The organism is Kitasatospora sp. NPDC022856 (assembly GCF_055561235.1).
Genome location: NZ_JBVHHE010000046.1, coordinates 1 through 44,172, shown reverse-complemented (window position 1 = coordinate 44,172; position 44,172 = coordinate 1). Strand labels below are relative to the sequence as shown.

7 protein-coding genes and 2 pseudogenes are annotated in these 44,172 nt (G+C 74.6%); all 9 read left to right on the top strand.

The features are described 5' to 3' along the window. Positions 1–209 precede the first annotated feature (209 nt). A pseudogene (locus ACZ34W_RS33445) lies at positions 210–8,618 on the top strand (SDR family NAD(P)-dependent oxidoreductase); the annotation flags it as partial. A 31-nt stretch (positions 8,619–8,649) separates the two neighbouring features. Then, complete coding sequence (locus ACZ34W_RS33440; protein WP_465609533.1) at positions 8,650–23,352, top strand: SDR family NAD(P)-dependent oxidoreductase; 14,703 nt, start codon at positions 8,650–8,652, stop codon at positions 23,350–23,352. A gap of 144 nt (positions 23,353–23,496) precedes the next feature. Further along, entirely contained in the window at positions 23,497–24,333 is an 837-nt protein-coding gene (locus ACZ34W_RS33435; RefSeq protein ID WP_329490246.1) for a hypothetical protein, read from the top strand. 5 nt (positions 24,334–24,338) lie between these two features. After that, positions 24,339–27,509 (top strand): condensation domain-containing protein, encoded by a 3,171-nt coding sequence (locus tag ACZ34W_RS33430; RefSeq protein WP_465609530.1) that lies wholly within the window; start codon positions 24,339–24,341, stop codon positions 27,507–27,509. 80 nt (positions 27,510–27,589) lie between these two features. Next, a complete protein-coding gene (locus ACZ34W_RS33425; RefSeq protein ID WP_329490248.1) occupies positions 27,590–28,456 on the top strand; it encodes a 3-hydroxyacyl-CoA dehydrogenase family protein in 867 nt (288 codons plus the stop codon). Next, positions 28,453–28,743: an acyl carrier protein gene (locus ACZ34W_RS33420; protein ID WP_329490249.1), complete on the top strand. Its 291-nt coding sequence runs from the start codon at positions 28,453–28,455 to the stop codon at positions 28,741–28,743. Before ACZ34W_RS33425 ends, ACZ34W_RS33420 begins: the two co-directional genes overlap by 4 nt. After that, positions 28,736–29,851 (top strand): acyl-CoA dehydrogenase family protein, encoded by a 1,116-nt coding sequence (locus ACZ34W_RS33415; protein WP_329490250.1) that lies wholly within the window; start codon positions 28,736–28,738, stop codon positions 29,849–29,851. The genes ACZ34W_RS33420 and ACZ34W_RS33415 overlap by 8 nt, the downstream gene beginning before the upstream one ends. A 45-nt stretch (positions 29,852–29,896) precedes the next feature. Further along, complete coding sequence (locus ACZ34W_RS33410) at positions 29,897–31,003, top strand: HAD-IIIC family phosphatase (protein ID WP_329490251.1); 1,107 nt, start codon at positions 29,897–29,899, stop codon at positions 31,001–31,003. 336 nt (positions 31,004–31,339) lie between these two features. After that, positions 31,340–44,172: pseudogene (locus tag ACZ34W_RS33405) on the top strand (SDR family NAD(P)-dependent oxidoreductase); the annotation flags it as partial.

Sequence of the window (44,172 nt, the reverse complement as noted above, 5' to 3'; positions counted from 1 at the left end):
ACAACGCGGGCGCCACCCGCCTCCTCACCTCACTCGCCCAGGCCTACGTCGGCGGCCTGTCGGTGGACTGGAAGACTGTGCTGCCCGCCGCCGAGACGGTGGAGCTGCCGACCTACGCCTTCCAGCACCAGCACTACTGGCTCCAGGCCGCTGCGACGGCGTCCCCCGTCGGTGGCGACGGTGCGAGCACGGCCGCGGAGGCGCAGTTCTGGGCCGCCGTCGAAGGCGGCGACCTGGCCCACCTCACCGAGGCGCTGGCCATCGAGGACCAGCAGCTCATCGAGGTGCTGCCCGCGCTGGCGACCTGGCGCCGCCGCGAGCGGGACCGCTCGGTCACGGAGGCCTGGCGCTACCGGGTGACCTGGTCCCCGGCGACCGTCCCCGGCGGCCTCGCCCGGCTGTCCGGCCGGTGGCTGGTGGTGCTCCCCGCCGGGGAGACCGACGGCGATGTGGCCCAGGGCTGCGTGGCCGCGCTGTCCTCCCGCGGCGCCGAGCTCGTCTTCGTCGAGGTCCCGGCCGGGACGGTCGACCGGGCGGCTCTCGCCGCCCTGCTCGGCGAGGAGCTGCGGGGCACCGGAGAGGTGTCCGGCGTGCTGTCGCTGCTCGCGACCGACGAGACCCGTCTGCCGGACCACCCGGTGGTGACCGTGGGCCTGGCCGCCACGCTGGGCCTGGTGCAGGCGCTGGGCGACGTCGAGGTCGTCGCGCCGCTCTGGGTCCTCACCCGGGGCGCCGTGGCCACCGCCCCGAACGAGGTGCTGACCAGCCCGCTGCAGTCCCAGGTCTGGGGCTTCGGCCGGGTCGTCGGACTCGAATACCCGGACCGCTGGGGCGGGTTGATCGACCTCCCACCCGTCCTGGACGAGCGGACCGGCTCGCAGCTGGTGGCCGTACTCGCCGGCTGCGACGAGAACCAGGCCGCGCTCCGCCCGGCCGGGATCGTGGGCCGCAGGCTCACCCACGCCCCCCAGCCGGCGGCGGCCGGGACGTGGGGGCCGACCCACGGCACCGCGCTGATCACCGGCGGTACCGGTGCGCTCGGCGGGCACGTGGCCCGCTGGCTGGTCGGACGCGGTGTGGAGCGCCTGGTGCTGACCAGCCGGTCCGGCGCCGGCGCCGCCGGTGTCGCCGCGCTCGCGGCCGAACTGGCCGCCCGGGGCGCCCGGGTGGACGTGCTGGCCTGCGACGCGGCCGACCGGGCCGAGCTGGCCGGCCTGCTCGACCGGATCGCCACGACCGGACCCGCGCTGGGCACCGTGGTGCACACCGCGGCGGTGCTGGACGACGGCGTGATCGACGGCCTCTCGGCGGCGCGCCTGGAGTCCGTGCTCGCGGCCAAGGCCGCCGGTGCGGCCTACCTGGACGAGCTGACGGCCGACCTCGACCTGGACGCCTTCGTGCTGTTCTCCTCCGTGGTGGCCACCACGGGCGGCCCGGGCCAGGCCAACTACGGTGCGGCGAACGCCTACCTGGACGCCGTGGCCGAGAACCGGCGCAGCCGCGGCCTGGCCGCGCTCGCCGTGGCCTGGGGCCCGTGGGCGGCCGGCGTGGCGCAGGGCTCCGAGGCGGCCCGGCAGCGGCTGGCCCGCAACCAGTGGGAGGGCGTGATGGACCCGGACCTCGCGGTCCGGGCCCTGGGCGAGGCACTGGACTGCCGCGACACCGTGCTGACCGTCACCAACATTGACTGGTCCGTCATCCTCGCGCAGCCGCAGCAGGCGGCGAGCCTGCTGACCGTCCCCCTGATGCGTGACCTGCCGGAGATCCACCGGCTGGCCGCCCTGCTGGCCGAGGTCCCGGCCGCGCCGGTCGAGCAGGACCTGGTCCGCCGACTGGCCGGGATGAGCCGGGCCGAGCAGCGCCGGGTGCTGACCGAACTCGTCCAGGCCAAGGCCGCCCACGTGCTCGGCTACGCCTCGCCCGAGGCGGTCGAGACCAACCGCGCCTTCAGCGAACTCGGCTTCGACTCGCTGACCGCGGTCGAGCTGCGCAACGACCTCAGTTCGGCCACGGAGCTGCGGCTGCCCGCGACCCTGCTGTTCGACTACCCGACCGCGGCCGCGCTGGCCGACTACCTGGAGGCGGAACTGCTGGGGGCGGTGCCGGACGGCGCCGGGACGCCGGCGGCCGTGCCGGCCACGATCGCGGCCGACGAGCCGATCGCGATCGTCGGGATGGCCTGCCGCTACCCCGGCGGCGTGGTCGACCCCGACGGGCTGTGGGCGCTGCTGGCCTCCGGCGGGGACGGGATATCCGGCTTCCCGGACGACCGCGGCTGGGACCTGGAGGCGCTCGGCGAGTCCTCGTACGTCAGGTCCGGCGGGTTCGTCCAGGACATGAGCGGGTTCGACGCCGGCTTCTTCGGCATCAGCCCCCGCGAGGCGCTGGCGATGGACCCGCAGCAGCGGCTGCTGCTGGAGCTGTCCTGGGAGGCGGTGGAGCGGGTCGGCATCGACCCGGAGTCGCTGCGCGGCAGCGCGACCGGCGTCTTCGTCGGCGGCTACACCTCCGGCTACGGCTACGGCGCGGACATCGAGGGCATGGCCCACCTGATCACCGGCAACGCCACGAGCGTGCTGTCCGGCCGGGTCTCCTACGCGCTCGGGCTGGAAGGCCCGGCGGTGACGATCGACACGGCCTGCTCGTCGTCCCTGGTGGCGATGCACATGGCCGCCCAGGCGCTGCGCTCCGGCGAGTGCTCGATGGCGCTGGCCGGCGGTGTCACCATCCTGGTGTCCCCGGAGGGCTTCGTCGGCTTCAGCGAGCAGAGCGGACTGGCGGCGGACGGCCGCTGCAAGGCCTTCTCGGCCGACGCGGACGGCATGGGCTTCGCCGAGGGCGCGGGCGTCCTGGTGGTGGAGCGCCTGTCCGACGCGCGGCGCAACGGGCACCAGGTGCTCGCCGTGGTGCGCGGCTCGGCGGTGAACCAGGACGGTGCGTCCAACGGTCTGACGGCGCCGAACGGTCCGTCCCAGCAGCGGGTGATCCGCGCGGCGCTGGCGAACGCCGGCCTCACGGCCGCCGATGTGGACGCCGTCGAGGCGCACGGGACGGGTACCAGGCTGGGTGACCCGATCGAGGCGCAGGCGCTGCTGGCGACCTACGGTCAGGATCGTGGTGCCCAGAAGCCGCTGTGGCTGGGGTCGGTGAAGTCCAACATCGGGCACACCCAGGCGGCCGCCGGTGTGGCGGGTGTGATCAAGATGGTGCTGGCGTTGCAGCACCAGGAGCTGCCGAGGACGCTGCACGCGGACGAGCCGTCGCCGCACGTGGACTGGTCCGCCGGTGAGGTGGAGCTGCTGACGGAGGCGGCGCCCTGGCCGAGCAACGGCCGGGTGCGGCGAGCGGGGGTGTCCTCGTTCGGTCTGAGCGGCACCAACGCGCACGTCATCCTGGAGGAGGCCCCGGCGGTCGCCGAGCCGGCCGATGCCGGGAACGACGCCGGGAACGACGGCCGGGGCGACGTCCCGAACAAGGTGGTCGAGCCCGGTGCGGTGGGCGCCTGGCTGGTGTCGGGCCGCTCGGCCGAGGGCCTCACCGCTCAGGCGGGCCGGCTGTACGACTGGGCCGTGGCGCGGCCGTCGGTGGAGCCGGCGGAGGTGGCGTGGTCGCTGGCGACGACGCGGTCGGTGTTCGAGCACCGGGCGGTGGTGGTCGGCGCCGATGGCGGCGAACTGCTGTCCGGCCTGCAGAACTTCGCGGCCGGTGTGCCGTCGGGTGCGGTGGTGTCGGGTGTGGCGCGGCCGGGTGCGCGGGTGGTGTTCGCGTTCGCCGGTCAGGGGTCGCAGTGGGTCGGCATGGGGCGTGAACTGGCGGCGTGCAGCCCGGTGTTCGCGGCGCGCCTCGCGGAGTGCGCGGCGGCGCTGGCGCCGTACGTCGAGTGGTCGCTGAGCGACGTCCTGGCGGGTGCCGAGGGTGCCCCCGCACTGGAGGCGGCGGATGTCGTCCAGCCGGCGTTGTGGGCGGTGATGGTGTCGCTGGCGGCGGTCTGGGAGGCGGCCGGTGTCGCGCCTGCTGCGGTGGTGGGGCATTCGCAGGGTGAGATCGCGGCGGCGACGGTGGCCGGGATGCTGTCGCTGGAGGACGGCGCCCGGGTGGTGGCGCTGCGTTCGCGGTCGTTGAAGGTGCTGGCGGGCCTGGGCGGCATGTTGTCGGTGAGCCGGTCGGCGGCCGTGGTCGAGGAGCGGATCGCCCGGTTCGGTGAGCGGCTGTCGCTGGCGGCGGTCAACGGCCCGTCGGCGGTGGTGGTTTCGGGTGAGCCCGAGGCCCTGGAGGAGTTGAAGGCGGAGTTCGAGGCCGAGGGCGTGCGCGCCCGGATGGTCGCGGTGGACTACGCCTCGCACTCGGCGCAGGTGGACCGTCTCGAAGCGGAGATCACCGAGGTCCTGGCCGGTGTCGCGCCGCGCCGGGGCCGGATCCCGATGGTGTCCGCGATGACCGGGGAGACGCTCACCGGTGAGGAGCTGGACCCCGCCTACTGGTACGGCAGCCTGCGCGCCACGGTGCACTTCGACCGCGCGGTGCGCACGCTCGCCGGTCAGGGGCACCAGGTTTTCGTCGAGGTGACTCCGCACCCGGTGCTGCTGGGCGCGATGAACGACACGCTCGAAGAGGTCGCGCTGGACTCCGCCGCGCTGCCGGCGGCCGTCTGCGGCACGCTGCGCCGCGACGACGGCGGCGCCCAGCGCCTGCTGGCCTCACTCGCCGAGGCTCATGTCAACGGCGTGGCGGTCGACTGGACGACGGTTCTGCCCTCCGCCGACCTCGTCAAGCTGCCGACGTACGCCTTCCAGCACGAGCGGTACTGGCCGCGCGCGGCCGGACCGGCCCTGGGCGGGGACGCGGTGTCGCTGGGTCTGGGTGCGGTCGGTCACCCGCTGCTGGGTGCGGCGGTCGAGCTGGCCGGCGGTGCGGGCCTGGTCTGCACCGGGCGGCTGTCCGTGCGGACGCACCCGTGGCTGGCCGATCACGCGATCGGTGGGGCGGTGCTCCTGCCGGGGACCGGCTTCGTCGAGATGGTGGTCCGGGCCGGTGACCAGGTGGGCTGCGGCCTGCTGGAGGAGCTGACGCTCCAGGCGCCGCTGGTGCTGCCTGCCGACGGCTCCGGTGTGCAGGTCCAGGTCGTGGTGGCCGCCGCCGATGCGGACGGCCGTCGGACGGTCGAGGTGTTCTCCCGCCCCGACGGGCAGGAGGAGTGGACGCAGCACGCCGGTGGCGTTGTCGCTCCCGTCGGGGAGGCGCCGGTCGCGGAGGAGGACTTCGCGGTCTGGCCTCCGCGCGGGTCCACGGCGGTCGACGTGACCGGCATCTACGAGGCCGGCGCCGGGGCGTCCTACGGCTACGGCCCGGCGTTCCGGGGGCTGCGCGCGGTGTGGCGCCGGGGCGAGGACCTCTTCGCGGAGGTGGCACTGCCCGAGGGCGTGGCCGCCGATGCGGGCGCGTTCGGCCTGCACCCGGCGCTGCTGGACGGCGTGCTGCACGCCAGCGCCCTGGTCGCCGGGGCCGAGGACGAGGGCCAGGTGCGGTTGCCGTTCGCGTGGACGGGTGTCGAGCTGCACGCGGCGGGTGCGTCCGTGTTGCGGGCCCGGCTGCGCCGTGATGCGCAGGGCAGTCTGGTGCTGTCGGCGGCGGATGCCACGGGTGCTCCGGTGGTCTCCGTCGAGTCGCTGATCACTCGTCCGGTGTCGGCCGAGCAATTCCGGTCGAACGATGCCGGGGTGGCGGATGCCCTGTTCACCGTCGAGTGGACCGCGGTGAGCGCTGCCGAGGCTCCGGCCGGGGCGTGGGCGTTGATCGGCGCCGACCGCTTCGGCCTGGCCGAGGCGCTGGAGGCCTTCGGCGTTCCGGTCCGCTCGTTCACGGACCTGGCCGGTCTGGCCGCCGCCACCGAGGCGGGGGAGGTCGAGGCCGCCCTGGTGCTGGCCTGCGCCGGTGACCAGGCGGAGGGCGACAACGCGGCCGAGGCCGCCCGCCGGGCGACCGGTGAGGTGCTCGGCCTGGCCCAGGCCTGGCTGGCCGAGGAGCGTCTGGCCGAGGCCCGGCTGGTGGTCGTCACCCGAGGGGCCGTCGCTGCCGCGGCCGGTGAGCGGATCGCCGATCTGCCCGCCGCCGCCGTCTGGGGCCTGCTGCGCTCGGCGCAGTCGGAGAACCCCGGCCGGCTCGTCCTGGTCGACCTGCCGACCGGCGCGGGCGCCGAGCAGATCGCCCTCCTCCCGACGGCACTCGCCACCGGCGAGCCGGAACTCGCCGTTCGCGGCACCCTGGCCCACGCACGGCGCCTGGCGCGCCCGGCGGGCGAGCTGGCGGTGCCCGAGGGCCCGTGGCGGCTGGAGCCCGATGCCGGCGGCTCGCTGGAGGGCCTCGTGCTCGCGGCGGCGCCGCAGACGGGCGACGCGCTGGAGCCCGGGCAGGTTCGGGTGGCGGTCCGCGTCGCCGGGCTGAACTTCCGGGACGTGCTGATCGGCCTGGGGATGTACCCGGGCGGCGGTGTGATGGGCAGTGAGCTCGCCGGAACGGTGCTCGAAGTCGCCTCCGGAGTCTCCGGACTGGCCGTGGGCGACCGGGTGATGGGTGTCGCCGAGGGCGCGTTCGGGCCGGTGGCGGTCACGGACGCCCGGCAGCTGGTGCGGATCCCGGAGGGCTGGACCTTCGCCGAGGCGGCCTCCGTCCCGAGCGCGTTCATGACGGCCTGGTACGCCCTGGTCGAACTGGCCGAGGCCGAGGCCGGCCAGCGGGTGCTCGTGCACGCGGGTACCGGTGGCGTCGGCATGGCGGCGGTGCAGCTCGCCCGGCACCTGGGCCTGGAGGTGTTCGCGACCGCGAGTCCGGCGAAGTGGCCGGTGCTGGCCGCGATGGGCCTGGACGAAGCGCACATCTCCTCGTCCCGCGACGCCGGGTTCGAGGCGGAGTTCCTCGCCGCCACCGGCGGCGCGGGTGTGGACATCGTGGTGAACTCCCTGGCGGGCGAGCTGACGGACGCCTCGCTGCGGCTGCTGCCGCACGGTGGGGCCTTCGTCGAGATGGGCCGCACCGACCTCCGGGACGCGGAGGCCCTGGCCGTCCAGTACCCGGGGGTCTTCTACCGGCCCTTCGACCTGGGCGAGGCCGGGCCCGAGCGGATGGGCGCGATGCTCGGCCGGATCGTCGACCTGATGGCCGCCGGCACGCTGACGAAGCTGCCGGTCCGGGCCTGGGACGTGCGGCGGGCGCGTGAGGCGTTCCGCTTCATGCAGCAGGCGCGCCACACCGGCAAGCTCGTCCTCACCGTCACCGCCGGCCCGGCCGAACCCCGCGAGCGCGGCAGGTCGGCGCTGGTCACGGGTGGCACGGGCACGCTCGGCGGCCTGGTGGCCAGGCATCTGGTGACCACCGGGCGGGCCGACGGGCTGGTGCTGACCGGCCGTTCCGGCCCGGCCGCGCCGGGTGCGGCCGCGCTCGCCGCGGAGCTGGCGCGGTCGGGCGCGTCGGTGGACGTGCTCGCCTGCGACGCGGCGGATCGCGACGCCCTGGCCGCCGTCCTGGCCGGAGTCCCCGCCGGGGCTCCGCTGACGACCGTGGTCCACACCGCCGGTGTCCTGGACGACGCGACCATCGCGTCGCTGACCCCCGAGCGGGTGGCCGCCGTGATGCGGCCCAAGGCCGACGGTGCCTGGAACCTGCACGAACTCACCCTGGGGCTGGACCTGGAGCACTTCGCCCTGTTCTCCTCGGCCGCGGCGACCTTCGCCAGCCCCGGTCAGGGCAACTACGTGGCGGCCAACGCGTTCCTGGACGCGCTGGCGGCCGACCGCCGGGCGGCCGGACTGCCCGCCACCTCGCTCGCCTGGGGCATGTGGGCCGAGGCCAGCGCACTGACCGGGCGGCTCAGCGACTCCGAGCGCGCCCGGATCAACCGCGGCGGCGTCGCCGCGCTCAGCGCGGACGAGGGCCTGGCGCTGCTGGACCTGGCGCTCGCCAGGGACGAGGCGGTGCTGGTCCCGGCCAAGCTGGACCTGGCCGGGCTCCGGGCCCAGGCCGGCCGCGCCGCCGACGTCCCGCCGCTGTGGCGGGCCCTGGTCGGCGGCGGGACGGGCCGGCGCCACGCCGCCTCGGGCGCCGTCGGTGCGGACTCGCTGCGCAAGCAGCTGGCCGGGGTGTCGGAGCCGGAGCGGCTGCGGCTGCTCGTCGACCTGGTCCGGGCCCACGTGGGCGCCGTGCTGGGGCACGCCTCCGTCGAGGCGGTCGAGTCCACCCGGGCCTTCACCGACCTGGGCTTCGACTCGCTCACCGCGGTCGAACTGCGCAACCGCCTGGGCACCGCGAGCGGACTGCGGCTGCCGGCCACCCTGGTGTTCGACTACCCCAACCCCACGGAACTGGCCGGGCTCCTGCTGGAGAAGCTGCTGCCGGAGCTCGCCGAGCACGGCGAGGCGGACGCGGCCGAGGAGAAGCTGCGGGAGGCCCTCGCGACCGTCCCGCTGTCCAGGTTCCGCGATGCCGGGCTGATGGAGGCGCTCATGCGGCTCGCCGACGTCCGGGACGCCGCGCTGATCGGCGACCAGGGCGAAGAGGCCGAGGCCATCGACGAGTTGGACGCGGACAGCCTGATCCGCCTGGCCCTGGACGGCGAGTCGGAGTGATGTTGATGATGCTCGATGCGTGGAGGCAGCGATGACCGGACAGGCCGACAAGCTCCTTGAAGCGCTGCGTGCCTCCGTGAAGGAAACCGAGCGGCTGCGACAGCGGAACCGCCAGCTCGTCTCGGCGGCCTCGGAACCGCTGGCGATCGTCGGCATGAGCTGCCGCTACCCCGGGGGCGTGACGACCCCCGAGGAACTGTGGGAGCTGCTCGCCGCCGGCGGGGACGCGATCTCCGGGTTCCCGGACGACCGCGGCTGGGACACCGAGGGCGTCTACGACCCCGACCCCGACCACCAGGGCACGTCCTACGTGGTCGAGGGCGGGTTCCTGCGGGACGCGGCCGGCTTCGACGCCGGGTTCTTCGGGATCTCGCCGCGTGAGGCGCTGGCGATGGACCCGCAGCAGCGGCTGCTGCTGGAGACGTCCTGGGAGGCGCTGGAGCGGGCCGGGGTCGACCCGGCCTCGCTCCGGGGCTCGCAGACCGGCGTGTTCGTCGGCGTCGCCCCCTCCGACTACGTCGCGCACCAGTCCCTGCAGACCATGGAGGGGCTCGACTGGCACCTGATGACCGGTGGTGCGGCCAGCGTGATGTCCGGCCGCATCTCCTACCTGCTCGGTCTGCAGGGGCCGGCGGTCTCCGTCGACACGGCGTGTTCGTCGTCGCTCGTGGCGCTGCACCTGGCCTGCCAGGCGGTGCGCGCCGGGGAGTGCTCGCTGGCGCTGGCCGGCGGTGTCACGGTCATGGCCACCACCATGGGCTTCGTCGGGTTCTCCCGGCAGCGCGGCCTGGCCGAGGACGGGCGTTGCAAGGCGTTCTCGGCCGACGCGGACGGCATGGGGATGGGCGAGGGCGCCGGCATGGTCGTCGTCGAGCGCCTGTCGGACGCGCTGCGCAACGGGCACAAGGTGCTCGCGGTGGTGCGCGGTTCGGCCGTGAACCAGGACGGTGCGTCCAACGGTCTGACGGCGCCGAACGGTCCGTCCCAGCAGCGGGTGATCCGCGCGGCCCTGGCGAACGCGCGGATCTCGGCCGCCGACGTGGACGTGGTCGAGGCGCACGGCACCGGCACCACGCTGGGCGACCCGATCGAGGCGCAGGCGCTGCTCACCACCTACGGCCAGGACCGTCCGGAGGGACGGCCGCTGCTGCTGGGGTCGGTGAAGTCCAACATCGGCCACTCCCAGCAGGCGGCGGGTGTCGCCGGTGTGATCAAGATGGTGCTGGCCCTCCAGCACGAGCAGCTGCCGAAGACCCTGCACGCGGACGTGCCGTCGCCGCACGTCGACTGGACGGAAGGCGAGGTCCGGCTGCTGACCGAGGCCGTGCCGTGGCCGGCCGGTGAGCGGGCCCGCCGGGCCGGGGTGTCCTCGTTCGGCCTGAGCGGTACCAACGCGCACATCATCCTGGAGGAGGCCCCGGCCGGGGGCGCCGAGGTCCAGGAGGGCGACACCCCGGCGACGGCGCCGGTGGTGTCGGGGGCGGACGCCTGGCTGGTGTCGGGCCGCACGGCCGAGGGCCTGACGGCGCAGGCGGAGCGGCTGCACGCGTGGGTGTCGGCGCGGCCGTCGGTGGAGCCGGCGGAGGTGGCGTGGTCGCTGGCGACGACGCGGTCGGTGTTCGAGCACCGGGCGGTCGTGCTGGGTGGCGGGCGCGCCGAGTTGGTGGCCGGGTTGGGGAGTCTGGCGGCCGGTGTGCCGTCGGGGTCGGTGGTGTCGGGTGTGGCGCGGCCGGGTGCGCGGGTGGTGTTCGCGTTCGCGGGGCAGGGTTCGCAGTGGGTGGGGATGGGCCGTGAACTGGCCCTGTCGAGCCCGGTGTTCGCGGCGCGGTTGGCGGAGTGCGAGGCGGCTCTGGCGCCGTATGTGGACTGGTCACTGGCCGATGTCCTGGCGGGTGTGGCGGAGTTGACGGCGGCGGATGTCGTCCAGCCGGCGCTGTGGGCGGTGATGGTGTCGCTGGCGGCGGTCTGGGAGGCCGCCGGTGTCAAGCCTGCTGCGGTGGTGGGGCATTCGCAGGGTGAGATCGCGGCGGCGACGGTGGCCGGGATGCTGTCGCTGGAGGACGGCGCCCGGGTGGTGGCGCTGCGTTCGCGGTCGTTGAAGGTCCTGGCGGGCCTGGGCGGCATGTTGTCGGTGAGCCGGAGCGCCGCGGTGGTCGAGGAGCGGATCGCCCGGTTCGGTGAGCGGCTGTCGCTGGCGGCTGTCAACGGGCCGTCGGCGGTGGTGGTTTCGGGTGAGCCCGAGGCCCTGGAGGAGTTGAAGGCGGAGTTCGAGGCGGAGGGTGTCCGGGCTCGGATGGTCGCGGTGGACTACGCCTCGCACTCGGCGCAGGTGGACCGTCTCGAAGCGGAGATCACCGAGGTTCTCGCGGCGGTGGCTCCGCGTCGGGGCCGGGTGCCGATGGTCTCGGCGATGACCGGTGGGACGCTGACCGGGGAGGAGTTGGACCCCGCCTATTGGTACGGCAGCCTGCGGGCGACGGTGCACTTCGACCGCGCGGTGCGCACGCTGGCGGGTCAGGGGCACCAGCTGTTCGTCGAGGTGACTCCGCACCCGGTGCTGCTGGGCGCGATGAACGACACGCTCGAAGAGGTCGCGCTGGACTCCGCCGCGCTGCCGGCGGCCGTCTGCGGCACGCTGCGCCGCGACGACGGCGGGGCCCAGCGCCTGCTGGCCTCACTCGCCGAGGCCTTCGTCAACGGTGCCCCCGTGGACTGGCGCACGGTGCTCCCGGCCGCCGAGTCGGTGGAGCTGCCCACCTACGCCTTCCAGCACGAGCAGTTCTGGCCGCCGGCTGCGGCGCCGTCCCTCGGTGGGGACGCGGTCTCGCTCGGCCTGGGCGCGGTCGGTCACCCGCTGCTGGGCGCGGCCGCCGAGCTGGCCGGCGGCGCGGGGCTGGTCTGCACCGGGCGGCTGTCGCTGCGGACGCACCCCTGGCTGGCCGACCACGTGGTCGGCGGGGTCGCGCTCCTGCCGGGGACCGGCTTCGTCGAGATGGTGGTCCGGGCCGGTGACGAACTCGGTTGCGGCCTGCTGGAGGAACTGACCCTCCAGGCGCCGCTGATCTTCCCGGCGGACGGTTCCGGGGTGCAGGTCCAGGTCGTGGTGGCCGCCGCCGATGCGGACGGCCGTCGGACGGTCGAGGTGTTCTCCCGCCCGGACGCCGCCGACGCGCAGCAGGCGTGGCTCCAGCACGCGAGCGGTCTGGTCGCCCCCGCCGGTGAACCCGCGCTCGCCGAGGAGGACTTCGCGGTCTGGCCTCCGCGTGGGGCCACGGCGGTGGACGTCAGCGGTATGTACGAGGCGCTGGCCGGGACGCCCTACGGCTACGGCCCGGCGTTCCGGGGGCTGCGCGCGGTGTGGCGCCGGGGCGACGAGGTCTTCGCCGAGGTGGCGCTACCCGAGGGTGTGGCCGCCGATGCGGGTGCGTTCGGTCTGCACCCGGCGCTGCTCGACGGTGTGTTGCACGCCAGCGCCCTGGTCGGCGGTTCCGAGGAGGGCGATTCCGGGCAGGTGCGGCTGCCGTTCGCGTGGACGGGCGTCGAGCTGCACGCGGCGGGTGCGTCCGTGCTGCGGGCCCGGCTGCGCCGTGATGCGCAGGGCAGTCTGGTGCTGACGGCGGCGGACGCCACGGGTGCTCCGGTGGTCTCCGTCGAGTCGCTGATCACCCGTCCGGTGGCGGCCGACCAACTGAACTCCGCTGCCTCGACGGTGGCGGATGCCCTGTTCACCGTCGAGTGGGCCCCGCTGAGCGCTGCCGAGGCTCCGGTCGGGGCGTGGGCGCTGATCGGCGCCGACCGCTTCGGCCTCGCCGAGGCGCTGGAGGCCTCCGGCGTTCCGGTCCGCTCGTTCACGGACCTGGCAGGCCTGGCCGCCGCCACCGAGGCGGGGGAGATCGAGGCCGCCCTGGTGCTGGCCTGCGCCGGTGACCAGGACAGTGGAAACCCGGCGCAGGCGGCCGCGCGTGTGACCGGTGAGGTGCTCGGCCTGGCCCAGGCCTGGCTGGCCGAGGAGCGTCTGGCCGAGGCCCGGCTGGTGGTCGTCACCCGGGGAGCCGTCGCTGCCGCGGCCGGTGAGCGGGTCGCCGATCTGCCTGCCGCCGCCGTCTGGGGCCTGCTGCGCTCGGCGCAGTCGGAGAACCCCGGCCGACTCGTCCTGGTCGACCTGCCCGCCGGTGAGTCCGGTGCGCCCGCCACGGTGCTGCCGTCGGCGGTGGGCAGCGGTGAGTCCGAGCTGGTCGTCCGCGCCGACCAGGCCCACGGGCGGCGTCTGGCGCGCCCGGCGGGCGAGCTGGCGGTGCCCGAGGGGCCGTGGCGGCTGGAGCCGGACGCCGGCGGGTCACTGGAGGGGCTGACACCGGCGCCGGCGCCGCAGACGGGCGACCCGCTGGAGACCGGACAGGTCCGGGTGGCGGTCCACGCGGCCGGGCTGAACTTCCGCGACGTGCTGATCGGCCTGGGGATGTACCCGGGCGGCGGTGTGATGGGCAGCGAGCTCGCGGGTACGGTGCTCGACCTCGGCCCCGAGGTGACCGGCCTCGCGGTCGGCGACCGGGTGATGGGCGTCGCCGCAGGCGGGTTCGGGCCGGTGACGGTCACGGACGCCCGGCAGCTGGTGCGGATCCCGGAGGGCTGGACCTTCGCCGAGGCCGCGTCGGTGCCCGTGGCGTTCATGACGGGCTGGTACGCGCTGGTGGAGCTGGCCGAGGCCGAGGCCGGCCGACGGGTGCTCGTGCACGCGGGCGCCGGTGGCGTCGGCATGGCGGCGGTGCAGCTCGCCCGGCACCTGGGCCTGGAGGTGTTCGCGACCGCGAGTCCGGCCAAGTGGCCGGTGCTGGCCGCGATGGGCCTGGACGAAGCGCACATCTCCTCGTCCCGCGACGCCGGGTTCGAGGCGGAGTTCCTCGCCGCCACCGGCGGCGCGGGTGTGGACATCGTGGTGAACTCCCTGGCGGGCGAGCTGACGGACGCCTCGCTTCGGCTGCTGCCGCACGGTGGGGCCTTCGTCGAGATGGGCCGCACCGACCTCCGGGACGCGGAGGCCCTGGCCGTCCAGTACCCGGGGGTCTTCTACCGGCCCTTCGACCTGGGCGAGGCCGGGCCCGAGCGGATGGGCGCGATGCTCGGCCGGATCGTCGACCTGATGGCCGCCGGCACGCTGACGAAGCTGCCGGTCCGGGCCTGGGACGTGCGGCGGGCGCGTGAGGCGTTCCGCTTCATGCAGCAGGCGCGCCACACCGGCAAGCTGGTCCTGACCGTCCCCGCCGAACTGCGCGCCCCCCGCCCATCCGGGCGGACGGCGCTGGTGACGGGTGGCACGGGCACGCTGGGCGGTCTGGTCGCGCGGCATCTGGTGACCGCGGCCCAGGCGGACGGTCTGGTGCTGACCAGCCGTTCCGGTCCGGCCGCCGCCGGGGTGGCCGTGCTGGCGGCGGAGTTGGCGCGGTCGGGTGCGTCGGTGGACGTGGTCGCCTGTGACACGGCGGACCGTGAGGCGCTGGCCGCGCTGCTGGCGGCGATTCCGGCGGGGCGTCCGCTGCGGAGCGTGATCCACACCGCCGGTATCCTGGACGACGGGACCATCGCGTCGCTGACGCCCGAGCGGGTGGCCGCGGTGATGCGGCCGAAGGCCGACGGCGCCTGGAACCTGCACGAGCTCACCCTGGGGCTGGACCTGGACCGGTTCGTGCTGTTCTCCTCGGCCGCGGCGACGTTCGGCGTCCCGGGTCAGGGCAACTACGTGGCGGCCAACGCGTTCCTGGACGCGCTGGCGGCCGACCGGCGGGCGGCCGGACTGCCCGGCACCTCGCTGGCCTGGGGCCTCTGGGCGGAGGTCAGCGGCCTGACCGGGCAGCTCTCGGACTCCGACCGGGCCCGCCTGACCCGCGGTGGCGCCGTGGCACTGAGCGCGGCCGAGGGCCTGGCCCTGCTGGACCAGGGGACCGCCCGCTCCGAGGCGCTGCTGGTGGCGACCCGGCTGGACCTCGCCGGGCTGCGCGCGCAGGCCACGCGGAGCGCGGAGGTCCCGCCGCTCTGGCGGGCCCTGGTCACGGCCGGGACCGGCCGGCGGACCGCCGCCTCGGGCGGCGTCGGCGCGGACTCGCTGCAACGGCAGCTGGCCGGCCTCTCCGAACAGGAGCGCACCCGGCTGCTCACCGACCTGGTCCGGACCCACGTGGCGGCCGTGCTGGGGCACAGCTCCGCCGAGGCCGTCGAGCCGGGCCGGGCCTTCACCGACCTGGGCTTCGACTCGCTCACCGCGGTCGAACTGCGCAACCGCCTGGGCACCGCGGCCGGTCAGCGGCTGCCGGCCACCCTGGTCTTCGACTACCCCAACCCGGTCGCGCTGGCCGGTCACCTGCGGGCCCGGCTGCTCGGTGACGCCGAGCAGCCCGTGGACCTCCTGCCGGTCCGCCCGGCGGAAGCGGGATCCGACGAGCCGATCGCGATCGTCGGAATGGCCTGCCGGCTCCCCGGCGACGTGAACGACCCCGACGGGTTCTGGCAACTGCTCACCACCGGGGCGGACGCGATCTCCCGCTTCCCGGACGACCGCGGCTGGAACGTGGAGGGCCTCTACGACCCGGACCCCGAGAGTGTCGGCACCTCCTACACCCAGGAGGGCGGCTTCGTCGCGGACGCCGGCGGCTTCGACGCCGGGTTCTTCGGGATCTCGCCGCGTGAGGCGCTGGCGATGGACCCGCAGCAGCGTCAGCTGCTGGAGACGTCCTGGGAGGCGCTGGAGCGGGCCGGGATCGACCCCGCGACACTGCGCGGCAGCCAGACCGGCGTCTTCGTCGGCGGGTTCGCGTCGGCCTACGGGCTCGGACTGGCGACCGGCGGCGAGGGAGCCGAAGGGCACCTGACGACCGGCTTCGCGACGAGCGTGATGTCCGGCCGGGTGTCCTACACGCTGGGCCTGGAGGGCCCGGCGGTGACCATCGACACCGCGTGCTCGTCCTCGCTCGTGGCGCTGCACCTGGCCACCCAGGCGATCCGCGCCGGGGAGTGCTCGATGGCGCTCGCCGGCGGGGCCACCGTGATGGCGACCCCCGACGGCATCGTCGGGTTCAGCCAGCAGCGCGGTCTCGCGGTGGACGGCCGCTGCAAGGCCTTCTCGGCCGACGCGGACGGCATGGGCTTCGCCGAGGGCGCCGGCATGGTGGTCCTGGAGCGGCTCTCGGACGCGCGGCGCAACGGGCACCGGGTGCTCGCCGTGGTGCGCGGCTCGGCGGTGAACCAGGACGGTGCGTCCAACGGTCTGACGGCGCCGAACGGTCCGTCCCAGCAGCGGGTGATCCGCGCGGCGCTGGCGAACGCCGGCCTCACGGCCGCCGATGTGGACGCCGTCGAGGCGCACGGGACGGGTACCAGGCTGGGTGACCCGATCGAGGCGCAGGCGCTGCTGGCGACCTACGGTCAGGACCGTGGCGCCCAGAAGCCGCTGTGGCTGGGGTCGGTGAAGTCCAACATCGGGCACACCCAGGCGGCCGCCGGTGTGGCGGGTGTGATCAAGATGGTGCTGGCGTTGCAGCACCAGGAGCTGCCGAGGACGCTGCACGCGGACGAGCCGTCGCCGCACGTGGACTGGTCCGCCGGTGAGGTGGAGCTGCTGACGGAGGCGGCGCCCTGGCCGGTGGGGGAGCGGCCGCGTCGGGCCGGTGTGTCCTCGTTCGGGATCAGCGGCACCAACGCGCACGTCCTGCTGGAGGAGGCGCCCGCCGAGGCCGGTACCGCGACCGACGCGGAGCCGGTCGAGCCGGCCGCTGCCCCGTCGGTGGTCGAACCCGGCGGGGTCGGGGCCTGGGCGGTCTCGGGGCGTTCCGCCCAGGGGCTGACGGCGCAGGCGGAGCGGCTGCACGCGTGGGTGTCGGCGCGGCCGTCGGTGGAGCCGGCGGAGGTGGCGTGGTCGCTGGCGACGACGCGGTCGGTGTTCGAGCACCGGGCGGTCGTGCTGGGTGGCGGGCGCGGCGAGCTGGTGGCCGGGTTGGAGAGTCTGGCGGCCGGTGTGCCGTCGGGGTCGGTGGTGTCGGGTGTGGCGCGGCCGGGTGCGCGGGTGGTGTTCGCGTTCGCGGGGCAGGGTTCGCAGTGGGTGGGGATGGGCCGTGAACTGGCCCTGTCGAGCCCGGTGTTCGCGGCGCGGTTGGCGGAGTGCGAGGCGGCGCTGGCGCCGTATGTGGACTGGTCGCTGGCCGATGTCCTGGCGGGTGTGCCGGAGTTGACGGCGGCGGATGTCGTCCAGCCGGCGTTGTGGGCGGTGATGGTGTCGCTGGCGGCGGTCTGGGAGGCAGCGGGCGTCGCGCCGGACGCCGTGGTCGGTCACTCGCAGGGTGAGATCGCGGCGGCGACGGTGGCCGGGATGCTGTCGCTGGATGACGGCGCCCGGGTGGTGGCGCTGCGTTCGCGGTCGTTGAAGGTGCTGGCCGGGCTCGGCGGGATGTTGTCGGTGAGCCGGAGTGCCGCGGTGGTGGAGGAGCGGATCGCCCGGTTCGGTGAGCGGCTGTCGCTGGCGGCGGTCAACGGGCCGTCGGCGGTGGTGGTTTCGGGTGAGCCCGAGGCCCTGGAGGAGTTGAAGGCGGAGTTCGAGGCGGAGGGTGTCCGGGCTCGGATGGTCGCGGTGGACTACGCCTCGCACTCGGCGCAGGTGGACCGCCTCGAAGCGGAGATCACCGAGGTCCTGGCCGGTATCGCGCCGCGCCGGGGCCGGATCCCGATGGTCTCGGCGATGACCGGTGGGACGCTCACCGGCGAGGAGTTGGACGCCGCCTACTGGTACGGCAGCCTGCGGGCGACGGTGCACTTCGACCGCGCGGTGCGCACGCTCGCCGGTCAGGGGCACCAGCTGTTCGTCGAGGTGACTCCGCACCCGGTGCTGCTGGGCGCGATGAACGACACGCTCGAAGAGATCGCCCAGGAGGCCGGCCCGGGCATCGTGCCCGCCGCGGTCTGCGGCACGCTGCGCCGTGACGAGGGCGGCGTGACCCGGCTGGTCACCTCGCTCGCCGAGGCCTTCGTCAACGGCGCCTCCGTGGAGTGGACTTCCGTCCTCCCCGCCGCCGAGCGGGTCGAGCTGCCGACGTACGCCTTCCAGCACGAGCGGTACTGGCCGCGTGCGGCCGGACCGGCTCTGGGCGGGGACGCGGTGTCGCTGGGTCTGGGTGCGGTCGGTCACCCGCTGCTGGGTGCGGCGGTCGAGCTGGCCGGTGGTGCGGGCCTGGTCTGCACCGGGCGGCTGTCCGTGCGGACGCACCCGTGGCTGGCCGATCACGCGATCGGTGGGGCGGTGCTACTGCCGGGGACCGGCTTCGTCGAGATGGTGGTCCGGGCCGGTGACGAACTCGGTTGCGGCCTGCTGGAGGAGCTGACGCTCCAGGCGCCGCTGGTGCTGCCCGCCGACGGCGGCGGGGTGCAGGTCCAGGTGGTGCTGGCCGAGGCGGACTCCGAGGGCCGTCGGACGGTCGAGGTGTTCTCCCGCCCCGACGGGCAGGAGGAGTGGACGCAGCACGCCGACGGCGTCCTCGCTCCCGCCGGGGAGGCGCCGGTCGCGGAGGAGGACTTCGCGGTCTGGCCTCCGCGCGGGGCCACGGCGGTGGACGTCAGCGGTATGTACGAGGCCGCGGCCGACGGCCTGTACGGCTACGGGCCGGCGTTCCAGGGCTTGCGGGCCGCCTGGCGCCGGGGCGACGAGGTCTTCGCGGAGGTCGTGCTGCCGGACTCGGTGGCCGCCGATGCGGGTGCGTTCGGTCTGCACCCGGCGCTGCTGGACGGCGTGTTGCAGGCCAGCGCCCTGGTGTCGGAGGCCGGGGACGAGGTGCGGTTGCCGTTCGCGTGGACGGGTGTCGAGCTGCACGCGGCGGGTGCGTCCGTGTTGCGGGCCCGGCTGCGCCGTGATGCGCAGGGCAGTCTGGTGCTGTCGGCGGCGGATGCCACGGGTGCTCCGGTGGTCTCCGTCGAGTCGCTGATCACTCGTCCGGTGTCGGCCGAGCAATTCCGGTCGAACGATGCCGGGGTGGCGGATGCCCTGTTCACCGTCGAGTGGGCCGTGGTGAGCGCTGCCGAGGCTCCGGTCGGGGCGTGGGCGTTGATCGGCGCCGACCGCTTCGGCCTCGCCGAGGCGCTGGAGGCCTCCGGCGTTCCGGTCCGCTCGTTCACGGACCTGGCAGGCCTGGCCGCCGCCACCGAGGCGGGGGAGATCGAGCCCGCCCTGGTGCTGGCCTGCGCCGGTGACCAGGCGGAGGGCGACAACGCGGCCGAGGCCGCCCGCCGGGCGACCGGCGACGCCCTGGCCCTGGCCCAGACCTGGCTGGCCGAGGAGCGTCTGGCCGAGGCCCGGCTGGTGGTCGTCACCCGGGGAGCCGTCGCTGCCGCGGCCGGGGAGCGGATCGCCGATCTGCCCGCCGCCGCCGTCTGGGGCCTGCTGCGCTCGGCGCAGTCGGAGAACCCCGGCCGGCTCGTCCTGGTCGACCTGCCGACCGGCGCGGGCGCCGAGCAGATCGCCCTCCTCCCGACGGCACTCGCCACCGGCGAGCCGGAACTCGCCGTTCGCGGCACCCTGGCCCACGCACGGCGGCTGACGCGTCCATCCCGTTCCACGGAGGCAGTTGAACAGCTGCCGGGCCGACAGACCGGGCGGACGGCGCTGGTGACGGGTGGCACGGGCACGCTGGGCGGTCTGGTCGCGCGGCATCTGGTGACCACGGGGCGGGCGGACGGTCTGGTGCTGACCAGCCGTTCCGGTCCGGCCGCCGCCGGGGTGGCCGTGCTGGCGGCGGAGTTGGCGCGGTCGGGTGCGTCGGTGGACGTGGTCGCCTGTGACACGGCGGACCGTGAGGCGCTGGCCGCGCTGCTGGCGGCGATTCCGGCGGGGCGTCCGCTGCGGAGCGTGATCCACACCGCCGGAGTGCTCGACGACGGGACGATTTCGTCGCTGACGCCCGAGCGGGTGGCCGCGGTGATGCGGCCGAAGGCCGACGGCGCCTGGCACCTGCACGAGCTCACCCGGAAGCTGGATCTGGAGCAGTTCGTGCTGTTCTCCTCGGCCGCGGCGACGTTCGGCGTCCCGGGTCAGGGCAACTACGTGGCGGCCAACGCGTTCCTGGACGCGCTGGCGGCCGACCGGCGGGCGGCCGGACTGCCCGGCACCTCGCTGGCCTGGGGCCTCTGGGCGGAGGTCAGCGGCCTGACCGGGCAGCTCACCGACGCCGAGCGGTCCCGGATGACCCGGAGCGGGACCAGCGGGCTGAGCGCGGCCGAGGGCCTGGCCCTGATGGACCTGGCGCTCGCCAGGGACGAGGCGGTGCTGGTCCCGGCCAAGCTGGACCTGGCCGGGCTCCGGGCCCAGGCCGGCCGCACCGGTGACGTCCCGCCGCTCTGGCGGGCACTGGCCGGCCGACCGGCCCGGCGCACCGCCGCCGCCTCCGACGGGGCGGGCGCGGACTCGCTGCGGCAGCGGCTCGCCGCACTGCCCGCCGCAGACGGAGACCGGATGCTGCTGGACCTGGTCCGGGCCCACGTGGCGGCCGTGCTGGGGCACAGCTCCGCCGAGGCCGTCGAGCCCGGCCGGGCCTTCACCGACCTGGGCTTCGACTCGCTCACCGCCGTCCAGTTGCGCAACCGCCTCACCACCGGGACCGGACTGCGGCTGCCGGCCACCCTGGTCTTCGACTACCCCAACCCGGCCGTGCTGGCCGGGCACCTGCGGGGCCGGCTCGGCGGCGGAGCCTCGGCAGCCGTGGCACCGCCGGCCCCGGTCGGGGCGGCGGTCCACGACGAGCCGATCGCGATCGTCGGCATGAGCTGCCGGTTCCCGGGCGGTGTGACGGGGCCCGAGGACCTCTGGCGGATGATCTCCGAGGGGCAGGACGCGATCTCGCCGTTCCCCGCCGACCGCGGCTGGGACCTGGACTCCCTCTACGACCCGGACGCCGCGCACATCGGCACCTCGTACACCCAGGCGGGCGGGTTCGTACAGGACGCCAGCGCCTTCGACGCCGGGTTCTTCGAGATCAGCCCGCGTGAGGCGCTGGCCATGGACCCGCAGCAGCGGCTGCTCCTGGAGCTGTCCTGGGAGGCCATCGAGGGGGCCGGGATCGACCCGGTGTCCCTGCGCGGCAGCCAGACCGGCACCTTCGTGGGCGGCTACACCTCCGGCTACGAGATGAGCGTGCTGGCGCACGGCGGCGCGGAGGCGGAGGGCCACCTGATGACCGGGATCGCGACCAGCATCCTGTCCGGCCGGCTGGCCTACACCTTCGGCCTGGAGGGGCCGGCGGTCACGGTCGACACGGCGTGCTCGTCGGCGCTGGTGGCGCTGCACCTGGCGGCCCAGGCACTGCGGTCCGGCGAGTGCACGATGGCGCTCGCCGGGGGCGTGACGATCATGGCCACGCCGGGGACGTTCGTCGAGTTCTCCCGCCAGCGCGGGCTGGCCCCGGACGGCCGCTGCAAGGCGTTCGCCGCCGCGGCGGACGGCACCGGCTTCGCCGAGGGCGCGGGCGTGCTGGTGGTCGAGCGGCTGTCCGACGCGCAGCGCAACGGGCACCGGGTGCTCGCGGTGCTGCGGGGCAGCGCGACCAACCAGGACGGTGCGTCCAACGGTCTGACCGCCCCCAACGGGCCCTCGCAGCAGCGGGTGATCCGGGCCGCGCTGGCCAACGCCGGCGTCGGCGCCGACGAGGTCGACGTGGTGGAGGCGCACGGCACGGGCACCAGGCTGGGCGACCCGATCGAGGCCCAGGCGCTGCTGGCCACCTACGGCCAGGACCGGCCGGAGGACCGGCCGCTCTGGCTGGGGTCGGTGAAGTCCAACATCGGACACACCCAGGCCGCGGCCGGCATCGCCGGAGTGATCAAGATGGTGCTCGCCCTGCGGCACGGCCGGATGCCCGCCACGCTGCACGTCGACGAGCCCACGCCGCAGGTCGACTGGACGGAGGGCCGGGTGCGGCTGCTGACCGAGCCGGTGCCGTGGCAGCCGAACGGGCGGCCGCGCCGGGCGGGCGTCTCCTCGTTCGGGATCAGCGGTACCAACGCGCACGTCATCGTGGAGGAGGCCCCCGCGCCGGCCGCGCCCGTCGCCCCGTCGGCAGCGCCGGCGGTGGTGCCGTGGGTGCTGTCCGGGCGGACCGAGGAGGCGCTGCGGGCCCAGGCCGGGCGGCTGCGCGACTTCCTCCTCGACCGGCCGGACGCGGACCCGGTGGACATCGGGTTCTCCCTGGCCACCACGCGCACGGTCTTCGACCACCGGGCGGTCGTACTGGGCGCGGACCGGGACGGCCTGCTCGCGGGCCTCGCGGTGGCCGCCGCCGGCGTGCCCACCAGGGACGTGCTGACCGGCACCGCGACGGCGGGCCACCGGCCCGTGTTCGTCTTCCCCGGCAGCGAGTCCCGGTGGCTCGGCTGCGCCGCCGCGCTGCTGGACGAGGCGCCGGTCTTCGCGGACCGGATCGCCGCGTGCGAGCGGGACCTGGCCCCGTACGTCGACTGGAAGGTCACCGAGGTGCTGCGGGAGGGCCCGGCCGGTCCGGCGCTCGACCGCCCCGAGGTCTTCCAGCCGGTGCTCTGGGCGGTGATGGTGTCGCTGGCCGCGCTGTGGCGCTCGGCGGGCGTCCACCCGGCGGCCGTCGCGGGCCACGCGGTGGGCGAGGTCGCGGCCGCCCAGGTGGCCGGTGTGCTGTCACCGGCGGACGCGGCCCGGATCGCGGTGCTGACCGGCCGGTCGGCGGCCGGCGCGGCCGCCGACCGGGCGGAACTCGCCGCCGTCCGCCCGCGGGCGGGCACGGTGCCGCTGTTCTCCACCCGGGCGATGGCCTGGGCCGAGGGCGCCGGACTGGGCGCCGACCACTGGGTCCGGAGCCCGCAGGACACCCTGCCGGCCGAGGAGTTGGCGGCGGCCCTGGCCGACGGCGGCTTCGGTGCGTACATCGAGGTCAGCGCCGACCCGGTGCTCACCGCGGCCCTCGCCCGGGCCCTGGACGACCGGGGCCTGCGGGCCGGGGCGGGCGCCACCGTCACCGGGACGCTGCGCCACGGGGAAGGGGGCCTGCGGTCGTTCACATCCGGTCTGGCCGCCCTCCACGTCCTCGGCGTCCCCGTGGACTGGGCCGCGGTCCTGGGCGGCGGGCGCCGCGTCGACCTGCCGACGTACGCGTTCCAGCGACAGCCCTACTGGCCGCAGCCGCCGGCCCGCAGGCCCGGCGCGGAACCGGTCGCGGCCGGCTCCGCCACCCCGGGCGAGCAGCGCTTCTGGGCCGCTCTGGAGGGCGGGGACATGGCCGCTCTGGCCGAAGTCCTCGGCCTGGCCGAGCCGTTGCGGGAGGACATGCCGCTGGGCACGGTGCTGGCGCGGCTCTCGACCTGGCGTCAGCAGGAACGCGAGCAGGCGCAGCTCGACGGCCCCGACGGGCCCGCCGACGGCTCCGGTGACCTCGACTGGCTCCGGCAGCTGGCCGGCCTCGGCGAGGCCGAGCAGCGGGAGCTGGTGCTCGACCTGCTCCGCCAGGAGATCGCCACGATGCTCGGCTACGCGTCGGTCGATTCGGTCCGCCCGAACGGCGACGTGTTCGAGATGGGCATGACGTCCATGTCGGCCGTTCAACTGCGGGAAAGAATTACCGGGCTGACCGGCCTTAAGCTGCCGGAGGGCTTCATCTATGACCTCTATCTGCCGGAAGCGATCGCGGATTTCCTGCTCGGCGAGCTGACGGCGGTCCTCCGGGAAAGCGCCGACGGGCAATGAGCCGACGGGCCATGAGCCGGGGGCCGATGAGCGGCCCCCGGCGCTCCGGGGCCGTGCCGGTGTCCGACCGGTTCTTCGAGGAAATGTTCCACGGGCTGTGCCGCAGGGAAACCAGCCGTCCGACTCCGAAGATGGGATGAGAAAGTGCCGAACGAGAACGCCTGGAGCGTCATAACCGCCCCGACGTCGAAGTCCCTTGTTCTCGGAATCGATTTCCCCGCCGCCGGGCGGCGCGAGGCCGGATTCGAGGACCTCGCACGGAAGATGGGCCCGGCCTGGGCCGGGCACGGGTTCCTGCAGACCACGCCCCCGCCGGTCCGCCTGGCCGACCGCCCGGCCGGCGACTACTACACCGAGCACTGGCTGAACGCCGGCGAGTGGGAGAAGTACGAGGTGGTGGCCGTGCTCGGCTACTGCGTCGGCGGCGTCTACGCCGGTGAGATCGCCGACCGCCTGGCGCAGCGTCAGGGCACGGCGCCCAAGGTGGTCCTGTTCGACCCGCAGGTCACCGACCTGCAGCTGCTGGAGTCCGAGATCCACAAGATGATCGCGCTGGCCGGCCCGGTCTTCACCGCGGAGGAGGCGGAGCACGCCCGCGAGCGGGCCGCCGAGATCGTCGGGACCCCGTCGATCGGCCTGCTCGACGCCGCCGTGGAGATCGTCGGCCTCTACCGCGAGATGGCCTCCATCGCCTTCCGGCGGATCGGTCTCGCCGACGCCCGCCGGGACGAGGTCGTGCTGCTCTTCGAGTCGTACATGACGTGGCTCTCCGCCGCCTCCCAGATCGACCCGAGCCGGGCCTGGGGCGAGGCGCTCGCCGTCACCTCCTCCGACTACGCGGAGCTGGAGCGGACCGGCGCGGCGACGGTGGTCAACGCCAGCAAGGTGCTGGGCCGGCGGCTCTCGCTGGAGATCGGCCACGTCGACCTCCTGCGGGACGACTCGACGGTCCGGCTCCTCCTCGACAACGCCGAATTCTGAGGGCGATGAACTCCGACCTGGGCGCGTCCGGCCGGCCGCCGGAACCGGACCGCGCGAACGCACCGACGAGCGCCCCGACTACCCCGACGACGAACGCACCGACGACCTCGGCGCCGACCGCGACGACGAGCAAGGAGAAGGCCCTCTGGCTGCTGGAGCAGCTGGTCCCGGAGACCGGGGTCAACAACCTGGGGCTGGCCCTCCAGGTGAGCGGGCGGCTGCGGCCGGACGCGCTGCGGGCGGCCCTGGCGATCGTGGTCGGCCGGTACGAGGTGCTGCGGACCGTCTACCGCACCACCGGGGCGGACCTGGTCAAGGAGGTCGTCCCCGCGAGCGGGTTCGCCGTGGAGATCGAGCCGCTCGACCTGTCGGGCGACCCGGTGGAGCGGCAGCTGACCGCGTTCGCGGACCGGCCGTTCCGGCTCGACGGCCGGCCGCTGGTCAGGATCGGGCACGCCGTCCGTCCGGACGGCGACGTGCTCTGCGTGGCCGTGCACCACCTGGTCTTCGACATGGTCTCGGTGGCCCTGTTCCTCCAGGCGTTCATCCCGGTCTACGACGCGGTCGCGGCGGGCCGGCCGGTGCCGCCGCAGGCGACCGCACCGGCCCCGGCGCTCGCCGAGCCCGAGCCGCGGCCCGCCGACCTCGCCTACTGGCGGGAGACCCTGGAGGGCTTCGACCCGGCCGGGCTGGAGCTGTGGTGCGGCACCCCGCGCGACCGGCAGCCGCGGCTGCGGGGCGAGACCGCGAGCCGCGCGCTCTCCCCCGGGGCGCAGCAGGCCGTGCTGCAGTTGCAGCGCGCGGTCAGGGCGCCGCTCGGCGCGGTGATGCTGGCCGCCTACGCGGCCCTCCTCGCGGCGCACGGCGCCGGACCGGACCTCGTCATCGGCTCCCCGGTCAACGTCCGCGGGGCGAACACCGCCGCCATCGGCTACCACGTCAACGTCGTGCCGATCCGGATCCGGGTGGACCTCGCCGAGGGCTTCCGGGCGCTGGCCCGGCAGGCCCGGGACGCGTTCCTCGGGGCGATGGCGCACGCCGACACCCCGGTCGACGAGCTGACCGGGGAGCTGCCGGGGATCGGTACGTCCTGGCAGACCCAGCTCTTCCGCCACCTGTTCAACTTCCTGCCCGAGGCGCCGGCCGGCGAGCTGTCGGTCGGCGGCATGGCGGCCCGGGTGCTGACGGTGGAGAACCCGCACAGCAAGTTCGACCTGGAGCTGGTCGGCTCGCCGTCCCGGGCGGAGATCGTGTTCCGCCACTCCGAGACGCTGGCCCCGGCCGAGGTCGAGGCGATGCTGGACCGGTTCGACGCCCTGCTGGTCGCGGCCGCGCAGGACCCGGACCGGCCGCTCGCCGGGACGGCGGGCTGGAGCGACGCCGACCGCCGGGCCGTCGACCGGGCCGACGGGACGGCCGCCCCGGCCGTGCGCCCGACGGTGCCCGCGGCGTTCCGGGCCTGGGCGGAGAAGACACCCGAGGCCCCGGCCGTGACCGACGGCGACCACGGCGTCGACTACCGGCAGGTGGACGGGGCGGCATCCGCCGTCCGCGCGCTGCTGGCCGGTGCCGGCATCGGGCCGGGCGACACGGTGGCGATCGCCGTGCCGCGGCGCGAGGCCGCGGCCGCCGCCCTCGGCGTCTGGCGGGCCGGCGCCGTCTGCCTGCCGCTCGACGCCGGACACGACCCGTCCTGGCTGACCCGGCAGCTCACCCACGCGCGGGCGAAGGCCGTCCTCACAGGGACGGGTGTCCGGCTGCCCGACGACGCCGACCTGCCGCCGGTCCTGACGTCGGCCGACGCCCCTGCGCCCGCCCCCGCGCCCGGTGCCGCCGGACCGGACGCGGACGGCGAACCGACCGCGCCCGCCTGCGTGTTCTACACCTGCGGGGAGGCCGGAGAACCGGTCGCCACCGTGCTCAGCCACGCGGGCCTCGCGGACGCGGTCGGCCACTTCGCGGCCGAGCTCGGCGTCGGGCCCGGCACCGGTGTGCCGACGCTCGCCGCGCCGGCCGGCTTCGACGCGCTCTTCGAGACCTTCCTGGCGCTGGGCGCGGGCGGCCGCTGCGTGGTCCTGCCCGATGGCGCCCGGACCGACGCGACCGCCCTCCGGGCCGCCGTCGACGGGCTCGACGCGACCGTCGCCGTCGTCCCGCCGGGCACCCCGGCCCGACTCCTGGCGGACCCGGCCGGGCAGTTGCCCGGACTGACGGTGCTGGCCAGGGGCGACGAGCTGACCGCCGAGGTGGCGGAGCGGCTCCTCGCGGGCGGCTGCCGACTGCACAGCGGCCTCGGCATTCCGGGGACCACCGGCTGGGTGCTGTCCGGCCGGGTGGAGAGGCCCGACGGGCTGACCCGGGGGCGGCCGGTGGCCGGCACCCGGGCCGTCGTCACCGCCCCCGACGGGCGCGAGCTGCCCGTCGGACTGCGCGGTGAACTCCGCCTCGCGGGAACGGCTGCGGCCCCGAGCGGGCCGGACGGTCCGGCGGTCGCGACCGACGCACGGTACGGGCGCCACCACCGCACCGGCGAACTCGCCCGCCGGCGGTCCGACGGGGCGATCGAGTGGCTCGGCCGGGCCGACCGCCGGGTCACCACCGAGGACGGCCCGGTCGACCTCGGCCGCGTGGAGGCCGACCTGCTCGGCCGGGCCGGGGTGACGGCGGCCGCCGCGCTGGCCGTGCCGCGGCCCGACGGCGGGCACACCGTCGTCGCCTTCGCCGAGACGACCACCGAGACGACCACCGAGGCGTCCACCGACCCGGCCCCCGGGACAGTCGCCGACCCGGCCGTTGCCCCGGGCACGGCCACCGACACCGGCGCCCCCACCGGGTCCCGGCTGTTCGTCCGCCTGGCCGCGCTGCCCAGGACACCGGACGGCCGCCCCGACCACGAGGCCCTCCGCGCGCTGGCCCGCAAGGCCGTCGAGCAGGGCACCGACCGGCCGGACCCGGCGGAGGACGACGCGCTCGTCCGCAGCCTCGTCGGGATCTGGGGGCAGCTGCTGAGCACCGGCGCCACGGCACAGACGAACTTCTTCGACTCGGGCGGCCACTCGCTGCTCGCGGCCGTCCTGGCGCAGCGGGTCGAAGAGCTCACCGGCAGGAACCTCGAACTCGCCGACGTGTTCAAGCACCCGACCCCCGCCGCTCTCGCCGCGCTGCTGCGCGCCTGAGCGGCGGACCACACCGGGCCGCGTCACCACGACCGGGCCGGCCGACAGGAACCGGCTCACGAAACAGCAGGGAAGAATCCATGAGCACTGCTCTTGAGGAGCACCGCCTCGCCATCATCGGCGCCGGTGTGATGGGTACCAACATCTCGGCGCTCGCCCTCGGCCACGGCGTCTCCGTCGTCCTGGTCGACGTCGACGAGACCGTGCTGGAGACGGCCCGGCAGACCATCCGGCAGAAGCTGCGGCACGCCCAGCTCATGGGCGTCCTGCCGGCCGACCGCCCGCAGGGCACGCTGACCACCAGCGTCAACCTCGACGACATCGCCGAGGCCACCACCGTGGTCGAGGCCGTCACCGAGGTCGACAAGGTCAAGCAGGAGGTGCTCTCCGCGGCCTCCCGGGTCGTGACGCCCGGCACCACCCTGATCTCCAACACCTCGTGCATCCCGATCGACGAGATGGCCGAGTGGATCGTGCGCCCCGAGGACCTGGTGGGCGTGCACTTCATGAACCCCTCCTACATGATCAAGATGGTCGAGGTCATCCGCGGCCCGCGCACCGACCCGGCCGTCCTGGAGCAGGCCACCGAGCTGCTCACCGTCCTCGGCCGCGAGGCACTCGTCATCGAGGACTCGGCGGGCTTCGTGATCAACCGCCTGCTCCACCCGCTGATCAACACCGCGGCCATGCTCGTCCAGGAGGGCGTCGCCTCCGTCGAGGTCGTCGACGGCCTGCTGGAGGGCTGCCTCGGCCACTCCACCGGCCCGCTGCGCACCGGCGACCTGATCGGCCTGGAGAACCTGGTCGACTCGCTCAACGTGCTCTACGAGCGCCGCGGTGACGAAAGCTGCCGCCCCTGTGACCTCCTGCTCGAAAAGGTGCGGGACGGCCACCTCGGCCGGAAGACCGGCCGGGGCTTCTACGACTACGGAAAGGTCGCGTCATGACCGTCCACGGGGACAACACTCCGCTGACCGCTGAGACCCTCCAGAAGGAGATCCTCGGCTTCCTCGCCGAGCGCATCAAGACCGACGTCGAGCTGGACCAGGACCTCTTCGCCTCCGGCGTGGTCTCCTCGATGTTCGCCATGCAGCTCGTCGTCCACCTGGAGGACGCCTACGACATCGCCATCGTCGGCGGCGACCTCAAGCTCGACAACTTCCGCACCGTCGGGGGCATGGCCGGCCTCGTGCTGCGCCTGCGCGGCGACGCGGTGGCGGCCGGGAATGCCTGACCGACCGGCCGACGAGCGCGCCCTCATCGGCGAGCTCGTCGGCTCCCGGGCCGGCTCCTGGGACGTCGCGGGCGAACTGCCCCTCGACGTGCTGCGCACGCTCGGCGCCAAGGGCCTGCTGTGCGCGCAGGTGCCGGCCTCCTACGGCGGCCTCGGGCTGAGCAGCCAGGACAACGGCGAACTCACCGCGTACGTGGGGAGCCTGTGCAGCTCCCTGCGGTCCATCATGACCTCGCAGGGCATCGCGGCCTGGACCATCCAGCGCTTCGGCGACCGCGAGCAGCGGCGCACCTTCCTGGCGGAGCTGACCGGCGGGAAGCTCACCGCGGTCGGCTTCAGCGAGCCGGGGGCCGGCAGCGACCTGGCGGCCATGCGCACCCGGATCAAGGCCGACGGTGACGGGTTCGTCATCGACGGCGAGAAGAAGTGGGTCACCGGCACCCGGTACGCCGACTTCGTCGTCGTCATCGGCCGGCAGGGGGACAGCGACGGCGCGGCCGCCGCGATCGTCCCCGTCGACGCGCCGGGCGTGCACATCGACCTGGTACCCCAGCCGATGGGCTGCCGGGCCGCCGGCCACGCCAACATCCGCCTGGACAACGTCCGGCTGCCGGCCACCCACGTGCTGGGCGGCGGCGGACAGCCCCTGTCGATGCTCTTCACCACGGCGCTCTCCTACGGGCGGGTGTCGATCGCGTGGGGCTGCGTCGGCATCCTGCAGGCCTGCCTGAGCGCCGCCACCCGGCACGTGAAGCACCGGCACCAGGCGGGCGTGGCGCTCGCCGAGCACCAACTCGTCCGCGGGCACCTCGCGGAGCTGCTCGTCGCCGAGCAGGTCTCGCGGCGCAGCTGCGAGCACGCCAGCCGGCAATGGGACTCCGCCGCCCCGGACATGGGGCTCACGGCGGTCCTCGCCAAGCACGTCAGCGCGAACCACGCGGCCCGCGGCGCCGCCACCGCGGTCCAACTGCTCGGATCGACCGGTGCCGAGGACGGCCACGTGGTGGCCCGCGCGTTCCGGGACGCCAAGCTCATGGAGCTCATCGAAGGCAGCAACGAGATCTGCCGGCTGATCCTGGCGGACCACGCCCTGTCGATTTCCGACTGACGTCCATCCGACCGAAGTCCGACCGAAAGCTGGTAGGAGACCCCCGTGGCTGAGAAGCCAACCCTCGTGAAGTGCCTGGTCTGGGACCTGGACAACACCGTCTGGGACGGCACGTTGCTGGAGGACCCGACCGTCGAACTGTTCCCCGGAATCCACGACACCATCGTCGAGCTCGACTCCAGGGGAGTCCTGCACTCGGTGTCGAGCAAGAACGACCACGACCTCGCCTGGAAGCGGCTCGAAGACCTGGGCCTCGCCGAGTACTTCGTGCATCCCCAGATCGGGTGGGGGCGCAAGTCCGACGCGGTCAGGCTGATCGCCGAGCGGCTGAACTTCGCGGAGACGGCCGTCGCCTTCATCGACGACCTGCCCACCGAGCGCGCCGAGGTCAACTACCACGCGCCCGACATCCGTTGCTACCCGGCCGAGCGGGCGGCCGAGCTGACCGCACTGCCCGAGTTCAGCCCCGAGATCGTCACGGTCGACGCCCGGCGCCGCCGGGAGATGTACCAGGCGAGCTTCCGCCGGGACGCCGAGAAGGACACCTTCAGCGGCCCCGACGAGGAGTTCCTGCGCACCCTCGACCTCGTCATGGAGATCAAGCGCGCCGACCAGGAGGACATCTCCCGGGTCGAGGAACTGACCCTGCGCACCAGCCAGATGAACGCGACCGGCGTCCACTACTCGGACGCCGCGCTGCGTGCGCTGCTGGTCGACCCGGACCACGAGGTCCTGACCGTCAACCTCACCGACCGCTTCGGTCCGCACGGCGCCGTGGGCGTGCTCCTCCTGGAGCGCCACGCGGATCTGTGGCACCTCAAGCTCCTCGCGACCTCGTGCCGCGTGGTGACCTTCGGTGCCGGCGCGGTCATCCTCAACTGGCTGATCGACCAGGCGGCCCGCTCCGGCGCCCACCTCGTCGCCGACTTCCGGCGCACCGAGCGCAACCGCATGATGGACATCGCCTACCGGTTCGCGGGCTTCGCCGACGACCCCTGCGCCTGCCAGGCCGTCCTCGGCGAGCCCGCCGGGGAGGGCGTCCAGCGCCTGCACCTGGTCGCGGACCGCCGCGAGGGGCCGACGACGATGCGGCTGGACTCGCCCGAACTCGCCGCGGCCGCCCCCGAGAAGGACGCCGTCGCCCGAGGGTGAGCGGTACCGGGACTCCCCGGCCGAACGGAAAGGCGCGCCGATCAACCGGCGCGCCTTTCTCGGTTGAACACGTGGTCCTCCGGACGGACCGGCTCATATCCTGACCGTCGGGGGCTCCGGCGGGCCATTTCCCGGATTTCCTCGCACAGCTCCAGTGCGGTTCTTCGACAGCTTTCTGTGCGGCCGTTCTGTTCAGCCCTTTTGCATTGCTGTTTCTCCTTGGCTGAAAGACATTCGACCAGGTATCGCACTCCCAGACTCCGGAATGCCGAGGGATTTGTGAACGAGACTGATGGGCCGGCCCCGACGGAACGTGCCGCAGCCGGTGCGGAGCCGTTGGCGATCGTCGGCATGAGCTGCCGCTACCCCGGCGGGGTCCGTTCGCCCGAGGACCTGTGGAGTCTGCTGGCCGAACGCCGGGACGCCCTCTCCGACTTCCCCGCGGACCGGAACTGGAACCTCGAATCCCTCTACGACGCCGACCCGGAGAGCGCCGGGAGGACCTACCTCACCCGGGGCGGCTTCCTCGACGACGCCGCCGGTTTCGACGCCGCCTTCTTCGGCATCCCGCCGCGCGAGGCGCTGGCGATGGACCCGCAGCAGCGGCTGCTGCTGGAGACCTCGTGGGAGGCGCTGGAGCGCTCCGGCATCACCCCGTCCGCGATCCGGGGCACCCGGACCGGCGTGTTCGTGGGCGCCGAGCCGAGGGAGTACGGCCCCCGGCTGCAGGAGGCGCCTGAGGGCGTGAAGGGCTACCTGCTCACCGGCACCACGACCAGCGTGATGTCCGGCCGGATCTCGTACCTGCTCGGGCTGCACGGGCCGTCCCTCACGGTGGACACCTCCGCCTCCAGCTCCCTGGTCGCCATCCACCTCGCCGTGCAGGCGCTGCGGTCCGGCGAGTGCTCGCTGGCGCTCGCCGGCGGCGTGTCCGTGATGGCCACCCCGGGGAACTTCGTCGCGTTCAGCGGGCTGCGGGCGCTGTCCTCGGACGGCGTCTGCCGCCCGTTCTCGGCCGCCGCCGACGGCACCGTCTGGTCCGAGGGCGCCGGCCTGATCGTCCTGGAGCGGCTGTCCGACGCCCTGCGCAACGGCCACTCCGTGCTGGCCGTGCTGCGCGGTTCGGCGATCAACTCCGACGGGACCAGCGACGGCCTGACCGCCCCGAACGGCCGCGCCCAGCAGGCGGTCATCCGCCGCGCCCTGGCGAACGCGAGCCTGTCCGCCGCCGATGTCGACGCGGTGGAGGCACACGGCACGGGCACCCGGGTCGGCGACCCGATCGAGGCGGGCGCACTGCTCGCCACCTACGGCCGGGAGCGTCCGGAGGGCCGGCCGCTGTGGCTCGGCTCGGTGAAGTCCAACATCGGGCACACCCAGGCGGCCGCCGGTGTGGCCGGGGTGATCAAGATGGTGCTGGCGCTCCAGCACGGCGAGTTGCCCGCGATGCTGCACGCGGAGGAGCCGTCGCCGCAGGTGGACTGGTCGGCGGGTGAGGTGCGGCTGCTGGCCGAGCCGGTGCCGTGGCCCGCCGGGGAGCACACGCGGCGCGCAGGCGTGTCGGCGTTCGGGATCAGCGGGACCAACGTCCACGTCGTCCTGGAGGAGGCACCGCCGGCTGTCGAGACCGCGGAGGCGCCCGACGTGGCGCCGGTCCTCCAAGGCGCCGGTGCGTGGCTGGTGTCGGGCCGGACGGCCGAGGGGCTGACGGCCCAGGCGGAGCGGCTGCGCGACTGGGTGACGGCCCGGCCGTCGGTGGAACCGGCGGACCTGGCGGCGTCGCTGGCGACCACCCGGTCGGCGTTCGAGCACCGGGCGGTCGTGCTCGGGACCGAGCGCGCCGAGCTGGTGGCCGGCCTGGAGAACCTGGCTGCCGGGACGCCCTCGGGTTCGGTGGTGTCGGGTGTGGCGCGGCCGGGTGCCCGGGTGGGTCTGGTCTTCGCCGGTCAGGGCTCGCAGTGGGTCGGGATGGGCCGGGGCCTCTACGAGGGCAGCGCGGTCTTCGCCGAGGTCTTCGACCGGGTGTCCGGGCTGCTGGAGCTGGAGTTGGGCGTCTCGGTCCGGGACGTCGTGCTCGGCGCCGAGGGCGTCGACGAGGCGCTGGCGAACCAGACCTTGTACGCGCAGGCCGGTCTGTTCGCCTTCGAGGTCGCTGTCGCGGCGGTGCTGGAGGCCGCGGGCGTGACGCCGGACGCGGTGGTCGGTCATTCGGTGGGTGAGGTCGCGGCCGCGTATGTGGCCGGGGTGCTGTCGCTGCCGGACGCGGTGCGGCTGGTGGCGGCGCGGGCGCGGTTGATGCAGGCGCTGCCGGCGGGCGGGGCGATGGCTGCGGTCAACGTCCCGGAGGCCGAGGTGCTGGCGGAGCTGGTGCCCGGTGTGGTGATCGCGGCGGTCAACGGCCCGGAGTCCGTGGTGGTTTCGGGTGAGGTCGAGGCCGTCGATCAGGTGGTGGAGCTGTGGCGGGAGCGGGGCCGCCGGGTGCGGCGACTGCGGGTCTCGCACGCCTTCCACTCGCCGGCGATGGACCCGGTGCTGGACGAACTCACCGCCGTCGCGGCCGGGTTGGAGTACCGCCGCCCGAACCTGACGTGGGCGGGTGCGCTTTCGGGTGAGCTGGTCACCGAGCCCGAGGCGGGCTACTGGCCGGCCCAGACGCGGGGAGCGGTGCGCTTCGCGGACGCGGTGGCGACGCTGGCCCGCGAGGGCGTCTCGGTGTTCCTCGAGGTCGGCCCGGACGGGTCACTCTCCTCGCTCGGCGCGGACATCGTGGCCGGCACCGCGAAGGACGAGCCCGTCTTCGTCCCGCTCCAGCGGCGCGACGACGAAGGCACCACGAGCCTGGTGACGGGCCTGGCCCGCGCCTTCGTGCACGGCGTGCCGGTGGACTGGCGTGCGGTCCTGCCCACCGGGAGGCCGGTGGAGCTGCCGACGTACGCCTTCCGGCACAAGCGCTTCTGGCTCGACAGCGGCCCCTCCGCGCAGGTGATGGAGCTGCCGCACGCGGCGGACGACACGGCCGGGGCGCCTCCCCTCGACGCCGCCGAGGGCTTGCTGCGCCGGCTCGCGGGCCTGTCGCGGCCCGAGCAGGACCAGGTGGTCCTCGACCTGATCGCGGCGCACGCCGCGGCCGTCCTCGGACACCCCTCCCCGCAGGCGCTCGACCCCGCGCAGACCTTCAAGGAACTCGGCTTCGACTCGGTGACCGGGGTCGAGCTGCGCAACCGGCTGAGCACCGCGGTCGCCCTGCGGCTGCCCACCACACTGATCTTCGACTACCCGACCCCGGTGGCGCTGTCCGAGTACCTGCGGGCGCAGACGCTGGGGCACACCGACGACACCACGGCGGCGGTTCGGACGGCAGCGGCCGCCGACGAGCCGATCGCGATCGTGGCCATGAGCTGCCGCCTCCCCGGTGACGTCAGCGCCCCCGAGCAGCTCTGGGACCTGCTGGCCACCGGCGGCGACGCGGTCGGCGAACTCCCCACCGACCGCGGCTGGGACCTCTCGCAGCTCTTCGACCTGGACGCGGAGCGCGCCGGCACCTTCTACACGCGCGGCGGCGGATTCATCACCGGAGCCGGGGAGTTCGACGCCGGGTTCTTCGGGATCAGCCCGCGTGAGGCGCTGGCGATGGACCCGCAGCAGCGGCTGCTCCTCGAACTGTCCTGGGAGGCCTTCGAGCGGGCGGGCATCGACCCCAGGCGGCTGCGCGGCTCGGCGACCGGCGTCTTCGTGGGCGCCTCCTCGTCCGGCTACGGCGCCAACGCGCCCGAGGAGCTCGAAGGGCACCTCCAGTCGGGCATCGCGCCCAGCGTGATCTCCGGCCGGGTGGCCTACACGCTCGGCCTCGAAGGGCCGGCGCTCACCGTCGACACGGCGTGCTCGTCCTCCCTGGTGGCGCTGCACCTGGCAAGCCAGTCGCTGCGGTCGGGGGAGTGCTCGCTGGCACTGGCGGGCGGCGTCACCGTGCACGCCACCACGGCGTGGCTCGCCTGGTTCAGTCGGCAGCAGGGCCTCGCGGCGGACGGCCGCTGCAAGGCGTACTCGGAGCAGGCCGACGGCATGGGTATGGCCGAGGGCGCCGGCATCGTCGTGCTGGAGCGGTTGTCGGACGCGCTGCGCAACGGGCACAAGGTGCTCGCGGTGGTGCGGGGTTCGGCGGTGAACCAGGACGGTGCGTCCAACGGTCTGACGGCGCCGAACGGGCCGTCCCAGCAGCGGGTGATCCGGGCGGCCCTGGCGGGCGCCGGGTTGTCGGCGGCCGAGGTGGACGTGGTCGAGGGCCACGGCACCGGCACGCGGTTGGGTGACCCGATCGAGGCGCAGGCGCTGCTGGCGACCTACGGCCAGGACCGGCCGCAGGACCGGCCGTTGCTGCTCGGCTCGCTGAAGTCCAACATCGGGCACACCCAGTGGTCCTCGGGTGTCGCGGGCGTGATCAAGATGGTGCTCGCCCTGCAGCACGAGCAGGTGCCCCAGACGCTGCACGCCGACGAACCCTCCTCGCACGTGGACTGGGAGGCGGGCGCGGTCCGGCTGGCGACATCGGCGGTGGCCTGGCCGCACTCCGAGGAGCGGCCGCGACGCGCGGGTGTGTCGTCGTTCGGCATCAGCGGGACCAATGCGCACGTGATCATCGAGCAGGCGCCGGTGCAGGACGCTCCGGTCGCCCGTTCCGGTGGTGTTGACCTGCCGGTGGTGCCGTGGTCCCTCTCGGCGCGGTCGGCGGAGGGTCTTGCCGGTCAGGCGGAGCGGTTGGCGGCGTTCGTTGAGCGCTCCGATGTCGAAGTCGTCGATGTGGGTTGGTCGTTGGCGGTGTCGCGGGCGGCGTTGGAGCAGCGGGCGGTGGTCCTCGGTGCGGACCGCGAGGAGTTGCTGGCGGGTCTTGCGGCGTTGGCCGGGGGTCGTGAGGTTCCCGGTGTGGTGACCGGGTCCGTGGGGGGTGCGGGCAAGGTCGGGTTCGTGTTCACCGGCCAGGGTGCGCAGCGCGTTGGCATGGGGCAGGGCCTCTACCAGGCGTTCCCGGTGTTCGCCGAGGCGTTCGACGCGGTGTGCGCGGGGCTGGCCGAGCACTTGGACGGTTCCCTCGCCGCCGTGATTCGGGGTGAGGGCCTGATCGATGAGACGGGGTGGGCGCAGCCTGCACTGTTCGCGGTCGAGGTGGCGTTGTTCCGTCTGCTGGAGTCGTGGGGTGTGAGTCCGCAGGTGGTGGCCGGTCATTCGATCGGTGAGCTGGCCGCGGCGCATGTGGCGGGGGTGTGGTCGCTGGAGGATGCCTGTGCGGTGGTGGCCGCGCGTGGCCGGCTGATGCAGCAACTGCCGTCCGGTGGTGCGATGGTGGCCGTCGAGGCCACGGAGGAGCAGGTTCTCGGAGCGATCGCGGGCCGTACTGGTGTCGGTGTCGCCGCGGTGAACGGCCCCAAGGCCGTGGTGATCTCGGGCGTCGAGGACGAAGTATTGCAGGCCGCAGAGCAGTTGGCTGCATCCGGCGCACGCACGAAGCGTCTCCAGGTCTCGCACGCGTTCCATTCCCCGCTGATGGAGCCGATGCTGGAGGGGTTCGCCCGCGTCGTCGCCGCCGTCAGCTACCGCACGCCCAAGCTGGCGATGGTTTCCGCCCTGACCGGTCTCCCGGTGACGGACGAGGTCACGGACCCGGCTTACTGGGTGAAGCATGTCCGCGAGGCGGTCCGCTTCCACGACGCCGCGCAGGCCCTTCGCGCCGCCGGGGTCCGGACGTTCGTGGAGATCGGCCCTGACGGTGTGCTGTCCGGCATGGGCCCGCAGACCCGCACGGACGACCAGGGCGAGCCCGAGGTCTGGCTCCCGCTGCTCCGTCGCGGCCGTGACGAACCCCGCGCCCTGTTCACCGCGCTCGCGAAGCTCTTCGTGCGGGGTGTGCCGGTCGCCTGGGAGCAGGTCTACGCGGACACCGGCGTCCAGCAGGTCGACCTGCCCACCTACGCTTTCCAGCGTCAGCGTTACTGGTTGACCGCGACGGCGGGCAGCCGCGCCGAGGACCTCGGACTGGAGAACCCCGGACACCCGCTGCTCGGCGCCGCCGTCACCCTGCCGGCCACCGGCGGCGTCGTTCTGACCGGAAGGCTGTCACTCGCCGCACAGCACTGGCTGGCCGATCACGTGGTCGCCGGGCAGGCCGTCGTCCCCGGCGCCGCGCTGGTCGAGATGGCCGTGCGCGCGGGCGACGAGGCCGGCTGCACCCGGGTCGAGGAGCTGGTCATCGAGGCGCCGCTGGTCCTCCCGACGCAGGGTGGCGTCCGGGTCCAGGTGACGGTGGACGGTCCCGACGAGTCCGGTCGCCGGGAGCTCGGTGTCTACGCCCAGGCCGAGGAGGCCGCGCCCGACGGGGAGTGGACCCGGCATGCGTCGGGCACGCTGTCGGTCGCCACGGCGTCGGCCGACAGCCTGCCGGCCGAGTGGCCCCCGGCAGGCGCCGAGGCGGTGGACCTCGAAGGGTTCTACCCGGCGCTGGCCGCCAGCGGCCTCGCCTACGGACCGGCGTTCCAGGGGATACGGGCGGCCTGGCGGCGCGGCGAGGAGCTGTTCGCCGAGGTCGCGCTGCCGGACGGCGTGAGCGCCGCCGACTTCGGGCTGCACCCCGCCCTGCTGGACGCCGCCCTGCACGTGATCGTGGGCACGGGCGAGCGCCGGGACCGGCTTGAGGTCCCGTTCTCCTGGGGGAACGTCGACCTGCATGCCACCGGCGCCGCCCTGGCACGGGTCCGGGTGACCCCGGAGCTGACCGGTGAGGGCGTGTCGCTGACCCTGGCCGACGCGACGGGCGCGTTGATCGCCTCGGTCGGTTCGCTGGTCCTGCGGCCCTTCGCGGGCGCCGCGGCACCCGCGAGCGACGGCCTGTTCGGCGTGGAGTGGGTCCCGGCTGCCCTGGACGGCGCCACAACGGAGGGCGGCCGGTGGGCCGTCCTCGGGACCATGGAACTGCCGGGCGCGGAGTCGTTCCCGGATCTGGCGGCGCTGGTGGCGTCGGCGGAGGCCGTGCCCGAGGTCGTGGCGGTGCGGGCCGTGCCGGAGCCGGGTGACGTCCCGGCCGGGGCCCGTCGCGCAGCCGCCGACGTGCTGGGTCTGGTGCAGGAGTGGCTGGCGGCGGAGTCCCTGTCCGCGTCCCGTCTGCTGGTGGTGACCGAGCGGGCCGTCGACGCCGGGCCGGAGGCGCCGACGGAGGTCGCGGCTGCTCCGGTGTGGGGCCTGGTCCGGGTGGCGCAGGCGGAGAATCCGGGCCGGATCGTCCTCGCCGATGTCGAGGACGCCTCCATGGAGGTGCTGCGCCAGGGTGTGGCCTCCGGTGAGCCGCAGTTCGCGGTTCGGGCCGGCCAGCTGCGGGTGCCCCGGCTGGCGCGCGTCGCGGAGGGGTTGCCGGTCCCGGCGGAGCGCGTGTGGAGCCTGGGCTTCCACGAGCGCGGCACGCTGGAGAACCTCACCCTGCTGGGTGCCGAGGAGGCGGGCGCGCTCGCCGCCGGTCAGGTGCGGGTCGCCCTGCGTGCGGCGGGCGTGAACTTCCGCGATGTGCTCAACGTGCTGGACATGTACCCGGGTGACGCGGGCCGGCTGGGCCTGGAGGGCGCCGGTGTCGTGCTGGAGGTCGGTCCGGGCGTGACCGGGCTCCGGCCGGGCGATACGGTGATGGGCCTGTTCACGGGCGCGTTCACCACCGAGGCGGTGACCGACCAGCGGCTGCTGGCCCCGGTGCCGTCCGGATGGACGATGGCGGAGGCGGCCGGTGCGCCGCTGGTGTTCCTGACCGCCTGGTACGCGCTGGTGGAGCTGGCCGGCCTGCGGCGGGACGAGCGGGTGCTGGTCCACGCCGCCGCCGGTGGCGTGGGCATCGCGGCGGTGCAACTGGCCCGGCAGCTGGGGGCGGAGGTGTTCGCGACCGCGTCGCCCGCCAAGTGGGCGGCGGTGCGCGGACTGGGTGTCGGTGCGTCGCACATCGCGTCGTCCCGCACGACCGACTTCGAGGAGACCTTCCGGACCGCGTCCGCCGGCCACGGGGTGGACGTGGTGCTGGACTCCCTGGCCGGGGAGTTCGTGGACGCGTCGCTCCGGCTGACCCGCGCGGGCGGCCGGTTCGTCGAGATGGGCAAGACCGACATCCGTGACGCGGAGCAGGTGCGCCGCGACCACGGGGTCGCCTACCGGGCGTTCGATCTGCTGGACCTGGACCCGGACGTGCTCGGCCGGATGCTGCGGTCGCTGACCCTGCTGTTCGAGGAGGGCGCCCTGCGGCCGCTGCCGGTGGCCTGCTGGGACGCACGCCGCGCGGTGGACGCCTTCCGGTTCCTGAGCCAGGCGCGGCACATCGGCAAGGTCGTCCTGACCCTGCCCGCGACGGCCGCCGGTGCGGGCACGGTCCTGGTGACCGGCGCGTCCGGTGCGCTGGGCGGGCTGGTGGCCCGGCACCTCGCCGAGAGCGGGCGGGCCGAGCACCTGGTGCTGGTCTCGCGTCGTGGCATCGAGGCCGCCGGGATGCCGGAGTTGGTCGCCGACCTGGAGGCGCTGGGCGCCGAGGTCACGGTGGCGGCCTGCGACGTGGCCGACCGCGACGAGCTCGCGGCCGTCCTGGCGGGTGTGCCGCTGACGGGCGTCGTGCACGCCGCCGGGATCGTCGACGACGGGATCGCGGCCTCGCTGAGCCCGGAGCGGTTGGCGGCGGTGATGCGGCCGAAGGCCGACGCGGCCTGGCACCTGCACGAGCTGACCCGCGGCCTCGACCTGGACATGTTCGTCCTGTTCTCCTCGATCGCCGGCGTCTGGGGCAACCCGGGCCAGGCCAACTACGCGGCCGGGAACACCTTCCTGGACGCGCTGGCGGCCTCCCGCCGCCGGGCCGGTCTGCCCGCCGCGTCCCTGGTGTGGGGGCCGTGGGAACACGGCATGACCGCCAAGCTCGACCGGGCCGACTGGCAGCGGATGTCCCGCCAGGGGCTGAAGCCGCTGCCCGCGGCCGACGGTCTCGCCATGCTGGACACGGCGGCCCGCGCCGCCGACGCCCTGACGGTGACGGCCAAGCTGGACCTCGCCGCCCTGCGCCGCTCGGGCGAGGTGCCGCCCTTCCTGTCCGGTCTGGTCCGAACCGGGCATGCGGGCCCGCCCGCCCGGCGCACGGCCGGCGGTCCGGCCGCCGACGGCCGGAACGCGCTGACCACCAGGCTCCTGGCGCTCGACCCCGCCGAGCGGACCGCCGCCGTCCTCGACGTGATCGCGGCGCAGGCCGCCCTGGTGCTGGGCATGGCCGGACCGGAGAGCATCGAGGCCGGCCGAGCCTTCCGCGAGACCGGCTTCGACTCGCTGACCTCCGTGGAACTGCGCAACCGGCTGAACTCGGCGACGGGCATGCGCCTGTCGGCGACGACGGTCTTCGACTACCCGACGCCGGCGGCGCTGGCCGGTTTCATGCTGGGCGAGCTGGTCGGCGCGGCCGAGCCCGGCCCGGCGGGGGCCGCGCCCGCGGTCACGGGCGGCGTGCCCGCTGCCGAGGACCCGGTGGTCATCGTCGGCATGGGATGCCGGTTCCCCGGCGGGGTGTCGTCCCCCACCGAGTTCTGGGAGCTGCTGGAGGCGCGCGGGGACGCGATCGGTCCGTTCCCGACGGACCGCGGCTGGGCGCCGGACGTCCACGATCCGGACCCGGAGGCGGTCGGCAAGAGCCTGTCCGGCGAGGGCGGATTCCTCTACGACGCCGGGGAGTTCGACGCCGGGTTCTTCGGGATCAGCCCGCGTGAGGCGATCGCGATGGACCCGCAGCAGCGACTGCTGCTGGAGACGTCGTGGGAGGCGCTGGAGGACGCCGGGATCGACCCGAACACATTGCGCGGCTCCGCGACCGGTGTCTTCGCCGGCCTGATCTACCACGACTACCTGCCGTTCGGCGCGGTGTCCGAGAACGTCGAGGGCTATGCCGGCACCGGCGGCTCGGGCGGGGTCGCCTCCGGGCGGGTGGCGTACGCGCTGGGGCTGGAGGGCCCGGCGGTGACGGTGGACACGGCGTGCTCCTCGTCGCTGGTGGCGCTGCACCTGGCCTGCCAGTCGCTGCGCTCGGGCGAGAGCACGCTGGCCTTCGCCGGCGGCGTCAACGTGATGTCGACGCCCGGCACCTTCATCGACTTCACCCGGCAGGGCGGTCTGGCCGCCGACGGGCGGTGCAAGGCGTTCGCGGAGTCCGCGGACGGCACCGGGTGGGGCGAGGGCGTCGGCGTCCTGGTGCTGGAGCGGCTGTCGGACGCACGCCGCAACGGTCGCAAGGTGCTCGCGGTGGTGGCCGGTACGGCGGTCAACCAGGACGGTGCGTCCAACGGTCTGACGGCGCCGAACGGGCCGTCCCAGCAGCGGGTGATCCGGGCCGCGCTGGCCGGCGCCGGGTTGTCCGCGGCCGAGGTGGACGTGGTCGAGGCCCATGGCACCGGCACGCGGTTGGGTGACCCGATCGAGGCACAGGCGCTGCTGGCGACCTACGGCCAGGGGCGACCGGAGGACCGGCCGCTGCTCCTGGGGTCCGTGAAGTCCAACATCGGGCACGCCCAGGCGGCCGCCGGCGTGGCGGGTGTCATCAAGATGGTCGCGGCGATGCAGCGCGGTGTGGTGCCGGCGACCCTGCATGTGGACGCGCCGTCCTCGCACGTGGACTGGGAGGCGGGCGCGGTCCGGCTGGTCACCGAGGCACAGCCGTGGCCGGATGCCGGGCATCCCCGGCGGGCGGGCGTGTCCTCGTTCGGGTTCTCCGGGACCAATGCGCACGTGATCATCGAGCAGGCGCCGGTGCAGGACGCTCCGGTCGCCCGTTCCGGTGGTGTTGACCTGCCGGTGGTGCCGTGGTTCCTCTCGGGGCGGTCGGCGGAGGGTCTTGCCGGGCAGGCGGAGCGGCTGTCGGCGTTCGTTGAGTGTGCTGATGCTGATGTGCTGGACGTGGGTTGGTCGTTGGCGGTGTCGCGGGCGGCGTTGGAGCAGCGGGCGGTGGTCCTCGGTGCGGACCGCGAGGAGTTGCTGGCGGGTCTTGCGGCGTTGGCCGGGGGTCGTGAGGTTCCCGGTGTGGTGACCGGGTCCGTGGGTGGTGCGGGCAAGGTCGGGTTCGTGTTCACCGGTCAGGGTGCGCAGCGCGTTGGTATGGGGCAGGGGCTCTACCAGGCTTTCCCGGTGTTCGCCGAGGCGTTCGACGCGGTGTGTGCGGGGCTGGCTGAGCACTTGGACGGTTCCCTGGCGGGTGTGATTCGGGGTGAGGGCCTGATCGATGAGACGGGGTGGGCGCAGCCCGCACTGTTCGCGGTCGAGGTGGCGTTGTTCCGTCTGCTGGAGTCGTGGGGTGTGAGTCCGCAGGTGGTGGCCGGTCATTCGATCGGTGAGCTGGCCGCGGCGCATGTGGCGGGTGTGTGGTCGCTGGAGGATGCCTGCGCGGTGGTGGCCGCGCGTGGCCGGCTGATGCAGCAACTGCCTTCCGGTGGTGCGATGGTGGCCGTCGAGGCGACCGAGGAGCAGGTTCTCGGAGCGATCGCGGGTCGTACCGGTGTCGGTGTCGCCGCGGTGAACGGCCCCAAGGCTGTGGTGATCTCGGGCGTCGAGGACGAAGTACTGCAGGCCGCCGAACAGTTGGCCGCGTCCGGCGCACGTACGAAGCGTCTCCAGGTCTCGCACGCGTTCCACTCGCCGCTGATGGAGCCGATGCTGGAGGAGTTCGCCCGCGTCGTCGCCGCCGTCAGCTACCGCGTGCCCAAGCTGGCGATGGTCTCCGCCCTGACCGGTCTCCCGGTGACGGACGAGGTCACGGACCCGGCCTACTGGGTGAAGCATGTCCGCGAGGCAGTTCGCTTCCACGACGCCGCGCAGGCCCTTCGCGTCGCCGGTGTCCGGACGTTCGTCGAGATCGGGCCTGACGGTGTGCTGTCCGGCATGGGCCCGCAGACCCGGATCGACACCGAGGGCGAGGCAGCCGCCGAGGTCTGGCTGCCGCTGCTCCGTCGCGGCCGTGACGAACCGCGCGCTCTGCTCACCGCCCTCGCGAAGCTCTTCGTGCGCGGTCTGGCGGTCGCGTGGGGCGAGGTCTTCGCGGGCACCGGCGCCCAGCGGATTGACCTGCCCACCTATGCCTTCCAGCGGCAGCGTCACTGGCTGCCGGCCGCTGCCGCCGCGGTGGACGCGGCCGGGCTGGGCCAGTCACCGGCGCGTCATCCGCTGCTGGGCGCGGCGGTGACCCTGCCGGCCAGTGGGGGTCTCGTGCTGACCGGGCGGCTGTCGCTGGCCGGACAACCGTGGCTGGCCGATCACGTGGTCGCCGGGCAGGTGGTCCTGCCGGGGACGGCGCTGGTCGAGATGGCCGTGCGGGCCGGAGACGAGACCGGGTGCGGGCGGGTCGAGGAACTGGTGATCGAGGCGCCGTTGGTGCTGCCCTCCCAAGGGGCGGTCCGGGTGCAGGTCACGGTGGACGAGGCGGACGAGTCCGGCCGTCGTGCCGTGGCCGTCTACGCCCAGGCCGAGGACGCGGCGTTCGGGGAGGAGTGGACCCGACATGCGTCGGGAACGCTGACGCCGGTCGCGCCGGAGGCGGGGGAGGCGCTGACCGAGTGGCCGCCGGCGGGTGCCGAGGCGGTGGACCTCGAAGGCTTCTACCCGGCCCTGGTCGACAGCGGTCTCGCCTACGGTCCGGTGTTCCAGGGGGTGCGTGCGGCGTGGCGGCGTGGCGAGGAACTGTTCGCCGAGGTCGCGCTGCCGGACGGTGTCAGCGCGTCCGGGTTCGGGCTGCACCCCGCTCTGCTGGACGCCTCCCTCCACGTGATCGTGGGCACGGGCGAGCGCCTGGCGCGGCCGGAAGTGCCGTTCGCCTGGGGCGATGTGGTGGTGCATGCCGCGGATGCGGTGGCCGCCCGGGTGCGGGTCACGCCTTCGGGTGAGGGCGTGTCGCTGACCCTGGCCGATGCCACGGGTGCGTTGATCGCGTCGGTGGGTTCGGTGGTCCTGCGCCCCTTCGCAGCGGTGGCGGCGCCGGCCCATGGTGACCTGTTCGGTGTGGAGTGGGTTCCGGTTGGTCCGCTCGGCGCCGCGACGGACGGTGGTCGGTGGGCTGTCCTCGGGACGGCGGAGCTGGCGGGTGCGGAGTCGTTCCCGGATCTGGCGGCGCTGGTGGCGTCGGCGGAGGTCGTGCC

Excerpts from the sequence above, each read along its gene's own strand:
- ACZ34W_RS33415 (WP_329490250.1), top strand. The coding sequence starts at position 28,736 with ATGCCTGACCGACCGGCCGACGAGCGCGCCCTCATCGGCGAGCTCGTC.
- ACZ34W_RS33440 (WP_465609533.1), top strand. The coding sequence starts at position 8,650 with ATGACCGGACAGGCCGACAAGCTCCTTGAAGCGCTGCGTGCCTCCGTG.
- ACZ34W_RS33425 (WP_329490248.1), top strand. The coding sequence starts at position 27,590 with ATGAGCACTGCTCTTGAGGAGCACCGCCTCGCCATCATCGGCGCCGGT.
- ACZ34W_RS33420 (WP_329490249.1), top strand. The coding sequence starts at position 28,453 with ATGACCGTCCACGGGGACAACACTCCGCTGACCGCTGAGACCCTCCAG.
- ACZ34W_RS33430 (WP_465609530.1), top strand. The coding sequence starts at position 24,339 with ATGAACTCCGACCTGGGCGCGTCCGGCCGGCCGCCGGAACCGGACCGC.